This window comes from Microvirga puerhi (genome assembly GCF_020089865.1).
Taxonomy (GTDB): Bacteria; Pseudomonadota; Alphaproteobacteria; order Rhizobiales; family Beijerinckiaceae; genus Microvirga; species Microvirga puerhi.
The window spans coordinates 1-57,047 of sequence record NZ_JAIRBM010000015.1 but is presented as its reverse complement, the minus strand read 5'-3'; the positions used below and the strand labels follow the sequence as shown (position 1 = coordinate 57,047).

General features: G+C 59.7%; 50 protein-coding genes, 1 tRNA gene and 1 pseudogene (1 of these 52 running past the window's edge). 23 read left to right on the top strand and 29 right to left on the bottom strand.

The features are described from left to right. Both greA and carB read right to left on the bottom strand, forming a co-directional pair. On the bottom strand, window positions 1-195 hold the beginning of the coding sequence (greA, locus tag K9B37_RS17855) for a transcription elongation factor GreA (RefSeq protein WP_224314945.1). It extends 279 nt beyond the left edge of the window; 195 of the gene's 474 nt are visible here — the first part of the coding sequence; its start codon is at window positions 193-195; its stop codon lies beyond the left edge, outside the window. A 104-nt stretch (window positions 196-299) separates the two neighbouring features. Then, on the bottom strand, window positions 300-3,770 hold the full coding sequence (gene carB, locus K9B37_RS17850; protein WP_224314887.1) for a carbamoyl-phosphate synthase large subunit: 3,471 nt from the start codon (window positions 3,768-3,770) through the stop codon (window positions 300-302). Between the two features lie 412 nt (window positions 3,771-4,182). Here carB and K9B37_RS17845 point away from each other — a divergent pair, with 412 nt between their 5' ends. Both K9B37_RS17845 and K9B37_RS17840 read left to right on the top strand, forming a co-directional pair. Beyond that, window positions 4,183-4,626 carry a GtrA family protein gene (locus K9B37_RS17845; RefSeq protein ID WP_224314886.1) on the top strand — a complete coding sequence of 148 codons (444 nt, stop codon included), beginning with the start codon at window positions 4,183-4,185 and terminating at the stop codon, window positions 4,624-4,626. Between the two features lie 209 nt (window positions 4,627-4,835). Continuing rightward, entirely contained in the window at window positions 4,836-6,077 is a 1,242-nt protein-coding gene (locus tag K9B37_RS17840; RefSeq protein WP_224314885.1) for an MFS transporter, read from the top strand. Here the strand turns inward: K9B37_RS17840 and K9B37_RS17835 are convergent. From K9B37_RS17835 to carA, 5 genes are all read right to left on the bottom strand, one after another. Beyond that, on the bottom strand, window positions 6,074-6,763 hold the full coding sequence (locus K9B37_RS17835; protein ID WP_224314884.1) for a class I SAM-dependent methyltransferase: 690 nt from the start codon (window positions 6,761-6,763) through the stop codon (window positions 6,074-6,076). The two genes, K9B37_RS17840 and K9B37_RS17835, sit on opposite strands and share 4 nt — an antisense overlap. 84 nt (window positions 6,764-6,847) lie before the next feature. After that, window positions 6,848-7,402: a cupin domain-containing protein gene (locus K9B37_RS17830; RefSeq protein WP_224314883.1), complete on the bottom strand. Its 555-nt coding sequence runs from the start codon at window positions 7,400-7,402 to the stop codon at window positions 6,848-6,850. Window positions 7,403-7,488: 86 nt separating this feature from the next. Beyond that, a complete protein-coding gene (locus K9B37_RS17825) occupies window positions 7,489-8,340 on the bottom strand; it encodes an AraC family transcriptional regulator (protein WP_224314882.1) in 852 nt (283 codons plus the stop codon). 79 nt (window positions 8,341-8,419) lie between these two features. After that, a complete protein-coding gene (locus K9B37_RS17820) occupies window positions 8,420-8,794 on the bottom strand; it encodes a hypothetical protein (RefSeq protein ID WP_224314881.1) in 375 nt (124 codons plus the stop codon). A 154-nt stretch (window positions 8,795-8,948) separates the two neighbouring features. Further along, window positions 8,949-10,163 carry a glutamine-hydrolyzing carbamoyl-phosphate synthase small subunit gene (carA, locus tag K9B37_RS17815; RefSeq protein WP_224314880.1) on the bottom strand — a complete coding sequence of 405 codons (1,215 nt, stop codon included), beginning with the start codon at window positions 10,161-10,163 and terminating at the stop codon, window positions 8,949-8,951. 142 nt (window positions 10,164-10,305) lie between these two features. On the opposite strand from carA, the gene K9B37_RS17810 reads away from it, so the two are divergent. Further along, window positions 10,306-10,764 (top strand): GatB/YqeY domain-containing protein, encoded by a 459-nt coding sequence (locus K9B37_RS17810; RefSeq protein WP_224314879.1) that lies wholly within the window; start codon window positions 10,306-10,308, stop codon window positions 10,762-10,764. Between the two features lie 15 nt (window positions 10,765-10,779). Here the strand turns inward: K9B37_RS17810 and K9B37_RS17805 are convergent, their stop codons facing one another. After that, complete coding sequence (locus K9B37_RS17805) at window positions 10,780-11,361, bottom strand: cysteine hydrolase family protein (protein WP_224314878.1); 582 nt, start codon at window positions 11,359-11,361, stop codon at window positions 10,780-10,782. 117 nt (window positions 11,362-11,478) lie between these two features. On the opposite strand from K9B37_RS17805, the gene K9B37_RS17800 reads away from it, so the two are divergent. From K9B37_RS17800 to rpoD, 4 genes are all read left to right on the top strand, one after another. Continuing rightward, the gene (locus tag K9B37_RS17800) at window positions 11,479-11,910 is read left to right on the top strand and encodes an Lrp/AsnC family transcriptional regulator (protein ID WP_224314877.1); all 432 of its coding nucleotides are present in this window, start codon (window positions 11,479-11,481) and stop codon (window positions 11,908-11,910) included. 142 nt (window positions 11,911-12,052) lie between these two features. Continuing rightward, the gene (locus K9B37_RS17795; RefSeq protein ID WP_224314876.1) at window positions 12,053-12,520 is read left to right on the top strand and encodes a nuclear transport factor 2 family protein; all 468 of its coding nucleotides are present in this window, start codon (window positions 12,053-12,055) and stop codon (window positions 12,518-12,520) included. A gap of 130 nt (window positions 12,521-12,650) precedes the next feature. After that, complete coding sequence (dnaG, locus tag K9B37_RS17790; protein ID WP_224314875.1) at window positions 12,651-14,543, top strand: DNA primase; 1,893 nt, start codon at window positions 12,651-12,653, stop codon at window positions 14,541-14,543. A gap of 186 nt (window positions 14,544-14,729) precedes the next feature. Next, window positions 14,730-16,721 carry an RNA polymerase sigma factor RpoD gene (gene rpoD / locus K9B37_RS17785; protein WP_224314874.1) on the top strand — a complete coding sequence of 664 codons (1,992 nt, stop codon included), beginning with the start codon at window positions 14,730-14,732 and terminating at the stop codon, window positions 16,719-16,721. Between the two features lie 47 nt (window positions 16,722-16,768). On the opposite strand, the gene K9B37_RS17780 is transcribed toward rpoD, so the two are convergent. The 3 genes from K9B37_RS17780 to K9B37_RS17770 form a co-directional block, all read right to left on the bottom strand. Further along, window positions 16,769-17,464, bottom strand: a complete 696-nt coding sequence (locus K9B37_RS17780; RefSeq protein WP_224314873.1) for a DUF930 domain-containing protein — start codon at window positions 17,462-17,464, stop codon at window positions 16,769-16,771. A 111-nt stretch (window positions 17,465-17,575) separates the two neighbouring features. After that, entirely contained in the window at window positions 17,576-18,838 is a 1,263-nt protein-coding gene (locus tag K9B37_RS17775; RefSeq protein ID WP_224314872.1) for an MgtC/SapB family protein, read from the bottom strand. Between the two features lie 26 nt (window positions 18,839-18,864). Continuing rightward, window positions 18,865-19,791, bottom strand: coding sequence for a hydrogen peroxide-inducible genes activator (locus K9B37_RS17770; RefSeq protein WP_224314871.1), 927 nt, complete (start codon window positions 19,789-19,791; stop codon window positions 18,865-18,867). A gap of 90 nt (window positions 19,792-19,881) precedes the next feature. Between K9B37_RS17770 and K9B37_RS17765 the strand changes: the two genes are divergently transcribed. The 4 genes from K9B37_RS17765 (at window position 19,882) to K9B37_RS17750 (ending at window position 24,452) form a co-directional block, all read left to right on the top strand. Beyond that, entirely contained in the window at window positions 19,882-21,351 is a 1,470-nt protein-coding gene (locus K9B37_RS17765) for a catalase (protein WP_369414351.1), read from the top strand. A 169-nt stretch (window positions 21,352-21,520) separates the two neighbouring features. Beyond that, entirely contained in the window at window positions 21,521-22,795 is a 1,275-nt protein-coding gene (locus K9B37_RS17760; RefSeq protein ID WP_224314869.1) for a dicarboxylate/amino acid:cation symporter, read from the top strand. Window positions 22,796-22,934: 139 nt separating this feature from the next. After that, window positions 22,935-23,894, top strand: coding sequence for a cation diffusion facilitator family transporter (locus K9B37_RS17755; RefSeq protein WP_224314868.1), 960 nt, complete (start codon window positions 22,935-22,937; stop codon window positions 23,892-23,894). An 81-nt stretch (window positions 23,895-23,975) separates the two neighbouring features. Further along, a complete protein-coding gene (locus K9B37_RS17750; protein ID WP_224314867.1) occupies window positions 23,976-24,452 on the top strand; it encodes a YkgJ family cysteine cluster protein in 477 nt (158 codons plus the stop codon). Between the two features lie 30 nt (window positions 24,453-24,482). Here the strand turns inward: K9B37_RS17750 and K9B37_RS17745 are convergent, their stop codons facing one another. The 3 genes from K9B37_RS17745 to K9B37_RS17735 are packed head-to-tail and all read right to left on the bottom strand — an operon-like array spanning window position 24,483 to window position 27,622. Then, on the bottom strand, window positions 24,483-25,346 hold the full coding sequence (locus tag K9B37_RS17745; protein WP_224314866.1) for an efflux RND transporter periplasmic adaptor subunit: 864 nt from the start codon (window positions 25,344-25,346) through the stop codon (window positions 24,483-24,485). A gap of 3 nt (window positions 25,347-25,349) precedes the next feature. Next, window positions 25,350-25,559, bottom strand: a complete 210-nt coding sequence (locus K9B37_RS17740; protein ID WP_224314865.1) for a DUF1656 domain-containing protein — start codon at window positions 25,557-25,559, stop codon at window positions 25,350-25,352. Next, window positions 25,556-27,622, bottom strand: coding sequence for an FUSC family protein (locus K9B37_RS17735; RefSeq protein ID WP_224314864.1), 2,067 nt, complete (start codon window positions 27,620-27,622; stop codon window positions 25,556-25,558). Before K9B37_RS17735 ends, K9B37_RS17740 begins: the two co-directional genes overlap by 4 nt. 274 nt (window positions 27,623-27,896) lie before the next feature. Here K9B37_RS17735 and K9B37_RS17730 point away from each other — a divergent pair, with 274 nt between their 5' ends. Continuing rightward, complete coding sequence (locus K9B37_RS17730) at window positions 27,897-29,126, top strand: MFS transporter (protein ID WP_224314863.1); 1,230 nt, start codon at window positions 27,897-27,899, stop codon at window positions 29,124-29,126. Window positions 29,127-29,140: 14 nt separating this feature from the next. Here the strand turns inward: K9B37_RS17730 and K9B37_RS17725 are convergent, their stop codons facing one another. Then, window positions 29,141-29,761: a TIGR02466 family protein gene (locus tag K9B37_RS17725; RefSeq protein ID WP_224314862.1), complete on the bottom strand. Its 621-nt coding sequence runs from the start codon at window positions 29,759-29,761 to the stop codon at window positions 29,141-29,143. A gap of 152 nt (window positions 29,762-29,913) precedes the next feature. On the opposite strand from K9B37_RS17725, the gene K9B37_RS17720 reads away from it, so the two are divergent. The 3 genes from K9B37_RS17720 (at window position 29,914) to K9B37_RS17710 (ending at window position 32,156) form a co-directional block, all read left to right on the top strand. Further along, window positions 29,914-31,107, top strand: a complete 1,194-nt coding sequence (locus tag K9B37_RS17720) for an adenylate/guanylate cyclase domain-containing protein (protein ID WP_224314861.1) — start codon at window positions 29,914-29,916, stop codon at window positions 31,105-31,107. An 86-nt stretch (window positions 31,108-31,193) separates the two neighbouring features. After that, window positions 31,194-31,269, top strand: a tRNA-Ile gene (locus K9B37_RS17715). Between the two features lie 269 nt (window positions 31,270-31,538). Continuing rightward, the gene (locus K9B37_RS17710) at window positions 31,539-32,156 is read left to right on the top strand and encodes a hypothetical protein (protein ID WP_224314860.1); all 618 of its coding nucleotides are present in this window, start codon (window positions 31,539-31,541) and stop codon (window positions 32,154-32,156) included. Window positions 32,157-32,352: 196 nt separating this feature from the next. Here the strand turns inward: K9B37_RS17710 and K9B37_RS17705 are convergent, their stop codons facing one another. From K9B37_RS17705 to K9B37_RS17695, 3 genes and pseudogenes are all read right to left on the bottom strand, one after another. Further along, the gene (locus K9B37_RS17705) at window positions 32,353-33,708 is read right to left on the bottom strand and encodes an HlyD family type I secretion periplasmic adaptor subunit (protein WP_224314859.1); all 1,356 of its coding nucleotides are present in this window, start codon (window positions 33,706-33,708) and stop codon (window positions 32,353-32,355) included. A 107-nt stretch (window positions 33,709-33,815) separates the two neighbouring features. After that, a pseudogene (locus tag K9B37_RS17700) lies at window positions 33,816-35,521 on the bottom strand (type I secretion system permease/ATPase); the annotation flags it as partial. Window positions 35,522-35,626: 105 nt separating this feature from the next. Beyond that, window positions 35,627-36,424, bottom strand: a complete 798-nt coding sequence (locus K9B37_RS17695; RefSeq protein ID WP_224314858.1) for a hypothetical protein — start codon at window positions 36,422-36,424, stop codon at window positions 35,627-35,629. Between the two features lie 309 nt (window positions 36,425-36,733). Here K9B37_RS17695 and K9B37_RS17690 point away from each other — a divergent pair, with 309 nt between their 5' ends. Together K9B37_RS17690 and K9B37_RS17685 are read left to right on the top strand one after the other, a co-directional pair. Next, window positions 36,734-38,131: a hypothetical protein gene (locus tag K9B37_RS17690; RefSeq protein WP_224314857.1), complete on the top strand. Its 1,398-nt coding sequence runs from the start codon at window positions 36,734-36,736 to the stop codon at window positions 38,129-38,131. A 619-nt stretch (window positions 38,132-38,750) separates the two neighbouring features. Then, window positions 38,751-39,464, top strand: a complete 714-nt coding sequence (locus K9B37_RS17685) for a response regulator transcription factor (RefSeq protein WP_224314856.1) — start codon at window positions 38,751-38,753, stop codon at window positions 39,462-39,464. Between the two features lie 369 nt (window positions 39,465-39,833). Here the strand turns inward: K9B37_RS17685 and K9B37_RS17680 are convergent, their stop codons facing one another. Next, complete coding sequence (locus K9B37_RS17680; RefSeq protein ID WP_224314855.1) at window positions 39,834-40,115, bottom strand: hypothetical protein; 282 nt, start codon at window positions 40,113-40,115, stop codon at window positions 39,834-39,836. A 376-nt stretch (window positions 40,116-40,491) separates the two neighbouring features. Here K9B37_RS17680 and K9B37_RS17675 point away from each other — a divergent pair, with 376 nt between their 5' ends. Both K9B37_RS17675 and K9B37_RS17670 read left to right on the top strand, forming a co-directional pair. Next, complete coding sequence (locus tag K9B37_RS17675) at window positions 40,492-40,881, top strand: hypothetical protein (RefSeq protein WP_224314854.1); 390 nt, start codon at window positions 40,492-40,494, stop codon at window positions 40,879-40,881. A 154-nt stretch (window positions 40,882-41,035) separates the two neighbouring features. Then, the gene (locus tag K9B37_RS17670; protein ID WP_439651749.1) at window positions 41,036-42,946 is read left to right on the top strand and encodes a potassium transporter Kup; all 1,911 of its coding nucleotides are present in this window, start codon (window positions 41,036-41,038) and stop codon (window positions 42,944-42,946) included. Between the two features lie 62 nt (window positions 42,947-43,008). On the opposite strand, the gene K9B37_RS24955 is transcribed toward K9B37_RS17670, so the two are convergent. From K9B37_RS24955 to K9B37_RS17645, 5 genes are all read right to left on the bottom strand, one after another. Further along, entirely contained in the window at window positions 43,009-43,239 is a 231-nt protein-coding gene (locus K9B37_RS24955) for a PilZ domain-containing protein (RefSeq protein WP_224314943.1), read from the bottom strand. Between the two features lie 220 nt (window positions 43,240-43,459). Further along, a complete protein-coding gene (locus tag K9B37_RS17660; RefSeq protein ID WP_224314853.1) occupies window positions 43,460-44,023 on the bottom strand; it encodes a TIGR00645 family protein in 564 nt (187 codons plus the stop codon). 224 nt (window positions 44,024-44,247) lie between these two features. After that, on the bottom strand, window positions 44,248-45,678 hold the full coding sequence (locus tag K9B37_RS17655; RefSeq protein WP_224314852.1) for a Do family serine endopeptidase: 1,431 nt from the start codon (window positions 45,676-45,678) through the stop codon (window positions 44,248-44,250). A gap of 130 nt (window positions 45,679-45,808) precedes the next feature. After that, on the bottom strand, window positions 45,809-48,676 hold the full coding sequence (locus tag K9B37_RS17650) for an ATP-dependent Clp protease ATP-binding subunit (protein WP_224314851.1): 2,868 nt from the start codon (window positions 48,674-48,676) through the stop codon (window positions 45,809-45,811). A 235-nt stretch (window positions 48,677-48,911) separates the two neighbouring features. After that, window positions 48,912-49,157, bottom strand: coding sequence for a hypothetical protein (locus K9B37_RS17645; protein WP_224314850.1), 246 nt, complete (start codon window positions 49,155-49,157; stop codon window positions 48,912-48,914). Window positions 49,158-49,474: 317 nt separating this feature from the next. Here K9B37_RS17645 and K9B37_RS17640 point away from each other — a divergent pair, with 317 nt between their 5' ends. Further along, window positions 49,475-50,587 carry an NADH:flavin oxidoreductase/NADH oxidase gene (locus tag K9B37_RS17640; RefSeq protein ID WP_224314849.1) on the top strand — a complete coding sequence of 371 codons (1,113 nt, stop codon included), beginning with the start codon at window positions 49,475-49,477 and terminating at the stop codon, window positions 50,585-50,587. A gap of 19 nt (window positions 50,588-50,606) precedes the next feature. On the opposite strand, the gene K9B37_RS17635 is transcribed toward K9B37_RS17640, so the two are convergent. Together K9B37_RS17635 and K9B37_RS17630 are read right to left on the bottom strand one after the other, a co-directional pair. Further along, complete coding sequence (locus K9B37_RS17635) at window positions 50,607-51,041, bottom strand: hypothetical protein (protein WP_224314848.1); 435 nt, start codon at window positions 51,039-51,041, stop codon at window positions 50,607-50,609. A 191-nt stretch (window positions 51,042-51,232) separates the two neighbouring features. Then, window positions 51,233-52,093: a GNAT family N-acetyltransferase gene (locus K9B37_RS17630; RefSeq protein ID WP_224314847.1), complete on the bottom strand. Its 861-nt coding sequence runs from the start codon at window positions 52,091-52,093 to the stop codon at window positions 51,233-51,235. A gap of 656 nt (window positions 52,094-52,749) precedes the next feature. On the opposite strand from K9B37_RS17630, the gene K9B37_RS17625 reads away from it, so the two are divergent. Further along, complete coding sequence (locus K9B37_RS17625) at window positions 52,750-52,947, top strand: hypothetical protein (RefSeq protein ID WP_224314846.1); 198 nt, start codon at window positions 52,750-52,752, stop codon at window positions 52,945-52,947. Between the two features lie 727 nt (window positions 52,948-53,674). Here the strand turns inward: K9B37_RS17625 and K9B37_RS17620 are convergent. Next, a complete protein-coding gene (locus K9B37_RS17620; RefSeq protein WP_224314845.1) occupies window positions 53,675-54,310 on the bottom strand; it encodes a hypothetical protein in 636 nt (211 codons plus the stop codon). Window positions 54,311-54,404: 94 nt separating this feature from the next. Then, entirely contained in the window at window positions 54,405-55,244 is an 840-nt protein-coding gene (locus tag K9B37_RS17615; RefSeq protein ID WP_224314844.1) for an aldo/keto reductase, read from the bottom strand. 421 nt (window positions 55,245-55,665) lie between these two features. On the opposite strand from K9B37_RS17615, the gene K9B37_RS17610 reads away from it, so the two are divergent. Both K9B37_RS17610 and K9B37_RS17605 read left to right on the top strand, forming a co-directional pair. Beyond that, on the top strand, window positions 55,666-56,130 hold the full coding sequence (locus K9B37_RS17610; RefSeq protein ID WP_224314843.1) for a Ros/MucR family transcriptional regulator: 465 nt from the start codon (window positions 55,666-55,668) through the stop codon (window positions 56,128-56,130). A gap of 238 nt (window positions 56,131-56,368) precedes the next feature. Then, the gene (locus K9B37_RS17605; protein WP_224314842.1) at window positions 56,369-56,740 is read left to right on the top strand and encodes a hypothetical protein; all 372 of its coding nucleotides are present in this window, start codon (window positions 56,369-56,371) and stop codon (window positions 56,738-56,740) included. 70 nt (window positions 56,741-56,810) lie between these two features. Here the strand turns inward: K9B37_RS17605 and K9B37_RS17600 are convergent. Further along, window positions 56,811-57,047: integrase core domain-containing protein (locus K9B37_RS17600; RefSeq protein WP_224314841.1), on the bottom strand; the 237-nt coding region annotated here is incomplete at its 5' end.

Below are 57,047 nucleotides of genomic sequence, written 5' to 3'. Positions count from 1 at the left end.
GAGTTCCAGAATCCGGCCCTCGTTGAGGGACTGGGCTTCCTTGGCCGCGTGATATTCCGCGTTCTCCGACAGGTCGCCGAGCGCGCGAGCTTCCGAAATCGCCTGGATGATCCGCGGGCGTTCGACCTGCTGCCGGTGCTTGAGCTCGTCCTCGAGCGCCGCAAAACCCTTGATCGTCAGAGGGACCTTGTCCATCATTCGTCTCGTCAAAAAAGAGGCGCGAGGCCGTCGTTTCCGACGTCCTCGCTCATCAACGAAAACTTCCGTGAAGCTTCGCAGTTTCGATTATAGGCCAGTCCTCAGGCAAAGTAATCCTGAAGCGCACGGACCTCGAGATCGCCGCCCAGATAGGCTTTGATGCCTTCGGCCGCAGCAATCGCTCCTGCAAGAGTGGTGTAGTAGGGCACCTTATGCAAGAGGGCAGCCTGCCGGAGGCTACGCGAATCGGAGAGGGCGCCGGCCCCTTCCGTAGTATTGAAAACGAGCTGGATATCGCCGTTCTTAATGGCGTCCACCACGTGCGGGCGGCCCTCGAGAACCTTGTTGATCCGCGTCGCCTTGACGCCGTTTTCCTCAAGAAACTTCTGCGTCCCGCCGGTCGCGACGATCTGGAAGCCGATCTCCTGGAGCATCTGGACCGTCGGCAGGATTCGGGACTTGTCCGAGTCGCGCACCGAGACGAAGACTGTGCCGGTCTTCGGCACCTGGCTTCCAGCGCCGAGCTGGCTCTTGGCGAAGGCCACGCCGAAGCCCCTGTCGAGGCCGATCACCTCGCCCGTCGAGCGCATTTCCGGGCCGAGCAGTACGTCGACGCCCGGGAAGCGCGCGAAGGGGAATACGGCCTCCTTGACGCCGATATGGGGCAATTCCTTCGGAGCAAGGCCGAACTTGGCAAGGCTCTCCCCGGCCATGATCCGGGCCGCGATCTTGGCGATGGGTTCGCCGATGACCTTGGCCACGAAGGGCACCGTCCGCGAGGCGCGGGGGTTTACTTCCAGCACGTAGATGGTGCCGTCCTTGATGGCATATTGCACGTTCATCAGACCGCCCACGTCGAGAGCGAGCGCCAGGGCCTTGGTCTGCCGCTCTAGCTCGGCGATGAGTTCGGGCGAGAGGGAACGGGGCGGCAGGGAGCAGGCCGAGTCGCCCGAATGGATGCCGGCCTCCTCGATATGCTCCATGATGCCTGCGATGAAGGTATCCTTGCCATCGCAGAGGCAGTCCACGTCGACCTCGATCGCGTCCGAGAGGTAGCGGTCGAAGAGGAGGGGGTTCTTGCCCAGAACCGTGTTGATCTGCCCGGTCTTATCGTTGGGATAGCGCGCCTTGATGTCGGACGGGATCAGGCTCGGCAGGGTGCCGAGCAGGTAATCCTCGAACTGCGCCTCGTCGCGGATGATCGCCATGGCGCGGCCGCCGAGCACATAGGAGGGGCGCACCACGAAGGGCAGGCCGAGATCGGCGGCGATCAGGCGGCTCTGCTCCACCGAATAGGCGATGCCGTTCTTCGGCTGCTTGAGATGGAGCTTGTCGAGGAGGCGCTTGAACCGGTCCCGGTCCTCCGCGAGATCGATGGCGTCCGGCGACGTGCCGAGGATCGGCACATCTGCCTCCTCCAGGGCGCGGGCGAGCTTGAGCGGCGTCTGGCCGCCGAACTGCACAATAACCCCGTGCAGGGTCCCCTTGGAGCGCTCGGTCTCGATGATTTCGAGCACGTCTTCCTGTGTCAGTGGCTCGAAATAGAGCCGGTCGGAGGTGTCGTAGTCGGTCGAGACCGTCTCCGGATTGCAGTTGACCATGATGGTCTCATAGCCCGCATCCTTCAGGGCAAAGCAGGCATGGCAGCAGCAATAGTCGAACTCGATGCCCTGGCCGATCCGGTTCGGGCCGCCGCCGAGAATGATGACCTTCTTCTTGTCCGACGGATAGGCTTCATCCGCCGGTGCACCCGCGAAGGGCGCCGCATAGGTCGAGTACATATACGCGGTCGGGGAGGCGAACTCGGCCGCGCAGGTATCGATGCGCTTGAACACCGGCCGCACGGCAAGGGAACGGCGAAGTTCCCGCACTTCGGCCTCGGTCTTGCCGGCCAGGACTGCAAGGCGGGCATCCGAGAAGCCCATGGCTTTGAGCTGCCGGAGGGCGCCCGGCGTCTGGGGCAGACCGTGGGCCTTCACCTTGGCTTCCAGATCGACGATGGCCTGAAGCTGCTCCAGGAACCAGCGGTCGATCTTGCAGCTCTCATAGACCTCATCGTGGCTGACGCCGAGGCGAAGGGCCTGGGCGACCTTCAAGAGGCGGTCCGGAGTCGGGGTGCCGAGCGCTGCCTTGATGGCGTTCTTGTCGTCGCCCTTGCCGAGTCCCTCGATCTCGATCTCGTCGAGGCCGGTGAGGCCGGTCTCCAGGGAGCGCAGGGCCTTCTGGAGGGATTCGGGCAGGGTGCGGCCGATGGCCATGGCCTCGCCCACCGATTTCATGGCGGTGGTCAGGGTCGGTTCGGCGCCGGGGAATTTCTCGAACGCGAAGCGCGGAATCTTGGTGACCACGTAGTCGATGGTCGGCTCGAAGGAGGCCGGAGTCACGCCGCCGGTGATGTCGTTGGCGATCTCGTCCATCGTGTAGCCGACCGCGAGCTTGGCCGCGACTTTGGCGATGGGGAAGCCGGTAGCCTTGGAGGCCAGCGCCGAGGAGCGCGATACGCGGGGATTCATCTCGATCACGATCATGCGGCCGTTCTGCGGGTTGACCGCGAACTGCACATTCGAGCCGCCCGTCTCGACGCCGATCTCGCGCAGCACCGCAAGCGATGCGTCGCGCATGATCTGGTATTCCTTGTCTGTCAGCGTCAGAGCCGGAGCGACCGTGATGGAATCGCCAGTATGGACGCCCATCGGGTCGATGTTCTCGATGGAGCAGACGATGATGCAGTTGTCCGCCTTGTCGCGGACGACCTCCATCTCGTACTCCTTCCAGCCGAGCACGCTCTCCTCGATCAGGACCTCGTTGGTCGGCGAGGCGTCGAGGCCGCGCTCGACGATGTCGAGGAACTCGTCGCGGTTATAGGCGATGCCGCCGCCAGTGCCGCCCATGGTGAAGGAGGGGCGGATGATGGCCGGCAGGCCCACCTCCGCCAGCGCCAGGAGCGCTTCGCCCATGGCGTGCTCCTGGTAGCGCTTGCGACGGTCGTTCTCGTGGGCGTTCCATTTCAATTCATACGCGGAGATCATCCGCTTCTTGTCGCCGGGATGGATGTCGAGCGCTTCCAAGCGGGCCAGTTCGGCGAGATAGGCGTCCCGGTCGGCCTTCTTGAGGGCCGACGCATTGGCGAGCCGCGATTTCGGCGTGTCGAGGCCGATCTTCGTCATGGCCTCGCGGAAGAGCTGGCGGTCCTCGGCCTTGTCGATGGCCTCCGCCGTTGCGCCGATCATCTCGACGCCGAATTTCTCCAGAACGCCCATCTTCTTGAGCGACAGGGCGCAGTTCAGCGCCGTCTGGCCGCCCATGGTGGGCAGAAGGGCGTCGGGGCGCTCCTTCTCGATGATCTTGGCGACGATCTCGGGGGTGATCGGCTCGACATAGGTCGCATCGGCCAGGTCCGGATCGGTCATGATCGTCGCCGGGTTCGAATTCACCAGGACGATTCGGTAACCCTCCTCCTTCAGGGCCTTACAGGCCTGGGTCCCTGAATAATCGAATTCGCAGGCCTGCCCGATGATGATCGGGCCTGCGCCGATGATGAGGATGGAGGAGATGTCAGTCCGCTTCGGCATAAGTCTACCCAGGCGTATCCAGCCGCGCGGCCGCATGATGCGGCGCTTCCAAGCGCAGCTGGCACATTGTCAGATTGAAGGTTGAGAGAGGCTCTTACACGGCCTTCCCCCGTAAAGGAAGGGGCAAGACACCCTGTGCCCAGATTTCAGCCGGACCATTGTCGCTTCGCGGCCCTCCCTCTCTCGTGGGGAGAGGGGCAGGGTGAAGGGGGGAGACTTCTCCGGAGAAAGCGCTGCCCTCACCTGGGAGAGGTCAGCACGACGCCTTGTCATTCCGGGGCGCCGAAGGCGAGCCCGGAACCCATAACCGCCAACAGCTCAGGATAGGGGCTGCGGCTGCCATTGCGCTTAATTCGTAAAGCTCAGTGGATATGGGTTCCGGGCTCCGCTAAAGCGGCCCCGGAATGACAAAATGACATCGAAGGGTGACCCGGCGGTTTCAAACCGCTATGGGAGAGCCGTGACGCCCGTTTCCTCCCTTCACCGCCTCGCCCGACAGTTCGTCGCCTTCTTCGGCGTCGGCATTGCGGCTGCCATTGTCCATTACGGGCTTCTGATCGGGCTGGTCGAGGGCGCCGGCAGTGCTCCCGTCCCGGCGACGCTCGCTGGCTATGTGGCCGGGGGGCTCGTGTCCTATGCCCTGAACCGGCGGCATACCTATGAGAGCAACCGCCCACACCGGGAGGCAACCTGGCGTTTTGCGGCCGTTGCCTTCGTCGGATTCCTGCTGACCTGGCTGTTCATGCAGGTTTTCACGGTCTGGCTCGGCGCTCCCTATCTCGCGGCGCAGCTCGTTACGACCGGCATCGTCATGCTGTGGAGCTTCCTGGCGCACAAGGCGTGGACATTTGCCTAGCGCCTTTGCCTAAAGTTTCGCCGATCCAGGCAGTGCGTGCAGCCCTGGCCTGCGCTCCCGGGCGGTCGTCAGATTCCCTTTCGCAGTGCAATATATCGCCTTCGTTCCAACCCATCGGATTCGCCTAGGACCGTGCCGGGTCGCAGCCCGGTTTCGCTTGTCCTATGATCTGGTTGCGTTCATCGTATTTCCGAAAAGCGGGAGCTTGCATGTCGGATGTTTCATGCGCGGACGACGTCATTGTCGCTGCCTCCGCACCGGCCCGCCCGCGCTCTCGGATCGCCACGGCCCTGATCGAACTGGCGCTGGCCGTCGGCAGTTTTGGAATCGGGACAGGCGAGTTCGCCATCATGGGGCTGCTGCCCAACGTCGCCGATGAGTTCGCCGTCACAACGCCCCAGGCTGGACATGCCATCAGCGCCTATGCCATGGGCGTGGTGGTGGGTGCACCGATCATCGCGGTTCTGGCCGCAAAGCTTGCACGCCGGACATTGCTCCTCCTGCTGATGGCCGTGTTCGCGATCGGCAACGTGGTCAGCGCCATGGCGCCGACCTTCGATTCCTTCGTGATTCTCCGCTTTCTCACCGGCCTGCCGCATGGGGCGTATTTCGGCGTCGCCGCTCTCGTCGCAGCATCCCTCGTCGAGCCAAACAAGCGGGCGCAGGCGGTCGCGCGGGTCATGATGGGCCTGATGATCGCGACCCTCATCGGCACGCCCCTGGCGACCTGGTTCGGCCAGGCCATGAGCTGGCGGATAGCCTTCGGGGTCGTGGGCTTCCTCGGTGCCCTGACCGTCCTGCTGATCTGGCTTTTCCTGCCCAAGGACAAGGTCCAGGAGGGGGCGAGCCCGATGCGCGAGCTCGGCGCGTTCAGGCGCAGGCAGGTCTGGTACACACTCTCCATCGGCGCCGTCGGCTTCGGCGGCCTGTTCTCCGTCTTCTCCTACATCGCCTCCACGGCGACGCAGGTCGCCCAGCTTCCCGAAACCGCCGTCCCGCTCATGATGGCTGTGTTCGGCTCGGGTATGATCATCGGCAATCTCGTCGGCGCCTGGTTCGCCGATAAATCGCTGATGGGCACCATCGGCGGCACGCTCGTGTTCAGCATTGTCGTGATGAGCGTGCTGTCGCTGACGGCCACCAATCCCGTCATGCTTGCCATCTGCGTCTTCCTGGTCGGATGCAGCGTCGCCATCGGGCCGGCGCTGCAGACGCGCCTCATGGACGTGGCCGCCGATGCGCAGACTCTCGCGGCAGCCCTCAACCACTCCGCCTTCAATGTTGCCAATGCGCTCGGCGCGTGGCTGGGCGGCCTGGCGATCGCCGCCGGCTACGGCTTCGCCTCGACTGGCTGGGTCGGCGCGATCCTCGCGGTGTGCGGCCTCGGCGTCTTCGCGATGTCGCTGGCGAGCGACCGGCGGACTGCGCGCCTTTCGGCCAAGGCCGCCTAGATCGGCGTCGCCACGAACGTCATCCGTGCCTGGTTGTGGCCGAAATTGCGCTCGGCGCGCTCGGCGGTGAAGCCGGCATCCCGCAGGATGTCGAGCATCTCCGCTTCGCTGTAATGCGACAGGCCGATCTCATCGCGGATCTTGCGGTAGTCGGACAGTGCCGTGCGCACGAGGCCGCGCAAGGCGGCCATGAGGAACCCGCCCGTCCAGGCGAAGGAGAGAAGCGCCTTCGCGTCCGTCACGGGCCGGAGGTCGGGGGGCACCACATCCGCAATCACCAGCCTGCCCGTCGCCTTCAGCTTGGCGCGCCAGATCTGCAGGACCGCGCGGAGCTCTTCGAGCGAGAGATACTGCAGCAGAGAATTCACGACGATCAGATCGAGGGAGGCGTCCGGAATCGTCGAGAGATCTTCCGGGGCCAGGATTGAGACCTTCGGATTGTCACCGAGACGCTCGGTGAGCCGGTCGCGGACGAGCGGCGCCGCGTCCGAGAGGTAGAGGTGGGTGCAGCGCGCCGCGACCCGGTCCGCGAATAGTGCCTCGCCGCAGCCATAATCCAGGATCCGCGCGTCGGGCGAAGGAATGAGGCTGATGATGTCGTTGGCCACGAGCCGATAATGCAGGAGCTTGTGCCGCTCGCTGGCATAGATCGGCGTGTCCTGATTCCAGTAATCTCGCCAGTTCATGGCGAGAGTCCTAGATCATGATCCGTCAAAGCGCGAGAGGGTGGCGACGGAATCAGGCCGTATTCTAAACGACGAAGATGTGGATCAGCCTTGCGTCCAAAGCTTCGTCAGGGGCCCACCGGCCCCGTCCATGGGATCCGTGTCGGGAAGCGGCACCTGGGCGATCCGGCGGCGCGCCTCGGCGATGACGTTCGGGTCATCGGTCAGGGTGTCGTATTCGCGACCGTCCGCATAGGCGCCGACAACCAGAAGATCGCCGTTCTGGTTGAGCAGCGCATGTCCGACGCCGGCCGGAATGATGACCACGTCGCCTGCCGTCAATCCGATGATTTCGCCGCTCTCGCCGCCGAAGCGGACGCTGGCGGAGCCTGACACGATGCCCAGCACCTCGTGGGCGGTTGAATGATAATGGTGATAATCGAATATCCCGTTGCGCCAGGTGCCGGTCCATCCGTTCCTGCGGAAGGTTTCCTCGAACGGCTTCGCCGGGTCGTCACTTCCCGGCGTGATGGCGCCCTGACGGACGATCAAGGGCAGGCGGCTGTTGGGAATGAGCCCGTTGTCCTGGAAAATGTACGTGTCGGTCTTCAGGGGCGCATTGTAGGCGCGCGTCTCGCCGTAGCCTTTCGCCTTCGCCATGATGCAGTCTCCGGTTCGTTTCAACGCCAACGCCGGAGGTGGAGAAAAGGTCGGCTCCCTCAAGAATCGAGGGAGCCGGCGGCAGATCAGCCTTTCAGCGGCAGTGTCACCTCGGTCAGGAGCTCCGAGGGCGGAACGTCCCGCGGTGTGTTGAGATAGACCTCGAAGACCGGCTGATCGCCGATCTCCTCGCCGCTCTGGGGAAGCCATTCCCGGTAAAGGAGTCGATAGATTTCTTCGAGCCCTGCATAGGGCCCCTTATGGACGATGCTCGCGACCCGCCCGGGCGGCAGGTGGCGCAAGGTGACGCCGTCGCTCAGGGGAGTGCCGGGTTCGACCTCGATTCCCGCTTCCGAGCGCAGCTCCGCCTCCGGCACGCTTTCCGGGTCATCGTAGTAGATGCCGATCATCCGGGGTGGACGAGTGAAAAGGCCGCGAGCGGCAGCCCAGGCTCCGATCTGATCGAAGCTGCGCCCAATCTCCTGATAGTTGCCGCGATGGGGCAGGGTGGCGAGATAGACGCCGTCGAAATCCTTGATGGTGACTGGCAGCATGATGTCGTCTCCGTTTCCGAATGGTTGAAACGGAGTGAGCCGTGCCCGAAACGCCCCGGGAGGCTCGCCATGGTCCGAGCCGAAAGCCCGTGTGAAGGCTTCGACCGAGCCATAGCCGGCCCGCCGCGCAATCCGCTCGATGGGATAGGCCGAGCGGGCTAATTCCATGGCGGCCCGATGTAGCCTGAGGCGGCGAACGGTTTCGGCGAGAGTCTCGCCCGTGATCGATCGATAGATTCGATGGAAATGGTAGGGCGAGAAGCAGGCGATCCCCGCCAGTCGCTCGAGCGACAGATCACCGTCGAGATTATCGGCGATATGGTCGATGACCAGCGCTACGCGCCGGCCATAATCGAGGCGGGTCTTTGGTTTCGTCTGCAGCATGGATCACTCCGAAGCCCGACATTACGGGGCGCGAATTGATCACGGTTGCGGACTTTGAGCGAGTCCCGCCTGGAGGAGCTCAGAGGCCGAGGGAGATGACGGCGACCGCCCGGTCGATGGCGAGATAGAACACCACGAAGGCCAGCGCGCCGGCGATGGCGAACTCGATGGCCTGGTTCTTGAAGACGCGCATCTGGCGGAAGACTTCGCGCCCCGACACGGACATGAGCCAAGCCACCGTCAGGACCGCCGGGAAGACGAACAGGAACGACCAGGTGCTTTCGACCTGCCCGGCATAGGACGGATCGATCAGCGGGCGGATGTTGCGGACCCAGGGGGCGTAGAAGGACGCGTAGAATGCGGTCAGCCAGGACAGGGCCACTGCGACCCCGAGGTGGAACGTGAACAGACTGTGCAGACGGCTGAATTCGCCAGCCTTTTCTTTTGCGATCATCGGAGGAACCCCCAAATCAAGAGTCGTATGGTCGATGTTTTATCGTTGTCGACCGGTTAACGTGATTTGGGGATCTTGCGCAATACACGCGTTGTCGCGGGCACATTCTTCTTCTGGCCAAGCTTTCGCCGCTCGGCCGGAAGAATAAAGTCTCTTAAGCTTGGCGTTTAACTTTCTCGTCTTCGATGAGCTTCACGAAGCGGTCGAAGAGGTAGTGGCTGTCCTGCGGGCCGGGCGAGGCTTCCGGATGGTATTGGACCGAGAAGGCCGGGCGATCGGTCAGGGCGATGCCGCAATTAGAACCGTCGAAAAGCGAGACGTGAGTCTCGACCGCATTCTTCGGCAGGCTCTCCGGGTCCACCGCGAACCCGTGGTTCATGGAGGTGATCTCCACCTTACCGGTGGTCCTGTCCTTCACGGGATGATTCGCCCCATGGTGGCCCTGGTGCATCTTCTTGGTCTTGCCGCCGACGGCGAGGCTCAGCATCTGGTGGCCGAGGCAAATGCCGAAGGTTGGAATCTTCTCTTCCAGGACCTTCTTGATCACCGGCACGGCGTATTCGCCGGTGGCGGCCGGATCGCCGGGACCGTTCGACAGGAAGACACCATCGGGCTTGAGCGCGAGGACATCTTCTGCGGAGGCGGTGGCCGGGACGACGGTGACCTTGCAGCCGGCGCGGGCAAGCAGGCGCAGGATATTGCGCTTCACGCCGTAGTCGATGGCGACCACGTGGTGCTTGGCTCCTTCACCCTTGCCGTAGCCTTCACCCAGCGTCCAGGTGCTCTCGTCCCAATCGAAGCGCTGCGTGCTCGTCACCATGGGCACGAGATCTAGCCCGTCCATGGAATGGAGCGTGGCGGCGCGGGCCTTCAGGGCCTCGATGTCGAACTGTCCGTTCGGATCGTGGGCAATCACCGCGTTGGGCATGCCCTTCTCACGGATGAGGGCGGTCAGCGCCCGCGTGTCGATCCCGGTCAGGCCGATGATGCCGCGGGCCTTGAGCCAGGCATCGAGATGGCGCGAGGCGCGCCAGTTCGACGGATCCGTGACCGCGGCGGCCATGATGGCGCCGCGCACGCCCGACGAGGAGGCGGCATTCACGCTCTCGATGTCTTCCTCGTTGGTGCCGACATTGCCGATATGAGGAAATGTGAACGTGATGATCTGCCCGGCATAGGACGGGTCGGTCAGGATCTCCTGATAACCGGTCATCGCCGTATTGAAGCAGACTTCACCCGTCGCCTCACCGATGGCGCCGATACCAAAGCCTTCCAGGACAGTGCCGTCCTGAAGCACGACCACAGCCGTCGCGCGCGGCTCCGTCCAGCCACCCGAGTCACTCCCGGTGGTGTCTTTGTCTTGCAGCATCGTCATGATCTCTTGTAAGTCCGAGCCCAATGGGTCGCGCTTGAGCAGGCGTGCCTGTGACGCCCTTGACCTAATCCTGGTGACTTAAGGGCCCGCTCGCGCCACGTCAACGCTCAAACGCTTAAAGCTAAAGGAGAGGCGCATGCTGCGCGAACGATTCACCGCGGATATGAAGGAAGCCCTGAAGGCCGGCGACAAGCCCAGGCTTGGGGCTGTCCGCCTCATCCAGGCTGCCCTGAAGGACAAGGATATCGAGGCTCGCGGTGCCGGAAAGGGCCCGGCGACCGATGAGGAGATCCTTGCGCTGCTTCAGAAGATGATCAAGCAGCGCCAGGAATCGATCGCCATGTACGAGCAGGGCGGCCGCGCCGAGCTGGCGCAGCAGGAAAGGGCCGAGGTCGAGGTCATCTCCTCCTACCTGCCCAAGCAGATGGATGATGCCGAGGTGAAGGCCGCCATCGAGGCCGCCATCGCCGAGACTGGTGCCGCCTCCATGAAGGACATGGGCAAGGTCGTCGGGATCCTGCGTGGCAAGTATGCCGGGCGGATGGACTTCGCCAAGGCGAGCGGCCTCGTCAAGGAGATGCTGCCCAAGGGCTGACAGGCAAGAGCCGGATCAGGCGGCCTTGCCAGCCGCCTGTCCGGCCATCTCTGCGAGGAGATCCCGGGTCGTGACGACTTTCGCGAATTCGAATCCGAGCGTTGCCACATGAGCCTGATGGATGGCCCGGGCGGGGATCGTTCCGCCAGCACCATCCGGCAATGCGAAGCAGTCGCAGGCATCTTCCACTAGCACCATCTCGTAGCCCAGATTGGCCCCGACCCGGACGGTGGTCGATACGCACATGTCCGTCGAGATTCCGAATACCACGACGGTCGGCATGCCGAGTCTTTTGAGTCGGAGGTCGAGATTGGTGCCGATGAAGGCGGAATTCACGCTCTTCGCGATCAGCTCTTCGCCTTTACGGGGCTCGAAGCCGGGCCGTAGGGCATTTCCAGGCTGGCCCGGCGCCAGCGTCGAGCCGGGCTCGACGGAATCGTGCTTCACGTGGATGACCGGCAGGCCATGGCGCCTCCAGGCCTCCAGGAGCGCCAGCCCATTGGCATCGATCGCCTCGTTCCAGCGTGGCGGCCAGGAAGGCTGGTCGAAGGCCTGTTGCATATCGACGGGCAAAAGGACGGCATCGGCGAGGGTCATGGAGATCTCCTTGAATGCGCCTTTTATCCCACGGCGGGTTGCCGGTTTCGCTCGACAAGTTGGCGTCCGGACCGGCTAAATGTCGGTGAGTGACCGTTCAGCGGCGGATTGACCTTCATGCTCGACGACAAGGACCGGATTCTGATCGGTGCCCTGCGCCGGAACGCGCGGGAAAGCCTCGTCGGCCTTGCCCGTAGCGTCGGCCTATCGCGCAGCGCGACCCAGGAGCGGATGCGCCGCCTGGAGCGGGAGGGAATTATTCGGGGCTACACGGTGGATGTCGCATCCGAGCAGGACCCGGCGGTGCGGGCCATGATCGCCGTGACCTTCCAACCCGGGTTTCGCTGCAAGCACGTGGTTCCCCATCTCTCCGGCATGCCGGAAATCATCGCCTGCCATTCGCTCACCGGCTCCATCGACCTGATGGTGATGGTGGCCTGCGACTCCAACGCTGCGCTCGATCGCATCCGCGACGCTGTCGGTTCCGTCCAGGGCGTCGCGACCGCCACGACGCATGTCGTTCTCGGAACGCCTTTGGCGCGGGGGTAAGGGCGATCGAATTCGTCACTTCAATTGGACTGCTCCGTCATTTTGCCGTGCCTATCGGAGGTATTGCTGCCACGGAGGAGCACTTTCTCTCCAGTCGCATTGCAGTCATGCTGATTTTCCTGTCGCCGGTCGGGAATAAACCATGACGCTGGACGAGCGGAACGAAGATGTTCGGGCGATCGAAGCCGTCATCGCTCGGCAGTTCGCATCCTTGAGCTGGACACATGACATTTCGGCAGACTGGAGTGGATTCGCGGCGGATTTTCTTCCCGATGCGCAGCTCTATCCTGCCGCACGGCCGGTGCAGCGCCAGACCGTCGAAGCCTTCATCGAGCGGATGAAAGGGCTGCAGGGAACGACGCTGAATTCCTTCAAAGAAGTCGTCCTGGGAACTGACGTTCAGGTATTCGGCAACGTCGCAGTCGCGCTGGCGGTCTGCGAGATGATCGAAAACGATGCCGACGTGCATCGCGGTGTCGAGATGGTGCTTCTCGTCAAGGACGAGGGCGCTTGGCGAATCGCGTCGCAGGCTTGGGATACGGAGAGCCTGTCGAAACCGCTTCCTCCGCGACTTCTCGGTCTGATCGATGAGCGACTGATCGGGCCGTGACTGGCGTTATTGTGTCTCTTCGCGGGACGCCGTCCTGTGGATTGCGGGCAAAGGCGAGCTTGGCATTGCGCTTTCTTTCTTCAGCTTTGCCGCCCTAGTTTATCCAGCAGGTTTGGAGAATTCGCTCACGTTGCGCTACCCGCCCCAGATCCTCGAGGAAATTCGCGCCCGGCTGCCGATTTCGGCTGTCGTGGGCAAGCGCGTGCGTCTCAAGAAGGCGGGCCGGGAATGGAAGGGGCTTTCGCCCTTCAACGCGGAGAAGACGCCGTCCTTCTACGTGAACGACCAGAAGCAGTTCTATCATTGCTTCTCGTCGGGAAAGCACGGCGACATCTTCACCTTCCTCCAGGAGACGGAAGGGCTTTCCTTCCCCGAAGCCGTGGAGCGGCTAGCCGCCGAGGCAGGTGTCGTCCTGCCCAAGATGACCCGCGAGGATCGCGCCGAGGAGGTGAAGCGCAACACGCTTTACGACGTCATGGAGATGGCGACCGAGTTCTTTCGGGCCTCGCTCCAGGGCCGCTTCGGGCCGAAGGCGCGGGACTATCTCGCCAGCCGCTCCTTGAGCCACGAGACGCAGGAACGCTTCCGCATCGGCTATGCTCCGCCGGAGCGTTATGCTCTGCGTGATCATTTGGCCGAGAAGGGCGTTCCGATCGAAATGATGGAGGAGGCGGGCCTTCTCTATTCGGGCGAGGACGTGAAGATCCCCTACGACCGGTTCCGCGACCGGATCATGTTCCCGATCTGCGATCTGCGCGGCCGGGTCATCGCCTTCGGAGGGCGGGCGATGGGCGCCGAGGTCTCGGCAAAATATCTCAACTCGCCCGACACGCCGCTCTTCAACAAGGGCCGGCTTCTCTACAACTTTCACTTGGCCCGCAAACCCGCCCACGACACGGGCACGGTGATCCTCGCCGAAGGCTATGTGGACGTGATCTCCTTGAGCGTCGCGGGCTTTCCCAACGCGGTTGCTCCTCTCGGTACGGCCCTCACGGAGGAGCAGCTGACGCTTCTCTGGCGCATGGCGGATGAGCCCGTCCTCTGTTTCGACGGCGACAAGGCCGGCCGGCGCGCCGCCTACCGGGCGCTCGATCTCGCGTTGCCCAATCTCAGCGCTGGAAAGTCTTTGCGCTTCGCTCTCTTGCCGGAAGGGCAGGACCCGGACGACTTGGCGCGGTCCGGCGGCTCCGCGGCGATCGAGCGGGTGCTCGCCTCGGCGCGGCCGATGATCGACATCCTCTGGGCTCGGGAAGTGGAAGCAGGACCGCTCGATACACCGGAGCGGCGGGCCGCACTGGAGCACCGTCTGCGCGAATCACTTGCGTTGATTCGCGACGAAACCCTGAAGCGATATTACCGGGAGGAGGTGGAAAGCCGCTTGTCCACGCAGAATCCGGCTCCGCGACCGGTCAGTTTTCAGCGCCGGGGCGGCGGATCCCGACGCGACCGCTGGGGGACGGCTCCCACGACGCCGAATGCCCGATTGAGCGTTTCACCGCTCCTCGCCCGAAGCGCCCTGTTTACCGGCGGCACCACTGAAACGCCGCGCGAGGCAATGATCCTCTGCGCGTTCCTGGCTCATCCCGAGATGCTCCACAATCATGCCGAAACCCTTGCGGAGCTTGAGTTTGAGGGCAGGAGCGCCCAGGATCTGCGGCGGTTTCTGATCGACGATGCCGCCCATGGCGAGCCAGCGGATCCCGATGTCATGCGGACCCGTCTCGAGCGGTCGGGCCTTGCAGCCGTTGCCGAACGTCTTACATCTCTCGTACGCCCCGGCGACCGTTGGATGCTCGATCCGCACGCCGATTTCTTGCGACTTGAGGACGCATTGCGGCAGGCAATCACCTTGCATCGCCGCGCACGCACGTTACATAGCGAACTTCGGGCCGCGGAGCGCGCGCTCGCCGAAGACGACAACGAGGCCAATCTCGCCTGGCTGCGAGAGGTCCAAAACCAGCTGTCTTCCGTCGAGGGTGCCGAGGCCGATCTAGACAACGGAGTTGTCCACCGCGATCACTGATGCCCGCCCGGTTGGCGTGGGCAGCATAGGCGGGCGGACGAGCGGGGTATGGTTAACGGTTAGTCAAGCGACTTGCTGTTTAACGGTTGGAATGGATTTCGGGTGGTGAAGCCAGGTCGCTTCACTGCCCATTCGCGCATCGCTGATCCGGCTCGGGGCCGGTGAGGCGACGGAGTACTGCAAAGCATGGCAACGAAGGCAACCGAACGGGACGAAGCCGAGACCGCAGCGCCTGAGCAGCAGAGCGACGGGCCTCTTCTCGATCTGACCGATGCCGCCGTACGGCGGATGATCAAGCTCGCCAAGAAGCGCGGCTATGTGACCTATGACGAGCTGAACGAAGTCTTGCCGTCCGAGGAGTTCTCGTCCGAGCAGATCGAGGACGTGCTTGGCCAGTTGTCCGAGATGGGCATCAATGTGGTCGAGTCGGAGGAGGCCGAAGAGGGCGAGAAGGCGGAGGCGGAAGAGGAGGAAGCCGAAAGCGGCGACCTCGTCGAGGCCACGCAGTCCCGCGCCGTGGCGGTCCGCGAGACCACCACCAAGGAGCCGACCGACCGCACCGACGATCCGGTGCGCATGTACCTGCGCGAGATGGGCTCGGTGGAACTCCTCTCCCGCGAGGGCGAAATCGCCATCGCCAAGCGCATCGAGGCCGGTCGCGAGGCGATGATCGCGGGGCTCTGCGAGAGCCCGCTGACCTTCCAGGCCATCATCATCTGGCGCGACGAGCTCGTCGAAGGCCGGGTGCTCCTGCGCGACATCATCGATCTCGAAGCGACTTATGCCGGCCCCGACGGCAAGGGCGCGCCCCGCGAGGATCTCGGCGAGGGCGAGGAGGAAGCCGCCGGAGAAGAAGGCGAAGGTGCCGCGCCGCCGGAAGGCGAAATGGACGACGACGACATGGAGAACAACGTGTCGCTCTCGGCCATGGAGGCCGAGCTGAAGCCGCGCGTTCTCGAGACGTTCGATTCCATCGCCGACAACTACAAGAAACTGCGCCGTCTCCAGGTCGAGCACGTGGAACAGCGCATGCAGAACAAGCAGCTGACCCCGGCCCAGGAGCGCAAGTATCGCGAGCTGAAGGCGGATGTTGTCGCGGCGGTGAAATCTCTCTCGCTCAACAACAATCGCATCGAGGCCCTGGTCGAGCAGCTCTACGACATCAACAAGCGGCTCATTTCCCATGAGGGCCGCCTGATGCGCTTTGCCGAGAGCCATGGCGTCGCCCGCGAGGAGTTTCTCAAGCACTACCAGGGCTGGGAACTCGATCCCAAGTGGGTCCTGCGCGTCTCCAAGCTCGGCGGAAAGGGCTGGAAGGATTTCGTCGCAAGGGGCAAGGACCAGATCCACGAACTGCGTGAGAAGATTCACAATCTCGCTTCCGAGACCGGCCTGGAAATCCAGGAATTCCGCCGCATCGTGATGATGGTGCAGAAGGGCGAGCGCGAGGCCCGGCAGGCGAAGAAGGAGATGATCGAGGCGAACCTGCGTCTCGTGATCTCGATCGCCAAGAAGTACACGAACCGCGGCCTTCAGTTCCTGGACTTGATTCAGGAGGGCAATATCGGCCTCATGAAGGCGGTCGATAAGTTCGAGTACCGCCGCGGCTACAAATTCTCGACCTACGCCACATGGTGGATCCGGCAGGCGATCACCCGCTCGATCGCCGACCAGGCCCGCACGATCCGCATTCCGGTGCACATGATCGAGACGATCAACAAGATCGTCCGTACCTCGCGCCAGATGCTGCACGAGATCGGCCGCGAGCCGACCCCGGAGGAGCTGGCGGAAAAGCTTGCCATGCCGCTGGAGAAGGTGCGCAAGGTTCTCAAGATCGCCAAGGAGCCGATCTCCCTCGAGACGCCGATCGGCGACGAAGAGGACAGCCACCTGGGCGACTTCATCGAGGACAAGAACGCGATCCTGCCGATCGATGCGGCGATCCAGTCGAACCTGCGCGAGACCACGACGCGGGTTCTGGCCTCCCTCACGCCGCGTGAGGAGCGTGTGCTGCGCATGCGTTTCGGCATCGGCATGAACACCGATCACACGCTCGAAGAGGTCGGTCAGCAGTTCTCGGTCACCCGCGAGCGCATCCGTCAGATCGAAGCGAAGGCCCTGCGCAAACTCAAGCATCCGTCGCGCAGCCGGAAGCTCCGGAGCTTCCTGGACAATTGAGATAGAGAAAAGCGCCCACCGGGCGCTTTTTCTTTAGCCGGGTTGGGTCAGTGGATCGGCGGCAGGTTGTGAGCTTCCCATAGCTGCCTCGGAATCGCGTCTCCCAAGGAGAATTCGAAGGCTTTGACCGTTCGACGGTCGGGTGAGAGTTCACATTTGAATGTGAGGCCGTACCATTGGTGAGCGCTGCGGAATGCGGCGCCTTCGGCCAGAACAGTGCCCCTCAAGACCTTCACATCTGCCATCGCATAGGCCACGACCCGATCTGGCTGGAATTGTTTTGAGGCAGCCACGATCTGCGCCATGGCCTCGATCCCGCAGAGCTGTTCGATCCGTGTTTCTTCGTCGAAGGTTGAGAGCGCTTGTCTCATCTGACGGCTCAGGGGCTGAGCCAGCACCTGCTGCGACAGCATTCTGGTCGCGCGGATCGTCCCGCCAGGGAGGGGATCGGGACGTTCGGCGAGAGGCGGTGTTGGAACCGAAGCCTGGCCCGGAGGCGTTTCCCTGTCTGCCAAGTCGTCGGGAGGAGAAGGTAACACACGATCCGCTTTCGATGATGAAAGCGAGTCGAATTGAGCCGGAGACCAGATTTCGACAGGAATTCCTTCATCGAACTGGAGAACCGGTCGTGGCGCCAGGGCCAAGGTGCAGGCAAGTAGCAATAGCCCGTGCAGGCCGAGCGAGGCTGCCAAGCCGCGTCCGTTTGCCAGGACATGAGAGCTGATCCAGGGACGTGCCTGCAAGGGAGCCACATCTTTGCCAACGAAGCTTTGCCGTTGGCATGGCGCCCGGGTGTGGCGGGATTGCGGCAGTCATGGTTCTGCTCTCCCGTGCCCATGGGGAATGCAAACACCCTAAGTTTCGCGGAGGAACAGGACGGCGCCGCCGGCCGCGAAGGCAGCGAGACTGACCACCGCTACCGGCAAGCCGGCCTTGGCATTTCCAAGGCTGAAGGTCATGCCGGTCTTGATCACGGTGTTCGTCGTGACGGCGAGGCCGACTCCGGTGACCGCCGCAGCCGCCGAGATGGAGTTCAGTGAAAGCCGGGCCAGCGACAGGGTGACGGCGTCCACGTCAGCGATGCCGGACAGGATGGCCAGAACGTTCAGGCCGGCATCACCGACGGTTTCGACCAGGATTTTGCCGAACAGGCTGATGACTGCGATCAGAGCTGCGAGCTGCAAGGCCGTGCCGAGTTCGAAGGGATTGTGAATCCGCAAATCCGGCTGCGCGCCGTCCTGTCCGTGATGTCTGAACAGGAGGACCGCCGCTCCGAGGAGGAGCACGAGCCCGGCGGCTCCAAGCGGCCAGCCCAAAGGTCTCAGGAGGTTGAAGTTGACCAGGCTGGCGACAATGATCACCCGCACGACCATGACGGCGCTTGCCAGGAGAATGCCACCGGCCAGGAGCGGCCCCGAGGCCGGTTGCTCGCGTGCGAGGCGCGCAAAGGTCGCTGTCGTCGCGGTCGAGGAGGCGAGCCCGCCCGCGAGCGCTGCGAGGGCAATTCCGTGCTGGCCACCCGTGATTCGTACGGCCACATAGCCGACGAAGGAAAGTGCCGCGATGATGATGGCCAACAGCCAGATCGCGGCCGGATTGACGGCCTCATAGGGATCGATCGGCCGGTTCGGCAGGATGGGCAGCAGCAGGAACGTCATGGCGAGCAGGATCAGAGCTGCGCGGATCTCTATCCATGTCAGACGTCGCAACCAGGAATGCAGAGGCTGTTTCAGGGCGAGGACGATCGTCGCGGTGACCGCAATCGTGACAGCGATCTGCATATTTCCCAGAATTGTGTAGGACCCGAGGGCGAAGGCCAGTAGGGCGGCCACGACGCCGGTGGCGCTGAAATTGCCTTCCACTGATGCTTCCAGCCAGGCGAATGCCGTGAAAGCAAGAGCAAAGGCCAGGAAGGCGATGCTGAGAAAGACCACGCCGAGATGATCGCTGAGGATTGCGCAGAGCGCCCCGAGAAGGGTCGCCAGCATGTAGGTGCGAAGTCCAGCCGCGCGTTCTCCCTCGGCTTCCTCTCGCTGCTTCCAGCCGCGCTCGATACCGATCAAAAGGCCGATGGCGAGAGCAACGGCGAGGCGTTCGAGCAGCGGATCCAGGTTCATGATTTCCTTCTCGGCAGGGACGACCGCTATCCTTGTACCGCCTTCTGTTGCGGTCGAGCTAGAGAGACGCTCGCGCGGGCATCGAGGAGGACCTTGGCAAGCGCTTCTGCATCGCTGCGCCGAGGTGACGACCGTCGCCAGGCCAATCCGATCATGCGCATCGGCTCGGGATCGGCAAAACGAATGAGCTGCACCCGGTCGGTTCTCTCGATATCCGCTGCCATTTCCGGAAGCAGGGTCACGCCATACCCGTTGGCGACGAGATGCATCACCGTCGAGAGGCTGGACGCGCCGAAGGCCATCTGGATGTTCGGCGAAAGCGCGCCGCAGACGCTCAGTGCCTGGTCCCGAAGGCAATGACCTTCTTCAAGGAGCAGAAGATGTTCCGTCGCAAGGGCGGAAGGGTCCATGCGCTCGCTCTTTCGACGATGCGCGCGTGCTTGGCGCGCGACCAGGAAGCGATCCTGAAAGGCATTCAAGGTATCGAGCTCCGGCCTATCGAGGGGCAGCGCCGCGATGATCAGGTCGAGGTCGCCGCGGATGAGTTCTTCCACGAGGGAGGCAGTCTGCGTCTCGCGAATGCGCAGCTCCAAATGCGGATATCGCTCGTGAAGCGACGGGAGGGCGCGGGGCAGCAGATAGGGCGCAATCGATGGAATGATGCCGAGACGCAGGAGCCCGACCAAGGGAGGTTTCTCGCGGCGGGCATAGTCCTCCAGATCCGCTACGGAGGCGAGGATTGCGGCGCCGCGGCGGGCGACTTCCTGTCCATCGGCGGTGAGATCCACCGCATTGCGGCGGCGCTCGACAAGGTGACAGCCGAGAGATTGCTCCAGCTCCTGGATCTGCATGGAGAGGGCAGGCTGGGTGACATGGCAGAGGGCCGCCGCACGGCCGAAATGGCGGGTTTCGGCGATGGCCGTAAGATAACGAAGCTGGCGCAGGGTGATCATGACGATAAGTTAAACTGATCGTCCCGGTCAGACAATCGAATTGGACTAATTCAAAGCGCACGGCGAAGGTGTGGGCATCCAGGAGGATGCATCATGACGAAACCGACCATGACCACCACGGCCGGCGCGCCGATTGCCGACAACCAGAATTCCATCTCGGCCGGGTCCCGCGGTCCGCTGCTGTTGCAGGACTACCAACTCATCGAGAAGCTGGCGCACCAGAACCGTGAACGCGTTCCGGAGCGCGTGGTACATGCCAAGGGCTCGGGCGCCTACGGCACCTTCACGGTGACGCAGGACATCACGAAGTATTCCAAGGCCAAGCTGTTCTCCAAAATCGGCAAGCAGACGGAAGTCTTCCTGCGCTTCTCGACCGTTGCGGGCGAACGCGGTGCGGCGGACGCGGAGCGCGACGTACGCGGCTTCTCGGTGAAGTTCTATACGGAAGAAGGCAACTGGGACGTGGTCGGCAACAACACGCCGGTCTTCTTCGTGCGCGATCCGCTGAAGTTCCCCGATTTCATCCGCACCCAGAAGCGGCACCCCTCGACCAATCTGCGCAGCCCCACCGCCATGTGGGACTTCTGGAGTCTTTCGCCGGAGAGCCTGCACCAGGTGACAATCCTCTTCTCGGATCGTGGCCTGCCGCAAGGCTACCGTTTCATGCACGGTTTCGGTTCTCACACCTATTCGTTCCTGAGCGCATCGGGCGAGCGGTATTGGGTGAAATTCCACTTCAAGTCTCTGCAGGGCATCAAGACCTGGACCAACCGTGAGGCGGAAGGGGTGGTCGCCAAGGACCGTGAGAGTGCCCAGCGCGATCTCTACGAGGCCATCGAGAACGGCGATTATCCGCGCTGGCGCGTCTGCGTGCAGATCATGCCGGAAACGGATGCCGAGAAGACATCCTATAACCCGTTCGATCTCACCAAGGTGTGGCCGCATGCGGATTATCCGCTCCACGAGATCGGCATTCTCGAGCTGAACCGGAATGCCAAGCACTATTTCGCCGAGGTGGAGCAGTCGTCCTTCTCGCCGTCCAATATCGTTCCGGGTATCGGATTTTCGCCGGACAAGATGCTCCAGGGACGCCTGTTCGCCTATGCGGATGCCCATCGCTACCGGGTCGGCACCCATTACGAGGCGCTGCCGGTCAACAAGCCACGTTGCCCGGTCCACCATTACCATGCCGATGGCGCGATGCTGTTCGAGACCCCGGAGCGGGGCGATGCCTATTACGAGCCCAACTCCTTCAACGGTCCGGTGGAGGACCGTAGTCTCGCCGAACCTCCGCTGAAGATTTCCGGCGATGCTGCCCGCTACGATCATCGGATCGGCAATGACGACTACAGCCAAGCCGGAGCCCTGTTCCGCCTCATGAGCGACGAGCAGAAGGCTCAGCTCATGAGCAACATCGCGGAAGCCATGCAGGGCGTACCGGTCGAGATCGTGAAGCGTCAGGTGCTCCACTTCTATCTCGCGGACAAGGCCTATGGTCTCGGCGTTGCCGAGCGGATGGGATTGTCACCGAGCGAGGCGGTGCCGCAGGCTGCGGAATAAGCCACGTTCGCAGAGCCGACCACAGAGTGCCGCCCGGAAAACCGGGTGGCATTTTTGTTAGGGCGCTTATGCGGCCCGGTAATCGCGGCGTTGCAATAGGATCATTTGCAACTGGTCCCGGTTTTTGCCATTTAATCACGACGGTTTTTGCAAAAAGAAAGCAAAATACATGATTAAAAGGTGGTTTAGCCGACCGCTCTGGCAGCGGGTAGCGGTCGCCTTTGCCCTCGGCATCCTTGCCGGCGCTCTGGTGGGCGAGCGGGCTGTCGTCTGGTTCAAGCCCCTCGGCGACATCTATCTGAACCTGGTGCGGATGATCGTGATTCCGCTGGTGTTCTTCACGATCACGTCCAGCGTGGCGAAGCTCGCCGAAGCCGGCAATGTGGCACGGCTCGGCATTCGCACGCTGTTCTGGTTCGTGGCGACGTCCGTTCTCGCCGTGCTCGTCGGCATCGCCTTCGGCCACCTGATCAATCCCGGTCTCGGCCTTGCGAACCTGCCGCTCGGCGAGGTCAAGCCGAGGACGATCCCGACACCGCTCGAAGTGCTCATCGGCATCGTTCCGACGAACCCGATCAAGGCGATGGCGGACACCAATGTCCTGCAGGTGCTGTTCTTCGCCGGCATCGTGGGAGCAGCCCTTGTCTCGCTCGGAGAGAAGACCGCGGGTATCCGTAACCTGGTCGATCAGGGCGCGACCCTTGTCTTCCGTGTCACCCGCTGGGTGCTTCAGCTGACGCCGATCGGCACTTTCGGCCTGATCGCCTGGGTGGTCGGCAAATACGGCCTTTCGTCCCTGCTGCCCTTAGGCAAGTTCATCGCCGCCATGTATGCCGCGTGCCTGTTCCATATCGTGGTGGTCTATGGCGGCCTTCTGAAGCTGCATGGCCTCAAGGTCGGACGCTTCTTCCGCGGCGTGCTGCCCGCTCAACAGATGGCCTTCGCCACATCGTCGAGTCTCGCGACCCTGCCCATGTCCCTGCGCGTCGCCGTCGAGCGCCTGGGCGTGCCGCAGAGCTACGCGAGCTTCGCGGTGCCCCTTGGCGCGAACGTGAAGATGGATGGCTGCGGTGCCATCTATCCGGCGATTGCCTCGATCTTCATCGCGCAGTATTTCGGCCTCGACCTGTCTCTGACGCAATATGTGCTGATCGGGCTGACGGCGGTCCTCGGTTCGCTGGGTACAGCCGGAGTTCCTGGCACCTCGATCGTCATGCTGACCCTGACCCTCAGCACGGCTGGCCTGCCGCTGGAAGGCATCGGCTATATCATCGCCATTGACCGGGTCATCGACATGATGCGCACGGCAACCAACGTGACCGGCCAGGTTCTTGTGCCGGTGCTGGTGGCGAAGGAGGAGGGCGTTCTGGACCTCGCCGTCTATAATGGGGGTGAAGAGATACGGAGCGCTTCTCCCGACGCGGTTCTCGCGCCTGCCGAATGAAGTTCACCGGGTCGGGGCCGCTGGAACCCCGGCCCGCTCTCCATCCGATGCAACCGGAGCCTAGCCCTGCCGTTCTGTTTCTAGAGCACGTGCGGAAAGCCTACTTTTCCGCTCGATGGGCTAAGGAGCGGAAATCGGCGTGGCATCACAGACCTCGTCCAAGAAAGTCATTTACGCTGCGCTGCTCGGCAATCTGCTGATCGCCGTCACGAAATTCGTCGCGGCCGCCTGGACCGGCAGCTCAGCCATGCTGAGCGAGGGCGTGCATTCCCTCGTGGACACCGGCAACGAGCTGCTCCTTCTTTACGGCATCTACCGTTCGAATAAGCCGCCCGATCGCGCTCACCCTCTCGGCCATGGGCGCGAACTCTATTTCTGGACCTTCATCGTCGCTCTGCTGATTTTCGCCCTTGGCGCGGGCGTGTCCTTTTACGAGGGCATTACCCACATTCGCCGTCCCGAGCCGATGGAAAGCCCGCTGGTCGCCTATCTTGTCCTTGGGTTTTCCCTGCTCTTTGAAGGCGGATCCTGGTGGATCGCACTCAAGGAGTTCAGAAAGGCCAAGGGGCCGCTCGGCTATTTCCGCGCGGTCCGAGAGAGCAAGGATCCTACGACCTTTACCGTGCTGTTCGAGGATACGGCAGCTCTGGCCGGATTGTTGATTGCATTCGTGGGCATTACCGCAGCTCAACATTTCGATATGCCGGAACTCGACGGCATGGCTTCTCTCGGCATCGGTGCGGTTCTCACGACCACCGCTCTTGTGCTGGCGCGGGAAACGAAAGGCCTCCTGATCGGTGAGGCCGCCAATCACAAGCTTGAGGCCTCGATCCTCGCCATCGCTCAGGCCGATCCGGCCATCGAACGTGCCAATGGCGTTCTGACCGTCCATCTGGCGCCGGACCAGGTGGTCGCTGCCCTCAGCGCGGAGTTCTCCGACGCGTTGAGGACACCGGATATCGAGGCCTGCGTGAGGCGGATTGAGACCAAAATCAAGCAGACGCATCCCGAAATCACGACGCTGTTCATCAAGCCGCAGACGGCGGGCACCTATCGTGACCGGAAAGACGCCGTCGAAGGACAAATGACATCCGGTTAATAGAAGCGTGACAATCGGTGTCTATTGAAACTGCACCTCTTTCCTCCATAGATAATCAACTTCGATGTAAAAGGAGCGCGCATGGCCGAACGGGTCATCAAGGACGACCAGCCTCGCGTCTATTTCGATTGCAACAAGTGCCCGGCCTTCTGCTGCTCGATCTACGAGCGCGTGGCCGTCACGAAGCGAGACATCACCCGCCTTGCCAAGCATTTCGGCGTCACCTTCGAGGAAGCGCAGCGGCGCTACACGACGGAGTACGACGGGGAGCGGGTTCTCAAGCGCGTGAAGGATGTGATCTTCGAGCGTACCTGCGCGTTTCTCGACCAGAAGACCCGCGGCTGCACGATCTATCATGCCCGGCCGGGCGTCTGCCGCTCCTATCCGGGGCGTTCGCGCTGCGCCTACTATGACGTCCTGCGCTTCGAACGCATCCAGCAGGGTGACGAGAGCGTCATACCGCAGATCAAGATCACCTTCCGCGAGGTCGAGGAGGACGTCGTGGAAAACGCCGATGGGCCCGAGCGCGTCTACGAGTGGGATGATACCGAAAAATAGCGGACCTCATGGTGCTGCGCCGGTTCGTCGTCACGGATGCACGACGATCGTCGCCGTCATGCCGGCGCTGAGGCGGATGGAATCGGGGACCCGGTCGAGGGCGATCCTCACCGGGATCCGTTGAGCGAGCCGAACCCAGCTGAAAGTCGGATTGACGTTGGCGATCAGATCCCCCGAGCCGGAGATGGTCTCACGGTCGGCGATTGCGCGGGCAATGCTTTCCACATGTCCTTCGATTTCGTCGGGAAAGCCAAGGAGCCTTACCGTCGCGCGATCTCCTTCGCGGAGATTCCGCAGCTTGGTTTCCTCGAAATAGCCGACGACATAGAACGAGTCGCTGTTCACCACGGCAAGTGAGGCCTTGCCTGCCACTGCATAGTCTCCGACGTGGACCTGGAGATTGGTCACATATCCGTTGACCGGTGACCGGATCGTCGTGAGATCAAGATTGAGATGGGCGATGCTGAGTGCAGCCAAGGCTCCGTCATAGGCCGCTTCCGCCAGATTAACCGCCGTCTCCGCCTGCTCTCGTGCTTCCACCGTGATGGCGGCGCTCGACAAACGGGTGCGTCGTTCCAACTCCCGGCGCCGCTGTTCGAGCTCGCGCTCGCGGGCCGCTACATCGGCTTCCGCCTGACTGAGAGCGAAGCGGTATCGATCGGGGTCAATGATGAACAGGACATCACCCTTCTTCACCGACTGGTTGTCCTTCACTCTGACCTCGGCCACCGAACCTGCGACCTCCGGGGCAATCTGGATTACGTCGACGCGAACGCGCCCATCCCGCGTCCAGGGCGTCTCGACATAGAGACGCCAAGCAAAGAAGCCCGCAGTGAGAGCCAGCGCAGCGATAAGCGTTGTAATGACGAAGCGAAAGGTCCGGGACGCGAGCACAGTTCAAAGATCCCAATGAAAAACGGCGAAGATGCAACCCGACAGGATCAGGACATACAGCGCCGTGTTGAAGAGCGCGGGATGCCAGATCAGGCGATAGGCACCGACCCAACGCAGCAGCGCTCGCAAGACGAGCCACAACAAAGCTGCCAAACCGGCATAGGCGAAGAGGGGCGGCAGGAAGATTCCAAACAGATCGATTTCCTTGATCATAAAGGCTCCGGCGCGGCCAGGATGGCATGCAGCGCATAGGGTTGCGATACGCCGAAGAAGTCCTGATGGCGGTCCATGGCGCTGCTGATGGCAATCAAGGCTGTCAACGCTTCGGCCGTCCGGGACGATCGATGAGCGATCAGGATCGGTACGATATGGCGAAGGTCGGGCGCTTGGCCATTCTGTCGCTCATTCTTGAGATTGCGGAAATGGTGGCTGAGATCGATCAGGCCCGCATCCAGCGCGCGTGCCGCTGCCGGATGAAGTGAGCTTTGAATCCTACGTAGCGTGAGCAGATTGAATCCGACGCGCAATGCCGTTAGGGCGCCGCGCATGAGCCTCTGCTGATTTGGTTGTATGATGTCCACGCGGGAGAACAGGGCGTTGATACGGTCGAACATGCGGCTCGCGAAATGCGCCCGATCGAAGGATCCTTCGCCAGAGGCTAGAACTTGAAGGTCTCGCAGGATACCGCGGCGGATGCGCCGGATCGTCCAGTCGACGCCAAGCGGCCGCAGAAGCCGGAACATGAGGATACCCACCGAAATGCCGCTGAGGAGCGCCAATGTCGAATTGAGGAAGCTCGCAAAGTCCGCTTGAGTCGTCGTGTTGGTCAATCCCAGGAAGGCGACGAGGTTGAGGCCGAGCGGGGTGACCTTCGTGCCGATGCTGGGTTGCGCGAGCAGAATTCCGAAAGGAAGGTAGAACGGCAGCAAAACCATGACCAGGGACGTGAAATCATCGACGGTCGGAAAAATCGCCAGCAGGTAGATCGCCGCGGCGATCGCGGAGAGAAGCGTCATGCGCAGGAAATTTCCCGCAGCGGAGGCAGGATCGTCCAGCGATGCCAGAATGCTGCAAATCACACCACTGAAGATGACAGCGGAGCTGCCATTGCTCCAACCGGAAGCTATCCAGAAGGCAGATGTCGTCAGAACGGCCGTCACTGAAATGGCCCCGGCAACCAGGGCCAGCGTGACGTCCCGGTATCGGGTCGTGGACGGAGCCGCTTCTTCGATCCGGATAGGCTGATCGGAGAACAGACCCTCATGTAACACCAGAATCCTGCGCCACGTTTCGAGCGCATCGCGTAGGCGCAGCATAATATTTCTGACGACGATATTCTCGGGATCGCGGATCATGTCGTCGAGGGATGGCACATTATCGCCGATGCGGCTTTCAAGGTCGCGAATGGTATCTTCGAGCGCAGTGTCGCGTTCCAGAACGTCGTCACGGTCGAAGACCCGGGCAGCATCATCCAGCAAAGGTCGAAGAATCTCGGCCTTTCCCGGCGCCGCCGTCTGGAGCAGGACCATGCGGTCGTGAATGGACACCAACAGGACCAGAAGAGCGAGAATGCGCCCCTGAAGGTGACGGGCGACATCGCCGGCGGCTCTGACAGATGGGGTATCGAACATTGAAAAAATGCGCAGAGCGTTGAGTGAGACTGCATCCGCGATCAGCCGGCGCTGATCCGCCAGAAATCGATCTGGATCGATTTCCCCGCGCATCATGTCCCGGACCCAGCGTGCCGAGGCGAAAAGGGTCGCATCGACTGAGGTTTTCAGGGCTTCGCCAGCGGAGCGCGGAAAGACGAGCTGGCTCACAAGTGTGGCGCAGCCAATCCCGAGCGTAATTTCGATGCATCGGCCGATGGCATAGTCGAAGGCGGTATCGGGAGCGAGAGCCGCCGGAATGCCGATGATGGCAGCCGAATAACCCGACAGCATTGCGCCGTATGCGGCTGGCGCATCGCGCAGCAGCACCGACGTGAAGGTGCAGGCCCCGATCCAAAAGGCGAGCGAAATAAGGAAAAGCGGCGGTGACTGCGCGAACAATCCGACGAGCAGCAGGGCCATGAGCGCCCCCACCACCGTTCCGGCGACGCGGAAGACGGACTTTGCCGCAACCATCCCGGCGATGGGCTGGGAGACGACGAAGACGGTCAGCATGGCCCAGCTCGGCTGGGTGAGGTCGAGCCGGAAGGCGATCCAGAGGGCAAGCATGGCTGCGCCGAACGTCTTGATCGAGAACACGACGTCTCGCCAGCTCGGCTGCGGCATAGGCAGGGGAACTCTCGCTCGGGTTTTACGGCTCGATCGGCCTCAGCGATTCGGGCGGAGGCGGTCCCATCATCATCTAGAGGGAGGCCCCGCGAATCCCAGGGTTAATAGGGGCCGGGGCCATGACGATTGCTGGAGCTCCACCGGTAATGTTCAACTGGCAACCCAGCATTGCAATATGGAAGGGGGAGGCGTCGTAAGATATCGTCTATAGGCTAGGAAAGACTGTTCCAATCGAGGCCGCGCGTCCGCCGGCTTCTTTCAAGAAAACGCCATGGACACCAAATCGACCGTCATCTCTGCCGCCGCGCCTGTCCACACCACGGCAGAGCGAGTGGCTGTCCCGATCCTCGTAGCGATCAGTTTCTCGCATTTTCTCAACGACCTGATCCAGTCGCTGATCCCCGCGATCTACCCTGTTCTCAAGGAGAGCTACGCTCTCGATTTCGGGCAGATCGGCCTGATCACCCTGACGTTCCAGCTCACGGCGTCGCTGCTCCAGCCCCTTGTCGGCGTTTATACGGACCGCAAGTCGCAGCCGTTCTCGCTGGTGGTCGGCATGGGCTTTACCCTGGTCGGTCTGCTGACCCTGTCGCGTGCTTCCTCTTATCCGCTCCTGCTTCTGGCGGCGGGTCTCGTCGGTATGGGCTCCTCCGTCTTCCATCCGGAATCTTCCCGGGTAGCGCGTATGGCCTCCGGTGGACGGCATGGTCTAGCCCAGTCGGTCTTCCAGGTCGGCGGCAATGCAGGGACTGCGATAGGGCCGCTGCTCGCGGCCTTCATCGTGGTGCCCATGGGCCAGCCGAGCATCGCCTGGTTCTCCCTCGTGGCCCTGCTTGCCATGATCGTCCTGTCCCAGGTCGGGCGCTGGTATCGCGATAAGCTCATTGCCCTAAAGGCCAAGCCGCGCTCGGGCCCTGCGAAGTCGGCCCATTCCCGGCAGCGGATCTTCTGGTCGATCACCATCCTGATGCTGCTGGTCTTCTCGAAGAACTTCTATACGGCGAGCATCACCAGCTATTTCACCTTCTATCTGATCGCGAAATTCCAGCTCTCCGTGCAGGATGCGCAGCTTCACCTGTTCATCTTCCTCGCCGCAGTAGCGGCCGGCACAGTGCTTGGCGGGCCGGTCGGCGACCGGTTCGGGCGCAAATACGTGATCTGGTTCTCGATTCTCGGCGTTCTGCCGTTCACCTTGGCGTTGCCCTACGCGAACCTGTTCTGGACCGGGGTGCTGAGCGTCCTGATCGGCTTGATCCTCGCTTCAGCCTTCTCAGCGATCTTGGTCTATGCGACGGAATTGGTGCCGGGAAGGGTTGGGATGATCGCCGGTCTCTTCTTCGGCCTCTCGTTCGGCATGGGCGGCCTAGGCGCAGCCGTGCTTGGCGAGCTGGCCGATTGGACCAGCATCGAGACGGTGTATCGGGTCTGCTCGTTCCTGCCGGCGATCGGCCTGCTCACCGTGTTCCTGCCGCATGAGCGGCCATGGGGGCGCACGGCCTGACAAAGGCCGCAGGGTCAGCGCCAGGCGTAGTTGAAGCTGATGCTGATACGCTCGCTCTCCGCTTCGTTCACGGGGACTTCGTGGCGAAGCCAGCTCTCCCAGAGCAGGATCGTGCCCGGCTTCGGCGACATATAGGCGAACTGCCGGTTCTCCGGCTTCGCCTTCGGCTTGCGGGGCGGTGCGGCCATCATGAAGCCGAGGCGCGGATCCTCGAGCTTCAAGGCACTCGCGCCGTCCGGAATCGTGACATAATAGGTGCCGCTGACGACCGAGTGAGGATGGATGTGGGATGTGTGCACGCCCCCAGGCGGCAGGATGTTGATCCACAGGCTGTCGAGCTCGAGCTTGCGGCCCTTGAGATCGAATTCCAGTTCTTTCGCGAAGGCGGTCACATGGGTATTGAGCTGCTTCAGCAGCTCGCCGAATACCGGGACTCGCCAGGGCAGATCATCCAGGGAGGCGTAAGATGTGTAGCCCGGATAGCCGTTTTTCTCACACCAGCGTTGCCCGGCCTCGTCGTCCTCGGCAATGGACCAGCAGGCCGCTTCGAGCTCCGTATTGAGGCGCTCGGCCTTCGCGCCGGCAAGCTCTGCACGATAGACTTTGGTGACGAAAAGGGTTTCGATACTGGACATGGCACGGCTCTAGCGGTCGCGAAGGAGAGTGTCAAAACCAAAGCAGCTCGGCAAGAACCGCAAGAACAGTTTCGGGCGACCCCTCGCTTGCAGGATCATCATGACGATCCCACCTTGGCGCTATGATGCTCTCGCTCTCTGAACCCGGTCTCATGGACGACCCGCTGATCCTGGCCCGCAGCCTCGATTCCGAAACGTTGTCGCGGGTCATTGCCCTCCGGGATTGGCTGGTGACTGGCGCGGCCAAGATGGACGATCCGAGCGACATCCTTAGCGCCTTCATCGAGCGGCTGCGGGAGCTCGGGCTGCCGATCGACCGGGCTGCGTCGGCTATCGAGGCACTGCATTCGGAATATGCCGGGATCGGACGGTTCTGGACCAAAGACGAAGGCACGGTCGTCCGTTACCTTCCGCACGGCGAGCGCCGCGAGACGGTCTATGCGTCAAGTCCTTTTGCCTATGTGAACCGCACCAATGAATGGCTCTTGCTCGACCTGACGGAGACGCCTGAGGACAAGTTCCCGATCCTGACGGAGTTGAAGGAGGCTGGATATCGCCACTACCTGACGGTACCGCTGCGCTTCAGCAGCGGCGCGGAGAACGCTATTTCCTTCGCGACCCGCTCGCCGAACGGCTTCGACGAGAAAACCCTGAAAATCCTACGTCTTGTCATGCCGTCCTTCGCCCTCGTCATCGAACTCAGGGCCACGAACAACCGACTCGACGAGGTTTTGCGGATTTATGTGGGCGACGATCCGCACAAGGCGATTCTTTCCGGCGCGATCCTCCGCGGTCAGGTGACACGGATCCGCTCGGCGATCCTCTTTGCCGACATGCGTGACTATACGCAGATCTCTTCGACCTTGAGCCCGGAGCATGCGGTCGAGCTTCTGAACAATTACTTCGATTGTCTCGTACCGCCGATCGAGGATGAGGGGGGTGAGGTGCTCAAGTATCTGGGCGATGGCCTCCTTGCCATCGTTCGGGACAAAGGCGACGATACGGGCGGTGCCCCTCAGGCCGCACTTTCTGCCGCTACCAAAGCGCTGCGACGCGTCCAGGCCGCGAACAGCGAAGGGCGCTTCCCGGTGCCGATCAACATCGGCATCGCCCTTCATCACGGCGATGCTGCCTATGGCAATGTGGGATCGGGCCGGCGGCTCGATTTCACGGTGATCGGCCGGGACGTCAATCTGGCAAGCCGTATCGCGGAGCTGAACAAAGAGCTGGGCGAGCCGATTCTCATGTCCAAGCCCTTCGTGGAGCACCTTTGGGGCGATCCGACGCCCCTCGGGGCGCACAGTCTTGAGGGCTTCGACGAGAGGGTCGAGATCTTCCGGCCCTGAGGGCAAAAAATGGCGCAGCCTTCTTCGCGAGACACCGTTGCGCACCGGCCGCATTTCCCGCTAAAAGCCCCTGACCCTTCTCCAAAGGGCCTGTAGCTCAATGGTTAGAGCCGGCCGCTCATAACGGTCTGGTTGCAGGTTCGAGTCCTGCCAGGCCCACCATTCAATAAAATCAATGAATATTGTTTATGATGATGGTCGAACTCGTGAAAGCGATTCGAGGTCTTGCCTTTCCCAATTGCGATAATGAAAATTAAATAAAATCAAAGCTTTAGTGGAAAAATCATGTCAAAGTGCTAGCCTGAAAGATCTTAAGTCGGCCCTCCACGCACCTGATCGATCTGACGAGATTGGGGTATCGCAACTTGAACCCCGCGGATTCCTAGTCTCCTCCTACACGATACTCGCAACGTAAAGCTTGAGGAGGTTAAATGCCAATCAGCGACGAAGCTGAGATGGAGCACTATGAAGCTTTCATGCGCAATGCTGGCTCACGACTGATCTCACCCGCCAGCGACGATACTTCTAACATTGAGTTCAAGTTTGGCGGCGATTGGAGAGAATGTCGAATCTGGGAGGGCTACTTTGATGCTAGCCTTATTCTACTCAGGACTATGTTCCAGAAAGCTCCGCAGACTGGCAACTTGATTTTCCCGGCTTTGTTCAACCTTCGCCATGCCACGGAAGTCGCCCTCAAGTGGCACATTCGATACGCAGGTGGCGTTGTTCCCAAACGGGTTGGGCATAACCTTGACGTTTTGATAGAGGCCTTCCGAGAAACGGCCTACGATCTGGACAATAACGCAAGCTACATTTCTGATAACATGCTGAATAACATATCCGAGTTTGCATTGGTCGATCCGCGCTCCGTAACGTTCCGCTATTCTACCGAACTGGATGGCTCGCACATCAAAATTGCCCCGGAACGTTGGGACCTCGGCCGCCTCTATTTCGTAGCTGACGCGCTATCGCTCTGGTTCGATGGATTGTCAGGAGCAATCGATCTTAGTCGAGATGATGAATATCAAGCTTATCTGCGCGGCAGCTAAATGTCTCAGTTCAAAAGCTGGCAGGGTTCATTAATCCCGGCTTCACTATGTATGCTGTTAAGACCGATGGCGTCCTAGGGAATTTGGAGCCGGGAGGCTCGGCGGGGCGAGAGCGGGCTTGGGCGTTGTATTCCACGACATCTGAGCAAGCGTGCTAAGGCAGAGAGCATCCGTATGTGTCTGCTACGCAAGGCGTTTAATCTTCTCTGAATGCGCGATTGAAGCTGTCGAGCAAGGGTTTCAATGCATAAAGTGCCACAGTGCTCCGTCCGGTTTTTATGAAGGCCTCCGCTGGCATGCCAGGAACCATCTCAACTCCCTGGGCTGGTGCCAATTGCGGATTGTCGATGCGAATTTTTGCAGAATAGCAGGGCTGATCCGTTCTTTTATCGGTCAATCGATCCGCAGATACGTAAGTCACCGAGCCAGTCAGGAGCGGCGTTCCCCGTGCACTATACGGCAAGAGCCTGACCGCAGCCGACAGTCCTATGCGCACGACATCGATATCTTCAGGCTTTACGCGCGCAACGACGATAAGTTGATCTTCCTTCGGCACGAGGTCCAGGAGCGGAGCGCCTGGGGCGACGATACCACCGGGCGTATGGATTTGGAGATTGGTAACGATGCCGTTTTTGGGGACCCTGATTTCCATACGCGCCAACTGATCGTTCATCGCCAGAATTCTCTCGATAAGCGTCGCAACTTGGTTCTGCGTATCCCTAAGAGACTGTGCGATCTCATTTTGCCGGTCGCTTTCAAGCTTGAAAAGCGTTGCCTTGGACTCGCTGATAACTTGGCGCGCGCGCGCAATCTGGGCCACAGCCTCGCCTCGGCGTCCGTCGATCTCCACACGCTCCCTATCAAGCGAAAGAAGCCGAGGACGACGTTCGAGGCCTTTTTCCACCAGTGATGCAACCGCGGCGCGTTCTTCCGCGATAATGCCTGCTCGTTTCCCCGCAGCATCGTCTTGTGCCTGAAGCCCCGCGATTTCGTGCTCCACCCGCGACATGTGCTCGTGGATGACGGCAGCCTGGGAGCGAAAGACCTGCAGTCGGGTCTTAAAGATCTTCTGCTGCCCAGCAATGATGGTCTCTATGGCAGGGTTGTTAGAGCGTGCCGCAATCAGCGACGCCGGAATCGCGATCTTCTCCCTCCCGTCTCGCTCGGCAAGCAGCCTGGCCTCCCGCGCTTTGCCGTCCCAATACTGCTGGAACCAACTCTGAAGCTCTGCCTGGACTCTCGTCTGGTCCAGTCTGACAAGGATCTGCCCGCTCGATACGAGATCGCCATCCTGAACGGGAATCTCGCGAATGATGCCACCCTCGAGATGTTGGATCGTCTTGCGATTGGACTCCGCTTCTACGGTTCCGAGCGCGATGGCAGCACTCTCTAGAGGAGCGAAGAAAGACCATATGCCGAAGGCGGCAACGAAACCAAAAGTAAGGATGTTTCCAGCCAGGATAACACCACGCATTCTCGACAACGGCGTGGGTGGCACAGGAACAGGAGACCACTGTTTTGCTATGGCATGGCCGTCAATAACTGCGGTCATGGGATCCGCCCCTTTCCGTCCGATGTGCTTGCCGTTGCCGACTCATGATCGGAGGGAAATGTCAGAGAAGGGGACACAGATTCCTCTCTCGCACGCGGGGCTGGCCCTGTAGAATCGATCTGAGGTCGGCGCAGATAGCGCTCGAAAATGTCCTGGCTGTTGCCGAAGGCGCTCAGCGTTCCTGATTCAAGGATGGCGATCTTGTCTGTGGCGGGAAGAATCCCGAGACGATGCGTGATGACGATAACAGTCGAACCACTCGCCTTCAGGTGCTCAATGGTATTGAAGAGAATTTGCTCTCCACGATAGTCGAGATTGGCGTTCGGCTCATCGAGAACGATGAGACGAGGGCTTCCGAAACATGCACGGGCAATGCCGATGCGCTGGCGATGACCGAGGAGAAGAGAGGCAGTCGCTTCGTTCATCTCTGTATCGTAAGCCTGCGGCAATCGCATGATGGCTTCATGAACCCCGACCATTCGGGCAACGCGAACGACTTCTCCCTGATCTTCATTAGCCAGGCGCCCGATCGCCTCTGCAACTGACCCTCCAAAGAGATCGATCTCTTGAGGAAGATAGCCGAGATGGTGGGCTCCGCCATTCTGTCGCCACGTTGTCACGTCGACTGAGTCGAGCGTGATACAACCGACTGTCGGCACGGAGAGACCTGCGATCAGTCGGCCAAGAAGTGACTTTCCAGCTCCTGACGATCCAATCAATCCGAGACACTCGCCCGGATTGAGATGAAAGGAGATGCTCTTCAGCAGAAGAGTATTTTTCCCGGGTGGGCAGAAGCTGATCCCGTCCACGGACAGCCGCCCTTGCGGCCTCGGTACTTCCATTCTGCATTGCGCCGAGGCTGAACCGGTTATGGCGAGAACATCGGTCAAGCGCCGGTATGCATCCCGTGTTGCGGAGATCATTTTCCAACTGCCGACCACGCCCTCGATTGGCGCCAGACCCCGTCCGAAAAGCAGACTCGATGCGAAGATGATGCCAGGACTCCTCTGCTCTTCGAGGACCAGCCATGCAGCCGATCCCATGATAAGGACTTGTGCCAACGCTCTGATTGGCTTTGCAAAGATCTGGATCCAGTCATTCCTACGGGCGGCCGTCTCCATGGCTGCTCTGCCTGCCTGCGCATCACGATAGATCAGCCGCGCGGCACCGTCGGATATGTCAAGAGCGCGGACGATATGGATGTTGTTCAACGCGTTCCAAAGGCGGCCATAGCTCATCGCTTGAGCGCTTGCGCTCCGTGAGAGAGGATCGCGCGTGATGATTCGCTGGCAACCGTGAAGCTGAAGAGGAGAAATGCGCAGATAGCCCCGATGCTGCCGAGAAGAGGGTGTACGAGGAACAGGACCGCAAGAAAGAGCGGTGCCCACAAAAGATCGAAGAGTAAGCCCGATACGGAGGAATCTATGAATTGGCGTAGTGTCCCCAAGTCGCGATAGGCCTCGTTTGCACGGCCGGGTCCAACTTGATATGCGTATTCGAATGACGCTTGCAGTACGATCGGGCGAAGGCGATCATCCAGCCACATGGCAATTCGCGAGAGTGCAGCCCGCCGCACGACGTCAAGAATGCTTCCGACCAATACTGCGATGGATACGATCAGCGTCAACATCAGCAGGGTATCGACGCTGCGGCTTGACAATACGCGATCGTAGACTTCCAGGAGATAAATCGAAGGCGCAAGGAGCAGTAGATTGAAGCTGCAACTATAAATGAATACGAGAAAGAACGCGCCGGAGCAGGCTCCGAGGGCGGCCTGCAGCGACGTCCGGCGATTGCGCGTGTCATATGTCATGATCGCCGGGCCACGGCTTTCGCTCTAGGTGCAGTTTATCCATCGGAGTGATGATGTGCAGAGAGACCGGCGACATCCCTCGCCGGTCTCTCGAAGGCATGTCCGTTACACGAGGGCGTCATCGACACTGAAATGTGTAAGGATGTCGTGGATGTCGGTGGTTGTCGTCGTCGGGTGAGAGAGCGAGAACACGACGGGGCCGCGGTCAGCGTGATTCCAATCCCCGCCGCTGCCGCCAATGCCCGCGACCAAGCTCGAACCCTGGCCTATATTGGCCGTGTTCGTCTGTGTTGCCGAGGTCGGCGCGGTGATCGTCGCCGTATTGCCACCGGTTTCGAGATATTGATCACCGCTGGAGGTGGCCGCGCCGCCAGTCCCCGTTCCGGTTCCCACGCCGCCAAGGCCACCCGTGCCATCGCCACCAGCGCCACCGGCGCCGCCAGCTCCGCCGAAGCCTCCGTTTCCGCCGTAGCCGCCAGCGCCACCGGCCCCGCCGGCACCACCGGTGGCGGATGGATCACCGGAGTCTGCGCTTGTCGTTGAAGCCGCTCCGCCGTCTCCGCCGTAACCGCCGGCACCTCCGTAGCCTCCGAAGCCTCCGTAGCCGCCATAACCACCGTAGCCGCCGGTCCCTGCACCGCCCGCTCCACCGGTACCAGTTCCGGCGCCCGGTCCACCGCCACCGGCATCCCAGTCGGCAGTTGCATCGGTGTAGTCCCCTACCTTCGCGTGAACATAGGCGCCCTCGACATAGTTGGAGGGTGTCACCGTGGCCGTATTGTTAATCGTTTGATCTCCGTAATTGTAGACGTTCCCTCCGTTGCCGGCATTTCCGCCCGTCGTGTCGATATGGTCGAACTTGATCACGTCGGACGTATCAAAGCTTGGATACCATGACGGCATTAGTGCCTCCCGTGCTTGGTTCTCCGTGGGTGAAGGGCCGCAAGTCCAGGGACTTTGCCACCCGCCCGATTATTGGGCTTCGAGCCTGTTCCCTATAGAGATCAATTGGTGTGGTGGTTTGCGCCCGATTGAGGGACAAGGACCGTGCTCCACTATCCCGACGTGTCATGCAGCTACCCGAAGGGGTGGACCCGAATTATAGGCTGCGGTTTTCTCGCGAGATGGGTCACACTGGAGGACACCGTTCTTGTTGATCGGCGACTGTTCCCGCCGTCCATCAAGGGGGACGCAATGTGGCCTCGGTATGGAATGGATCACGCCGATCGATCAGCAGGTCTGCATCTGCGTCCGACTTTCTCCAGCATTTTCGATCACCTGAGCTATATGGGCGAGCTAGGCCTCTCAGGCGGCGCCAATCAGGGCCTGTTCAAACTTCTTCAGCTCGACGCATCTAACTCTTCTGGCCGCAATGATGACGCGAATGACGATCGGGGCCATGGACGTCAATCAGAATATCAAGTGGATTCCTCAACGGACAATTCCCCCACATCTTCGAATCATGCGGGAAGTCATATGGGAGAGATCACAACAGGCGGGAACGCCGCGGGCAATGGTGGGGATGGCCTATTCGTTGGAGCCATGACCGATATCGATGTTGCCCTCTTCTCTCCCATTAACATCGCAGTGGGGGCGGCCACGGCTACGCAGTCCAATACGGTCAGCTTTGATCAGGGCGCGACCCAGCGAGGCGGCATAGGAGGACATGGAGGGAGTGGGAATGAGGCTTCCGGTGGCTATGTATTGATCAGTGCTGAGAGCGACCAGGGCGGTCCTTCGCAACATGCAGAGATTTTATCGACGGGCGGCAACGCCGCCGGCGATGGCGGAAGTGGCGCCTTTATCGGCGCGATGAACGACACCGATGTTGCGATCTACTCGCCGCTCAATATTGCATTGGGAGCTTATGGCGGTACGACTACCGCGACACAGTACAACACTGCCTCTTTCAACCAGGGGGCAACGCAACTCGCAGGGATTGGAGGGCAGGGCGGAACCGGCAATGTCGCATCGAGTGGAGGCGTGCAGTTCAGCCATCTATCGGCTACCAATGGCGATCTTGGCCTTGGATTGCTGCATTCGAGTTCCGTCTGGACCGGCAACAATGCTTCAGGAAACGGAGGAGATGGCACATTCGTCGGGGCCATGATTGACCACGACATCGCGATTTACGCACCGATCAACATTGCCATCGGTCTTTCTGGCGCGGCGACAGCAACGCAATATAACACTGTCTATTTCAATCAGAGCGCTATGCAGATTGCAGGTGTCGGAGGAGCGGGCGGAGTGCTGAATTCGGCGATGGGTGGGAGTTTCGTAGCAGGTGGGGATTCCGCTGAACACGGAGAAGTTGATCTTTCATCCCTCGCCCATCACGGTACCGCCATGACAGGGCACAACACAGCTGGGAATGGGGGGGACGGCATGTCCTTCGGCAACCTCAGTGACACTGACATCGCAATCTTTGCTCCCATCAACATTGCGAGTACAGCGCCTCTTTCTTCATTTTCAGAGGGCCAGCCCGATTTTACCCATATCGTGCACAGCGCGGTACATATGGCCTTAGCGGATAGTCATAGCGATCATCACGATCAAAGCGTCGCCAGTGATGTGATGATGCTTGTAGACGATTTTTTGCATCTGACGTAGACGCGAGGTGTGCGGACTTTCTGCAAACAAGCTGCTCCCAAATGGCTGCACATAGAACAAACCGATTCTGACGGAGGTCATTGGAACTCCGCGCGATTGATCTCCGTTGTGTGCTTGCTGCATATGCAGAGTGATCTGAATAAAGATCAATGCTTCAATATATGTTTGGAAGGCCTATCCTGACCGGGACGATGTCGCGTTGAGGGGCGTGGGAGAACGGAAATCGCAAACACCAAAGAGCCACCGATCGAGTCGCATCAGATATGACTAGATTTTCAAGAAGCTAATCCAACTTTATTTATGCAGGATCGATAGGCAATTTTTTGGTAACTATGGTTTTCTTCCGCTTCGGAAAGGCGCATAGTTCATGGCCGGTTAGAGCCTAGATTGTGCTGACCAGGATCGCCGCGTAGAGAGTGAAGCGGTGATATCAAACAGATTGTTGATATTGAATAAATTGTTTCGGCAATACCAGACCTGACAAAGTTTGCATGACGGTCATTTAGAGATCGAGGATCCGATCCAGTTCCGACGCTAACGACTGTCCAGCCTGAACCGCGATGGGATCCACGTGTTCGACTCCGTCAGACTCTGCAACATAGCTGAGGAAGAGCTGACAATGCTAAGCTCGACAAATAACTCTTATCGGAGTGGATCAGATAGGACCGGAATTGTTCTGATCGACGGTGCGCCGTTCTGGCAGAGGTGCCTTGCTGACGCTCTAAGTGCTGCATTTCCCGTCACCGTCATTCTCGAAATCTCCAATATCGAGGAGCTTTATCGATCGGACGATTTGTCCGTCGCATTGGTGCTATTGAAGGTTCAATCACGCCATGACACAGAACTTGATCTCAGCACTGCTATTCGAGTCATTTTAAAGCATATTCCCTCTGTTCCGGTGATCGTAGTTTCTGCATGCGACGACGAGAGTATCGTACGAGAGGCGATGATGGCGGGGGCGCAGGGGGTTGTCCCCTATACGGCATCGCTGAGCGTCGCGATTGCCGCTCTTCGCTTGGTCATGGCGGGAGGTACATGCTTTCCTTGCTATGTGAATGGTACCAATCATTTGCCCGACGGTACCTGGGAGCAGATACATGATACCTCAGTTGGCCGCAGTTCCTTGAGCCTGTCTTCAGAGCAGGCATTGGGATTGTCTCATGTCAGTCCAATGCAATTACCCTGCACTCGCACCGTTGAGCCACATACGAGATTTACAGCGCGAGAAGCCGAAGTACTAGCCGCGCTCCAGCATGGACATCCAAATAAGTGGATCGCGCATCGTCTCAGCTTGTCGGAGAATACTGTAAAATTCTACGTAAACAGATCATGAGAAAGCTGCATGCAACCAATCGGACCGAAGCTGCCATCCTTTCTCAGAAGTTGTTGTCTTGTGCCAGCCACCACCCTCCGAGTTGGTCCGTTGTCCTTCCGTATGCGCGAAGGGGAAAGGGTAGGACGATGGATGCCGATGGCACGGACTCTACCTCCAGAGCGATGCTGGAGGAATTGCCGGAAACAGTTCATGTCCCATGGGCTGAGCAAGTGGATTCGTCGAGAGGCACGTTAATCGTCCATATCCAGCGCGTGATTTCAGACAGTCATGGCCCGTGTCACTGAGCTCGAAGCGATATCTCCCGCGTGGGTGGATAGATTCAGTGACTCTGGATCGATGCCTTCCTTGCAAGCCGAAGCCTCGAGCCTAGCCGGTTTCCACTTCAGATTCAGGCATGAGAAGGTGTCGAAGACGTTTCCTCAGATCGTAGAATGCTCCGACAAGTTGGCTGCCTTTGACCAAGCCATGCTCAAGTTCACAGTAGGCGGCATCAAGATCGCTGAGAAGTTTCGCTGGTGGTAGCTTTACCTCGGAGCAAATGCTGAAGATGACGACTTCCAGAGCAATCTGTTGCGCCTCTGCTTGAGCCTTGAGGTTATTGATCGCCTTCAGAACGTCCTCCGAACTTCTCTCCTGTTGAAGCACCATACTTCAATCTCCCACATTGAAATCAATTTGCCGGTCGCCATCGGTTAACACTTGAAATCGGTGAGAATATGCTCGGTTCTCTTGAGAGGTAATGCGAGATTGAAAGATCGGGCTGGGACACTGACCGCATCAAGATTGGATAACGGACGCAGATGCGACGACGGGCCGAGTTATCAAGGCAGGCAGAAGCGCAACACGGCCGCACGTTGTGATGAGGTCGCTCGTCCTGAAACTATATTTCAAAAACTTTGGCGCAAACAGGCAAATGTTAAGTATTCTTCTGTGATCGTGAGGGCCGATGCTGGTTCCTTCTTGAGAAGAGATTCATATGAACTTAGGGTCACGGGTGTTTTGTGTGCCCCAAAGGTTCAAGATCATGAATAAAGCTATAATCGCCGTTGCCGTCTTCTTGCTCGGAAGTGCTGCGCATGCCGCAGAGCCATTCTCGTTGGTTGGAACTTGGACCGGTCCCAGGGAGCGGCTGGCCAAAGTTGAGGGACGGAAAGAGGGAACTGCCACCTTGGTGGTGACGGAGCAAAACGGGAGGACGTTCACGGGATATCTCGACCGGTCGAATCCGGAGGGCAACGTCAAGGAAAGTCTCTGGGGTGCATTTACGCCCAAGGGCAGGCTCATCGTCGCATCGGACGAAGAGGGGATTTACTCCTTCGACCTCGTCAACAGGAACACGCTCGATTACTGCTATGTCGAATCCGGTGCCTCCGCTCGGGCAGTCTGCGCCCGCCTGAAACGACAGAAACAATGATTGCTGAAGGGCGTCGGCCTGACGCGGTGGTGAACGTAGTCCACCGACCCTGAAATCCACGCCTCCTATTGGAACTCTTGTCCGCCTGGCGGTTTAGCTTGGGCATAGCTTTCGTTCACAGGTCCGGAAGGACGGGACTGAGAGGGGCTCGGCCATGCGGCAGGCGACGGCGCTTCCTGCCTCCCGGATCGGTACAGCGATTCCCGCCGCCGCTATGCTCGGTGCACTAGGCGTGGTCTATGGCGATATCGGCACCAGCCCACTTTATGCCCTGAAGGAGGCTGCGCGAGCGGCCAGCCAGGGAGGTGTTATTACTCCGAATGCCGTGCTTGGGGTCGTGTCGCTGATTCTGTGGTCTCTGATCCTGATCATTTCCCTGAAATACGCGGTGTTGATTTTGCGTGCCGACAACCGGGGTGAAGGCGGTATTGTCGCCATGCTGGCCTTGCTGCATGCGCGCCGGGCACGTCCCGGTACATGGCGTTCGATTTTATTAATCGTAGGGCTTGTCGGAGCCGCGCTGCTCTATGGCGATGGTGCCATCACACCGGCCATTTCCGTGCTCAGCGCTATCGAGGGTCTGAAGGTCGATGCGCCCAGCCTTGCGCCGCTGGTGCTTCCTCTGACGGTCGCCGTGCTTCTCGGGCTGTTTCTTATGCAGCGAAAGGGGACAGGTTTCATCGGCGGCATCTTCGGACCGATAATGCTCGGGTGGTTTGTCGTGCTCGCCATGCTCGGTCTGCGTGGGATTCTGCTTGCTCCCATGGTCCTGACCGCCATCAACCCACTCGTCGCTTTCGAATTCCTGTTGTCGACGGGACCGATCGTCAGTTTCGCCATTCTCGGCGCAGCGTTTCTCGCGGTGACGGGAGGCGAAGCCATGTATGCCGACATGGGCCATTTCGGCCGGGTGCCGATCCGGCTTGCATGGTTCTTCATTGCCTTGCCCGGCCTGGTGCTCAATTATTTCGGGCAAGCGGCGCTGCTCGTCACGCATCCTGAATTCAGCGACAATCCGTTCTACCAGCTCGCGCCGGACTGGGCCCATTATCCGCTGGTCGCTTTTGCAACAGTAGCAACGGTGATTGCCTCTCAGGCGATCATCTCGGGAGCATTTTCTCTGACCCAACAGGCAATTCAGCTCGGACTTTGCCCCGGGCTCCATATCCAGCATACGGCAAGCCATGAAATCGGTCAGATCTATGTGCCGGCGGTGAATTGGCTGCTCGCCGCTGCCACGCTCGGCGCTGTATTCCTGTTCCGATCTTCCGATGCTCTCGCCGGCGCATATGGCATCGCCGTGTCCATGCTGATGGCCATTACCACCCTGTTGGCTGCCATGATCGCTCTGAGATGGGGTTACAATCCGCTGCTTGTCGTAGCTGTCAACGGATTCTTCCTGCTTATCGATCTAACGTTCTTTGCCGCGAATGCGACGAAGTTCCTCGACGGCGGATGGTTCCCGCTGCTTCTTGCCACCGCGGTCGCGTTCCTGATGCTGACATGGCGCAAGGGACAGCATCTTGTTCAGCGCGCTCGCGCCCATATGCGCCAGCCCGAGGCGGAATTCCTTGCCGCATTGGGACGGAATCCCCCGATCTGCCTTCCAGGAACGGCCATCTATCTCACTGCATCGACACACGGCATTCCGCTCCCGCTGACGAATTTCGTCAGGCACAATCATGCTCTGCATGAGCGCTTATTGCTGGTGACCGCACGGTCGGAGGAAATTCCGCGGGTGTCGGACGAGCATCGCGTCGAAATCATTCAAATCGCGCCGAATGTCAGTCGCGTCGTCCTGCGCTATGGATTCATGGAGACACCATGCATTCCGGACGGTGTGCGTCTCGCAATCGAACGCGGCCACCTTACGGGCATCGAGCCGGACAGCCTCTCCTATTACATTGGGCGGGAAACCATTATCCCGACCGAACATGTGCGTGGAATGGCAGTGTGGCGGGAAGCGCTTTTCGCATTCATGCAGCGCAATGCCGAGCGATCAGCAGCCTACTTCCAGATTCCGGCGCGGCAGGTGGTGGAGGTCGGCACGGAGATTGAAATTTGAGACAGTCCCGCTACGCCGAGGCATCTAAGGCGGCAAGCATACTCGCGGCCTTAGATGGATAATCAAACGAACATGCCTCCAAGCTCGGTCCCGCTGGTCCAAACCAACCTTACAGACGCGATAGCTTCCTGGTCCGGAATTTCGAGATCGAACTCCAGCGGGATTTCTCCGACTTCTGAGAGGACGATGCGAACACCGGTTTCCGATAAGTCTCGTACAATGCAGTCCACAATCGAGGGGCCGTTCTTACAGGAAATTCTGCCCTCAAGTCGCGTTGGAAATCGCGGGCTCATGCGACGTTCAGTCGTTCCCTGACGCATGCGTCGATCCTATTGCTGTCTCAACGAACTTATGATGTGCGAACCTGACGTGAGCCTTTCCTCGTCGGGGCATGGAACTCGGCTTCGACTAAGGTAGAAGTCCTGCGGTGTAGCCCAAGGCGTCCCCTTGCGGGAACTCTCTTTAGCGATGAGCCGCCTGATGGGAAAAAGCCTTTCGCTTTTCCCAGGTGAGCTAGTGCCCTTCGCTTTGCGAAGACATCCGGTCCACAAAGGCGATGCCGATCGCTGAGAGGATGAAGACCGAGTGAATCACGGTCTGAAGGATGATACCGGTCTCTGTGTAGGTGCTCTTCGCCGTTCCCACAAATCCCGCTTCGATGAAGGTTCGGAGGAGATGGATCGACGAAATACCGATGATGGCCATGGCGAGCTTGACCTTGAGGATGCCGGCATTGACATGGCTCAGCCACTCGGGCTGATCCGGATGACCTTCGAGGTTGAGGCGCGAGACGAACGTCTCATAGCCGCCGACGATGACCATGACCAAGAGATTCGAGATCATCACGACGTCGATAAGTCCAAGCACGACGAGCATGATCTGCATTTCAGAGAAGTCGCCAGCGTGCAGAACGAGGTGGACCAGCTCCTTGAGGAAAAGGAATACGTAAACGCATTGCGCCACGATGAGCCCGATATAAAGGGGCAGCTGCAGCCAGCGAGAGCTGAAAATAAGCGCGGGGAGGGGCCTAAGGGCAGTCGGATATGCAGCCGGGGGCTTCTCGCGAGTTTGATCCATGGTCTTTCGGAGGTTTTGGAAGAAAAGGTGATGATTGGGCGGGAAATGCTATGAGGCTGGCCGGACATGGGATGGCAGAAGCTTGAGTACAAGGTCGCGTCGCTTCGTTTCAACGCAAAGTTGCCGAAGTGCGGCAAACGCAAGGCTGGGTTTGCCGCGTCTTTGCACGTCGCTGCGGAGCGGTCGGCTACCAGGCGATTCGGGCTATGTTTGCCCTCTTTGCGTCATGACTGGGCCGTAACGGCGACGAAGAGATACTGGCCGTCGCGATTGATGCGTAGCAGAAGAGGCTTCTTCTCTTGCTGCGCGCGGTTCCATTCCTCGCTTAGGTCAGCCGCTCGTTTGACATCACGGTTATTCGCCGAAACGATCACGTCACCGGAGCGAATTCCGGTGTCTGCGGCTGGGCTGTCAGGTTCCACACGCTGAACGATAAGGCCCGTAGCGTCGGGGCCCAGCTTTTGACGCGCTGCCTCGTCAATCGGAGCGAGCGCCACACCTAATCGTTTTCCTCCGGTTTCCGGAATCTGCTGCGCGCCGGTCCGAGATTCCCCTTCGTCCGGGCGTTCACCAACCGCGACAGTGACTTCCTGGGTGTTTCCACCACGGATCACGGTGAGACGGGTCTGTGTCCCTGGTTTCACACGTGCCACGGCGCGAGATAGGTCCTGAGGCCCTTCGATGGCGTTGTTGTCGATGCGAACGATAATATCACCCGTCTTGATGCCGGCTTTTTCGGAGGGACCGCCAGGTTCCACCGAGGCGACGAGCGCACCCTTGTCATCCGGGCGTCCTAGCGCCTGAGCGATGGCTGCAGTCATATTCTGAAGGCGAAGGCCGACATAACCCCGCTCCACCCGCCCGGTTCGAATGAGCTGTTCGGCAATGGCCTGGGCAGTATTCGACGGAACAGCGAAGCCAATGCCAATATTCGCACCCACCGGAGAAAAGATGGCGGTGTTGACGCCGATGACCTCGCCATTCGCATTGAACAGCGGTCCGCCAGAGTTGCCGCGATTGATCGCGGCGTCTGTCTGGATGTAGTCGTCATAGGGACCTGACTGAATATCCCGCGATCGCGCCGAGACGACACCGACTGTAACAGTGCCACCGAGGCCGTAAGGGCTACCGATTGCGATGGCCCAGGATCCTGGTTCTGCCAGGTCCGAATTCCCCCATGTCGCGACGACCAGGTCTGGACGTGGATCAAGCTTCAGTACCGCGATATCCGTGGCTGGATCGTGACCAACGAGTTTGGCAGCGACGGAGGTCTTGCCACCAAAGACGACTTGGATTTCCTCTGCGCCCTCCACGACATGGTTGTTCGTGACGAGATAACCATCCTTGCTGATCACGAAACCCGAGCCCAACGCCTGACGAAGCTGCGGCTGGCTAGGAGCTGACGGCTCATTGAAATAGCGACGAAAGAAGTCGGGAAATGGCGAGGCATCCGGAACGGACTGCGACTGCTGTTCTTCAATATGCTGCTTCGTGGTAACTGCGACGACCGCAGGCATTTTCTGGCGTACGATGGTTGTGAAATCTGGCGGCTGCTGGGCGAGGACAGGGGGAGCAGCCAAGAGTGTCAGAAGAGCCAGGGTCGGTCCAAGTGCTTGGATCTGCTTGCGTATAATCAATCCGCTATGTTGCGTCATCGAAATCTCCCTATCGGAGTGGCCTGCAGCAATATCGAAACACGAGATCCTGCGAGTTTGAGGTTGGAGGACCGCTGCCGCGTGGCATAAGTCGCTTTCCCTGGCCTCGAGCGCCCGCACTCTTATAAAATCATTGGGCTGCGGTTCTGTTCTCCTTCTCGGATCCGCCTTGAGCCTCACGATGCACTTCGACGGCATTGCGACGCTCGTCTATGCCTTGGTTCTTGGTTTCCTTCGCACCCTCCGCTTTGGGTTGAGGCTCCAGAACCACCTTCTGCTGCTCGCTGTCCCAGAGCGCGAGAACTTTGTCTCCTTCCTGAATCTCATTCGCCAGCATCGCGCGGGCAAGCTGCGTCTCCAGCTCCGAGCGGATCAGGCGGCGGAGCTCACGAGCTCCGTATTCCGGCCGAAAGCCCGCCGCTGCGAGATGGTCGACGAGACTGTTGTCAATAAGAAGCTCGACGTCCTGACCATGAGCGGAGCGCTTCACGCGATCGAGCTGAAGCTCGACGATCGCACGGATCTCACTCCGCCCGAGCGCATGGAAGACGATGATTTCATCGATACGATTGATGAACTCCGGTCGGAAGTGAACACGCAGAACGTCCATCAGCTCCCGCTTGAGCGTGGCTTGATCCTCCTCTGCCGTCCCACGGATACTGAGGTGTCGCTGGATGATGTCCGATCCGAGGTTCGACGTGGCGATCATGATCGTGTTGGTGAAGTCGACGACTCTTCCTTTGCCGTCCGTGAGCCGCCCGTCGTCGAATACCTGAAGCAGGACGTTGTATACATCAGGATGTGCCTTCTCGATCTCATCGAGAAGCACAACCGAATAGGGACGCCGCCTTACGCGTTCCGTTAATTGGCCGCCCTCCTCGTAGCCAACATAGCCGGGAGGTGCACCGATCAGACGAGCCACCGCATGGCGTTCCATATATTCCGACATGTCGATCCGAACCATCGCGTCTTCGTCGCCGAAGACTGTTTCGGCCAGGGCCTTTGCGAGCTCGGTCTTGCCGACGCCCGTTGGTCCGAGGAACAGGAAAGTTGCGATGGGGCGACGTCCCTCACGCAGGCCAGCACGAGCCAAGCGCACCGCGTCGCTCACTGCGATCACTGCTTCATCCTGGCCGATGACGCGTTTGTGGAGGCGCTTCTCCATCTCGACGAGGCGCTGACGCTCCTCGGTCGTCAATTCGTTGACAGGGACGCCGGTGAGTTTGGAAACGACCTGTGCGATTTGCTCGGTGCGGACCTCCGCCGATGCCGAACCGCGCTCGCGCCTCCAGTGCTCAGTCGCGTCCTGAAGTTCCTTGTTCCGAGCATCGTGCTGTGCCTGGATCTCCGATGCACGGTCAAACTGTTTGCGCGATGCCGCATAGTCCTGCTCACGCTTGAGCTGGCGGACCTCCGCTTCGAGTTCCTGCACGTCCACCGGACGAGCTGTGGCTGAGATCTTCACCCGTGCTGCTGCCTGGTCAATGAGATCGATGGCCTTATCCGGGAGGAAGCGTCCGGTAATATAGCGATCGGATAGCTCTGCTGCTGCGATGATGGCCTCGTCCGTGATTGCAACCTTGTGGTGAGCTTCGAGTGTATCGCGCAAACCGCGCAGGATCATGATGGTCTGAGCGACGGTCGGCTCCGGCACGAAGACGGGCTGGAAGCGGCGCTCCAGGGCAGCGTCCTTCTCGATATGCTTCTGATATTCATTGAGGGTCGTCGCACCGATCAGGTTGAGTTCGCCCCGGGCAAGCGCCGGTTTGAAAACATTGGCGATGTCGAGCCCACCTTCGCCGCCACCTTGGCCTGCTCCGACGATGGTATGGACCTCGTCGATGAACAGGATCAGGTCGTCCTCACGCTCTGTGACCTCCTTCAAGATCTGCTGGACACGCTCTTCAAACTCGCCCCGGTACTTGGAGCCCGCGACCATGGAGTTGATCGAAAGCTCGACCAGGCGCTTGTCACGCAAGGCTTCGGGGACTTCGCCGGAGACGATGCGCTGGGCCAGGCCCTCGACGATCGCGGTCTTGCCGACGCCCGGTTCGCCGATGAGGACCGGATTGTTCTTCTTGCGTCGGGCCAGAACTTCGATGGTTGTCTCGATTTCCTGGGCGCGTCCGATGACAGGATCGAGCTTGCCGTCACGGGCAAGTTGGGTCAGATCGCGAGAATGCTTATCGAGGTTGGGGGTGTTCGTCGGGGTCTCGACTCTTCCTTCCTCGGCGCCACGGCCGACAACCTTGGTAATCTGCTGGCGGATCGCTTGCGGTGTGAGACCATAGCGGCGCAGTATGTCAGCGGCCAAACCTTCACCTTCTTCGGCAAGCCCAATGAGAAGATGTTCTGGGCCAACATAGGAGTGTCCAAGTTCTGCGGAGGCTCGGAAGGCACGGGATAGAGCATCCTTCATGCGTGGGGAAACGCCGATCTCGCCCCCTTCCTGTACTTCCGCTTCGCCGTGCGGACTTTCTTTCACGATTTGGTTGCGCAGATCGTCAAGGGATACTTTGAACTGATCGAGAATGGTGCGGACGACGTCGCTTTCGGTCAGGGCAAGCAGGAGATGTTCCGTGTCGACCTCGTGACGTCCGAAATCCGCTGCCCGTCGGGCAGCCGCCTGAAGGATCTCTTCGGCATGCTCTGAGAGACGCTCGGCTCCGCTGACGGTATTCCGACCCCTGGACCGCCCTCGTCCTGGTCCGATCGGAATGGAGGCGCCGCGGCCACCGGCCTCTGGAGTTTCCTCTCCATCGCCCCTGGCGTGTGCCGGTGGGTTCTCGCCGAAGAAGCCCTCATTGAAGAAGTCGTCGAACAAACTGCCACGCTGTCCGAAGAGGGACTCAAGTGGTGAACTCGACCGTTGTTGACGGGCCAGGCGACGATAGTCGAAATCGCAAAGCTCCATGACTTGACGTTGACCATTGCTGACAACCTCCGCACGAACGGTCGCTGGACGAATGCCGCAGATGTCGCAAATTCCATTGGCCATGGTTCCGCTCCAAGATGAGTCCGTTGCGCAATCAGACTACGCCCGACCATCTAAGAGCTCGTTTGGTCGGCGTGCCGGTTCGACGTGATCAACCATATTAGCAACCGCAAGGTAGGCAGCTGTAAGGCTAAAGCTGCGGAATGGATCGTTCACCAAGTGCTGGCTGTAGTCATCATGAATCTCGATCGCCAACGAAATCTTCACAGTTGGACGTTCGGGGTAGCAATGCGCGTGGTCAGTCAAGCTTGACGCGGTAAGCTCCGCGGTGAATCGCGTCGAATCCGAGATCCGTCAATTCGACCGTCTCGGCATCGGGGGCCATGACATATCCGAGATGGATCAACTCCGAAACGGCTACCGCGATGGCGGGGTCCGCGCCAAAGTGCGCATCCAACGTCGCCATTGTCATGCGCGCACCTGGCTTGCGGTGTGTCTGACGAAAGAAATCTAGAATCTCACACGCCGTCTCACTGATCTGCATTTGTCGTGCTCCTTTTCGTGTGAGCCTTGTGATCCGCTCGTGCCCAATTCGGCCGGTCATTCATGCCGCAATGGTGCCAATAACTCCTTGCCCTTCCAATCCTTGCGGAGACTGATGGTTGCGGCCAAGCTAAGAGGGAGCGGCTGCGGCTCTTTCAGCGTGCGAGCACTCAGAGGATTAGGGAGATCCTGAAGAGTGCGATCCTAGCCGATATGGGCAAGCGTCCACAGATTGGTCTGGGGGGACCTTCCGTATCCTGATGCGCTTGAGCGAAAGGGCATTTATAGATACCCATTCTATGGACCGGGAGAGATTCTATGGCACGCGCAAAACTCTTCACACCCTACTCAATCGGGACGTTCGAACTCGCCAACCGCATCGTGATCGCGCCTATGTGTCAATATTCCGCCGAGAATGGCTGCATGACCGATTGGCACATCATTCATCTGGGCCAGCTCGCGCTTTCTGGCGCCGGACTTCTCACCATCGAAGCAACGGCTGTTCTGCCCGAGGGGCGCATCACCTATGCGGATGTCGGTCTCTATTCGGATGAGTGTGAAGCGGCGATGCGCAGCGTGTTGAACAGTCTCCGGCGCTGGTCCGAGATGCCGATAGCCATTCAGCTGGGGCATGCCGGGCGCAAAGCATCGACTGAGGTTCCCTGGAGAGGCGGCAAGCAGCTTGCCCCGGATAATGTCAATGGTTGGCAGACGGAAGCGCCATCGGCGGTGCCCTTCAATATCGGGGATAACCCTCCCACCGCGCTCGACCGCAATGGACTCGCGCGAGTTCGGAATGCATTTGCGGATGCAACGCGGCGCGCGGCCCGGCTCGGTCTGGATGCGGTGCAGATTCATGCTGCCCATGGCTATCTGCTCCATCAATTTCTCTCGCCGCTCTCCAACCAACGGGACGATGACTATGGAGGTTCGCTTGAGAACCGGATGCGCTTCCCGCTCGAGGTTTTCGATAGTGTTCGAGAAGCGTTTCCGGCAGAGAGGCCCGTGACAGTGCGAGTCTCCGGCACGGACTGGGTGGATGGTGGCTGGACGATCGAAGAAACGAGGGTTTTCGCAGAGGCCCTCAAGACGCGCGGATGCGGCGCCATTCACGTCTCAAGTGGTGGTCTTTCCTCGGGGCAGCGAATTCCGGTCGGTCCCAGTTATCAAGTGCCCCTCGCTCGCGCGATCAAGTCGGTTGGAATGCCCATTGTGGCCGTGGGCCTCATCACTGACTACGTGCAAGCGGAGGCAATTCTCAATACGGGTGATGCTGATCTCATCGCCATTGCTCGCGCCATCCTGTATGATCCGCACTGGCCGTGGCATGCAGCTGCGCATTTTGGAGCGGCCGTAAAGGCTCCAAACCAGTATCTCCGCTCTCAGCCAGGACAGTTCCCCAGCCTCTTCGAGGTCCGCGCAGATGACTAGTTGAGAGCCGACTGTCCGATCAACTCTTGTCGGCGAGAACGGTCCATTCCTTACCTGTAGGCGTCAGCGTAAGCGTCGCGCCACAGGAGACATCTTCCGGGAACTTTTGATCCCGCTCAGTGCCGCTCGCTCGAAGGGCTACGATGTTCTTTGCTTTTGAGGCAATCGCGAGCGTCCAGGTGCCTGTCGTATCGGCAAGACCGTCGCTGGCAAATGGCTCAATCCAATAGGTGGGAAACTGCGCCCTGGCGGTCGAGACCGGAAAGGCTTGAGGGCCAATATAGCAGAACGTGCTATCGCCGGACTTATCCTTGAGGACCGTATCGCTTCTTTCAACGAGCGCTCTGTCGACCCAGGCATACTCTTTCTTGAGTTGCGAGAAAGGAAATTGGACCAAGACGGCGATTGCTCCGATCGCCGCAAAAAACAGAACGCAGAGGATAGCCAGTCTCATCTGGAGAGTCCTGCTAGGGAGGATGAGGCGGCAAGATATATAACATCAATGCGCAACGCTACTGCCAAGCGCACCCTTTACTTACTACTAAGGTTCAAGAAACTTCGTATCCTGCGAGGCGCCAAAAAACCTTCTGCAAGTCCCTTGCTCTTCTGTCTTCGAATGGAGTTGTTTAAAGTTGCTTGCAAGATCTAGATGGAAATATGTTCATCGAGCAGTTGGTACTCTTTGCCGTGTAGAGCTCGTTTGAATGTGGAAAAACCGCTTTCAACGCCGGCAAGACCGCCGACATCGAATACGAGCGCGCCGCGGCGTTTTGCTTCGCGAATTGCATTCCATATCAAGTAATGGCCCACATTGAGGCTTCGAGCGGATGGATGATGCCAGGCGACGTTGTATTCGCTCACACGTCCAGCATGGATCAGCGCCGTTCCACCGACAGGTTCTCTATTGAGCATGGCGCGCAGAAGGAAGAACTCACATCCTGCGGACGTTGCGAGCGCTCTGAAGAATGCATGATCGCCGTGCTTCACACCGAGCGCACTCATACGGTCGCTGTAATTTCCGATCAGCCAGTCAATCGCCTCGGGATTATTCGATAATTCGAGGGTGAGATCCTGTTTCTCGGCCCTTCGCGATAGGTTGCGGAATGTAGAGGAGAACCCTCGAAAGATCTCTTCTTCGCTAGGGCCGAGGTCAATCTGCGCCGAGTGCCAACCCAGAGTGTGACGGCGCCGGTAGCCGATACGTTGAAGAAGTTCTTCGTTCTCTTTCGAGCTGGGCAACGCTGGAGTTATCAGCAGGGGACCGGTCAGGATTCGCCCCCAACCGTTTCTCAGCTGCCGATAAATACTGATGATGGTTTCGACATCCGGCACTGGATCGAGAAACAGTGGCCCGCGGCTAATTCGAGATGCAAGATGGAGACCCGCAATCCACCATTCCTGAATTTGGCAGATTGCGGCGATCTCGCCGCGTAATTCGAACGCGATCCGCGCAACGCTCCATCCATTGGCTCGTTTGCCCTCGCCGTAGGCAAAGCCTTGCGTCACATGCGGGTAAGGCACGTGCGCAAGCAGGTCAGACCATTGCGGCGCATCAGAAATGAGTCGGCAAGTCACATCGCTGCGACTGACGCGACTCCGAAGTAAGTTCGCTTTAGCTTAACTCGCGTGTGTCGAAGGATATTGACATGGGGCGTCCCCTTCGAGTGTTTCACGGCAGATGCAGATTGCACTTCAAGCGCTCTGATAACAATCCTGACAAAGGGGTGCAACTCGCCTTTCAGAGGTAACGTGAAAGAAGATATTTGTGTGCAGCAGTTGCCGTTTTTGTATGCCTTTCGAAGTGTCAACTATCCGAGAATTGCAATCAGGGATGACCGACTTGGGCGGCCGATGACAGCTACGCGTGAGCTTCCAGTCGCTAAGTGATAGCCAACTGCTCCAATGCGTCCTGCGCATGCCTCATCGGCGTTTCGATCTGTGGCGAAATTTGGCAAGCGTCACCATCTCGAGGAGGACGCGATTGTTCTTCCTCTCGTGTCGTTCCCTCTGGAATATCATTCCCAACTTCGGGTCGCTGGCCTCAGCGGCCCTTTTCTTACGCAGGTCGGTCCGTGAATTACCTCAAGGGTGCTTCAGGAGCGGCCAAGCTTTGCCGCAATCGGGATGCTCTTTCCCACTCATCATTTTGAATAGGAACCAACATGGAATTTGATGACGCTCTAGATATTGCAGAACGCCAGCTGATCGACGGTGCTACATTGCAGGAGCTGAAGGAAGCCGCTCAGGACTTGCGGGCACTGTCGCGCGAAAGCGCCCTGGCTGATCTCGTTGAGCAGAAGATCGCAAGCATCGAGACGCGCCGTACAAACAGCTGCATGCCTCCTTCTTCCAGTTTTTAAGCCTCCTGTTCTTTTCGAGGCGGTTCGTTGGAGGCGCGACGGCAGAGCGCTCTTAACGTCTCCGACGTGCAGACCATGCCACTACTGTCACATGTGCGTGTTGCCAGCTCTCCGCAGCCATGGCGAAACAGACCGAGGTTCAGGCCGACCATCATCGGCGGTATAGGTGGGTCTGAGCCTTGACTCTCCGGCATTGGCGACAATTTGTCGACCAACGGGCGGCCGTCATAGGATGTTCGTCCTCTCTGCGAACGGCACCAGTAGGGCACAATTTTTCGCGACCGAGAGAGCTGATCTTTCCGGGTATGGTTCTGCAGCAGTCGGAGTTGAATCCAAGGGTTTTCCCTGGAACCAAAAGAGGCGCTACAGTGTTCTGGCGACTAAACGTTTGTGTCATACAGGCACAAAAATGCTCGACTTGACCTACATCCTGGTTGCAGCCTCCCGGCGCTGAACGCGATACAGATCGCATGAGTGGCCGGAGCAGAGGGGGACGCTAAGGTGACCGTCGCACAATATCGCAACCTTATGTGGGATCTGGCCGTCATCTTTGCCTGGCTGTGTCCTTTGGTGCTTGCCATGGGATATTATGCCCGCAGGCGATTCAGGACGCTCCTGAAGGCGCCATTGACGGAGGAGGTGGAGCATCAGACCCACGCCTGGGAGCATCGTGTCCACCGCTGGACCGTCCTTGGCCTCCTGATCCCTGAGGCCTCGATTATCTGCTTCATCGCTTGGTTGGTTCTGTCACACCTGACTTCTGGGGCTCCGTAGGCGATCGTAAGAGCGGTCGGAACGCTCCTGCCAGATGAAGGGTGATCCGGGGCAGGATCATAAGTGCCTCCCGTCCACCATAGGCCAAAGCGTAGAGCAGGAGTGGGAGAGCAGAGAGAACGGTCGTGGACAGAGATAGGAAGGGCGAGCGCATCATCTCAACCTCGACAGCGAGCTCGACAAGACGCCTGAAACGGGGATCTGCTCTAACGGTGCCCAATCCATGGGCAGCTTCAACCGCAAGCTTGGCTTCCTGATCGCGAAAGCGCGCCCATTCCACCCCTTCCAACGGAGAGAACAGGGTTTGCCTCCGGAGGCGTCGAATGAGGCCTATAACGGCGAGAGCCAAAATCGTCACTGGAATGATGACCGGGAAAGCGAAAGCAGCGCTGCGCTCCAGGTAGGTCCTCGACGCATCATCGATCATGCGCTGGCTGTGTACATCGCCATGATAATCGTTCTTCAATGCCGTCGCGAGAGACCGAAGGCGCGCCGTATGTCGTCTCCTGAGAAAAATTGCCAGTATACTAGCGAGCCAGATGGCCACGAGAGCGGCAAATGCCAACAAGCCCAACATAGCAGGAGTCATCGTCTATGTTCTCCATCAGGCAATCCTGCGATCGCGCAGGAGAAATCGTCCTGAAGGAGCCCGTACGCAGGGCTCAAATGTGGCTGTTCGATGCTCAGATCATCGGAAGGGCTCGTGGTCGAGGACCGCGAGGAAATGCCTTGTCTATCTCCATGAACTCTGCCTCAGAAAGAGCAAGATTGCCGGCTGCTGCGTTTTCACGCGCGTGATCCGGAGAGCCGGCTTTGGGAATTGTAAAGATAGTCGCTCGATGAGTCAGGAAGGCGAGAGCAACTTGGCGCGGCGTTGCGTCGTGCCTGGCGGCGATTCGGGCGAGGACCTTCCCCTTGTCCGTCCGAAGGCTGGGGAATTCGCCATGCCCGAACGGTGAATAGGCGACGACAGCAACCCCATTGCGCTCGCACCAGGGAATGACTGCATGCTCAATTGCCCGTTCTTCGAGATGATACAGGACCTGATTGCAAGCGATCCGGCCCGGACCAGCAATCGATGCAGTTTCTTCCAAATCCTCCTTGTCAAAATTGCTGACGCCCCAGGACAGGATCTTTCCGCCGGCCCGTAGAGTCTCAAAGGCTGCGATGGTCTCTTCCAGAGGATAGTTGCCGCGCCAATGGAGCAGATAGCAATCTAGGCGGTCGGTCCCCAGGCGCCGGAGGGACCGCTCACAGGCAGCAACCGTCCCGCGGCGGGATGCATTCTGCGGCAGAACCTTGGATACGAGAAATACCTCGTCGCGGCGGTTCCCGAGGGCCTCCTTCACAAGCGGCTCGGCCTCCCCGTACATCTCTGCCGTATCGATATGGGTCATGCCGCTGTCGAGCCCAATGCGGAGAGCGGCTATCGCGCTCGATCGATCTCCCTCGTCGAGGCGCCAAGTACCTTGGCCTATTGCAGAAACAAGGGGCCCGCCGGAGCCGAAAGGGTTGTTTCTCATTGTTTGTTCTCGAAGTTTGCGAGGGCTCGCATGCGTCAACGGCCGATCCGCAAGATCAGAAGGCTTTGATCAGTCAAATCGACTGTGCACGGGGTCCGAAGAGTTGTCGATACGTCTCCGACTTCCTCACGCGATAGAATACTTGCCGAGGAACTGGCTATTGGTCTGGCACAGGCGCTTCTGCCGTGGATATAGTTTTACGCTAGTTATGTGATTTTGACCACTTTGTGATAATAAATGTCAGAACAGTCAGAGAACATTCTCAATTAGGAGCTTGCCAAATCTGGATTTCGGACATATTTCGGCCTTGTGTCTCAGGATTTGACAACGACGTGATGCATAATCCTGATGATCGTAGCAGAATAATATTCCTCAGACTATCAATCACTATGGTTCCTGCGTGGCCAAGGATAACAAGACTATGACCGAGAACGTAAACTCTCTAAGCTTCGTTGAGCTCGCCGCTGACATCGTCTCAGCTTATGTGAGCAACAACTCCGTTCCGGCTGCCGATCTGCCATCGCTTCTCAATTCCGTTCATAGCGCTCTGACGAAGACTGCACAGGGCATTGTGGAAGAGCCTCAGACCGCTTTGACGCCCGCCATTCCGGTCAAGAAGTCCATCACCCCGGATTTCATCGTCTGTCTCGAGGATGGCAAGAAGTTCAAGTCTCTGAAGCGCCATCTACGCACTACCTATAACATGACGCCCGAGCAGTATCGCGCCAAGTGGGATCTTCCCCGAGATTATCCGATGGTTGCTCCGAATTACGCGAAGGCACGTTCCGAACTTGCGAAGACCATGGGCCTTGGGCAGCAGCGTCGCAAATCGGAGACAGAGAAGCCAGTCGCAGCGAAGGGACGCCGTAGCAAGAAGGCGGCATGATCTCGTTCGATCCGCTAATTGTGGTGAAGGAAGCCCGCTTCTCGGCGGGCTTTCTTTTTGGCGCATCGTTGGAGCAGGAGGCGAGCCAACTCATCGAAGGCACCTAGTGCCTTAAAAACAATCTTCCTTGCGAGAGAAGAAACCCGCGAATCGCCTTTTGTTAAGACGATCGTTACGGATCAGGCCGTTTCCTCGTCTAGGGAGGTTCCCGAGGCGAGCAACGATCGTGGGTCCGCGGATGACGAATGACAACGCTTGGCGGCGTGACATCAAGCATTTTCTGGACGGCGCCCGATATAGGGTCCTTCACTATACGGGGCTTTATTCCGACGAGGATCTGATCGGCGCGGTTCTTCACGCTTGTAGAGAGGCGGCCGGGAGCGATCTTGATCTGCAGCTCGGTGCAGCAAAGAGCATCGTCGAGGAGCACTGCCGGACGCTAGTCCGGGTCGCGGACCGCTTTTCTGCCCGCGACTTTGCCTTAATTGCCGCGTCGCGAGCACGAACTCTCGCAGCTATCGACATGTTTCAGGATATCGTGCTGCAGGAGCGCCGCATACAGAACGCGGCGCTGGGGCATGGGACCTTGTTGAAAAGACGCGCCCTCTGAGATTGCGACCATGGCCGTCCGGTTGGCCATAATCTGTACCTAGGAGCTTCGATCTAAGTGTGAGTTCTGATCAGGTTGTTCCGGCGAGAGCCTGAGCCGGTGTTCGTCGACCGAGGCTACCATGCGGGCGCTGTTGATTGTACCAGGTCAGCCATCTCGGCAGGTCAGTGACCCGAGCATCCGCTGAGCTGAACGGGATCGCGTAAGCCCACTCGCGCAGGAGCGTTTGGATGAAGCGCTCGGCCTTGCCATTGGTTTTCGGCGTGTAAGGCCTCGTTCGAATGTGTCGGATCCCAAGCATCTGCAG

Coding starts and splice junctions, on each gene's coding strand:
- K9B37_RS17645 (WP_224314850.1), bottom strand. CDS start 49,157: ATGCAGATCAGTGAGACGGCGTGTGAGATTCTAGATTTCTTTCGTCAG.
- K9B37_RS17705 (WP_224314859.1), bottom strand. CDS start 33,708: ATGACCGCAGTTATTGACGGCCATGCCATAGCAAAACAGTGGTCTCCT.
- K9B37_RS17740 (WP_224314865.1), bottom strand. CDS start 25,559: ATGATCAAGGAAATCGATCTGTTTGGAATCTTCCTGCCGCCCCTCTTC.
- K9B37_RS17670 (WP_439651749.1), top strand. CDS start 41,036: ATGCGGCAGGCGACGGCGCTTCCTGCCTCCCGGATCGGTACAGCGATT.
- K9B37_RS17625 (WP_224314846.1), top strand. CDS start 52,750: ATGGAATTTGATGACGCTCTAGATATTGCAGAACGCCAGCTGATCGAC.
- carA (WP_224314880.1), bottom strand. CDS start 10,163: ATGCTGCAAGACAAAGACACCACCGGGAGTGACTCGGGTGGCTGGACG.
- K9B37_RS17750 (WP_224314867.1), top strand. CDS start 23,976: ATGGCCGAACGGGTCATCAAGGACGACCAGCCTCGCGTCTATTTCGAT.
- K9B37_RS17795 (WP_224314876.1), top strand. CDS start 12,053: ATGACGCTGGACGAGCGGAACGAAGATGTTCGGGCGATCGAAGCCGTC.
- K9B37_RS24955 (WP_224314943.1), bottom strand. CDS start 43,239: ATGAGCCCGCGATTTCCAACGCGACTTGAGGGCAGAATTTCCTGTAAG.
- K9B37_RS17775 (WP_224314872.1), bottom strand. CDS start 18,838: ATGAACCTGGATCCGCTGCTCGAACGCCTCGCCGTTGCTCTCGCCATC.
- K9B37_RS17680 (WP_224314855.1), bottom strand. CDS start 40,115: ATGGTGCTTCAACAGGAGAGAAGTTCGGAGGACGTTCTGAAGGCGATC.
- K9B37_RS17605 (WP_224314842.1), top strand. CDS start 56,369: ATGACGAATGACAACGCTTGGCGGCGTGACATCAAGCATTTTCTGGAC.
- K9B37_RS17690 (WP_224314857.1), top strand. CDS start 36,734: ATGGATCACGCCGATCGATCAGCAGGTCTGCATCTGCGTCCGACTTTC.
- K9B37_RS17835 (WP_224314884.1), bottom strand. CDS start 6,763: ATGAACTGGCGAGATTACTGGAATCAGGACACGCCGATCTATGCCAGC.
- K9B37_RS17825 (WP_224314882.1), bottom strand. CDS start 8,340: ATGCTGCAGACGAAACCAAAGACCCGCCTCGATTATGGCCGGCGCGTA.
- K9B37_RS17650 (WP_224314851.1), bottom strand. CDS start 48,676: ATGGCCAATGGAATTTGCGACATCTGCGGCATTCGTCCAGCGACCGTT.
- K9B37_RS17640 (WP_224314849.1), top strand. CDS start 49,475: ATGGCACGCGCAAAACTCTTCACACCCTACTCAATCGGGACGTTCGAA.
- K9B37_RS17620 (WP_224314845.1), bottom strand. CDS start 54,310: ATGACTCCTGCTATGTTGGGCTTGTTGGCATTTGCCGCTCTCGTGGCC.
- carB (WP_224314887.1), bottom strand. CDS start 3,770: ATGCCGAAGCGGACTGACATCTCCTCCATCCTCATCATCGGCGCAGGC.
- K9B37_RS17655 (WP_224314852.1), bottom strand. CDS start 45,678: ATGACGCAACATAGCGGATTGATTATACGCAAGCAGATCCAAGCACTT.
- K9B37_RS17800 (WP_224314877.1), top strand. CDS start 11,479: ATGCTCGACGACAAGGACCGGATTCTGATCGGTGCCCTGCGCCGGAAC.
- K9B37_RS17695 (WP_224314858.1), bottom strand. CDS start 36,424: ATGCCGTCATGGTATCCAAGCTTTGATACGTCCGACGTGATCAAGTTC.
- rpoD (WP_224314874.1), top strand. CDS start 14,730: ATGGCAACGAAGGCAACCGAACGGGACGAAGCCGAGACCGCAGCGCCT.
- K9B37_RS17660 (WP_224314853.1), bottom strand. CDS start 44,023: ATGGATCAAACTCGCGAGAAGCCCCCGGCTGCATATCCGACTGCCCTT.
- K9B37_RS17810 (WP_224314879.1), top strand. CDS start 10,306: ATGCTGCGCGAACGATTCACCGCGGATATGAAGGAAGCCCTGAAGGCC.
- K9B37_RS17820 (WP_224314881.1), bottom strand. CDS start 8,794: ATGATCGCAAAAGAAAAGGCTGGCGAATTCAGCCGTCTGCACAGTCTG.
- K9B37_RS17805 (WP_224314878.1), bottom strand. CDS start 11,361: ATGACCCTCGCCGATGCCGTCCTTTTGCCCGTCGATATGCAACAGGCC.
- K9B37_RS17720 (WP_224314861.1), top strand. CDS start 29,914: ATGGACGACCCGCTGATCCTGGCCCGCAGCCTCGATTCCGAAACGTTG.
- K9B37_RS17615 (WP_224314844.1), bottom strand. CDS start 55,244: ATGAGAAACAACCCTTTCGGCTCCGGCGGGCCCCTTGTTTCTGCAATA.
- K9B37_RS17735 (WP_224314864.1), bottom strand. CDS start 27,622: ATGCCGCAGCCGAGCTGGCGAGACGTCGTGTTCTCGATCAAGACGTTC.
- K9B37_RS17685 (WP_224314856.1), top strand. CDS start 38,751: ATGCTAAGCTCGACAAATAACTCTTATCGGAGTGGATCAGATAGGACC.
- K9B37_RS17770 (WP_224314871.1), bottom strand. CDS start 19,791: ATGATCACCCTGCGCCAGCTTCGTTATCTTACGGCCATCGCCGAAACC.
- K9B37_RS17840 (WP_224314885.1), top strand. CDS start 4,836: ATGTCGGATGTTTCATGCGCGGACGACGTCATTGTCGCTGCCTCCGCA.
- K9B37_RS17675 (WP_224314854.1), top strand. CDS start 40,492: ATGAATAAAGCTATAATCGCCGTTGCCGTCTTCTTGCTCGGAAGTGCT.
- K9B37_RS17710 (WP_224314860.1), top strand. CDS start 31,539: ATGCCAATCAGCGACGAAGCTGAGATGGAGCACTATGAAGCTTTCATG.
- K9B37_RS17725 (WP_224314862.1), bottom strand. CDS start 29,761: ATGTCCAGTATCGAAACCCTTTTCGTCACCAAAGTCTATCGTGCAGAG.
- K9B37_RS17830 (WP_224314883.1), bottom strand. CDS start 7,402: ATGGCGAAGGCGAAAGGCTACGGCGAGACGCGCGCCTACAATGCGCCC.
- K9B37_RS17730 (WP_224314863.1), top strand. CDS start 27,897: ATGGACACCAAATCGACCGTCATCTCTGCCGCCGCGCCTGTCCACACC.
- K9B37_RS17610 (WP_224314843.1), top strand. CDS start 55,666: ATGACCGAGAACGTAAACTCTCTAAGCTTCGTTGAGCTCGCCGCTGAC.
- K9B37_RS17635 (WP_224314848.1), bottom strand. CDS start 51,041: ATGAGACTGGCTATCCTCTGCGTTCTGTTTTTTGCGGCGATCGGAGCA.
- K9B37_RS17845 (WP_224314886.1), top strand. CDS start 4,183: ATGACATCGAAGGGTGACCCGGCGGTTTCAAACCGCTATGGGAGAGCC.
- K9B37_RS17760 (WP_224314869.1), top strand. CDS start 21,521: ATGATTAAAAGGTGGTTTAGCCGACCGCTCTGGCAGCGGGTAGCGGTC.